The 57,671-nt window shown below is 53.9% G+C and carries 51 protein-coding genes, 1 tRNA gene and 1 pseudogene (1 of these 53 running past the window's edge); 13 read left to right on the top strand and 40 right to left on the bottom strand.

All coding sequences use genetic code 11. From position 1 onward, the window contains the following. From ABTW62_RS03890 to ABTW62_RS03840, 11 genes and pseudogenes are all read right to left on the bottom strand, one after another. On the bottom strand, nt 1-474 hold the 5' portion of the coding sequence (locus tag ABTW62_RS03890; protein WP_090413784.1) for an XrtA/PEP-CTERM system amidotransferase. Its footprint begins 1,464 nt before the window's first position; the window shows 474 of its 1,938 coding nt (coding positions 1-474); the start codon lies at nt 472-474; its stop codon lies off the left edge, out of view. Nucleotides 475-486: 12 nt separating this feature from the next. Further along, complete coding sequence (locus ABTW62_RS03885) at nt 487-1,668, bottom strand: TIGR03088 family PEP-CTERM/XrtA system glycosyltransferase (protein ID WP_430903272.1); 1,182 nt, start codon at nt 1,666-1,668, stop codon at nt 487-489. Between the two features lie 7 nt (nt 1,669-1,675). Beyond that, entirely contained in the window at nt 1,676-3,247 is a 1,572-nt protein-coding gene (gene xrtA, locus ABTW62_RS03880) for an exosortase A (RefSeq protein WP_430903271.1), read from the bottom strand. Between the two features lie 42 nt (nt 3,248-3,289). Continuing rightward, the gene (locus ABTW62_RS03875) at nt 3,290-4,510 is read right to left on the bottom strand and encodes a TIGR03087 family PEP-CTERM/XrtA system glycosyltransferase (protein ID WP_430903270.1); all 1,221 of its coding nucleotides are present in this window, start codon (nt 4,508-4,510) and stop codon (nt 3,290-3,292) included. 6 nt (nt 4,511-4,516) lie between these two features. After that, a complete protein-coding gene (locus ABTW62_RS03870) occupies nt 4,517-5,596 on the bottom strand; it encodes a FemAB family XrtA/PEP-CTERM system-associated protein (RefSeq protein ID WP_430903269.1) in 1,080 nt (359 codons plus the stop codon). After that, on the bottom strand, nt 5,593-6,432 hold the full coding sequence (locus ABTW62_RS03865; RefSeq protein ID WP_430903268.1) for an XrtA system polysaccharide deacetylase: 840 nt from the start codon (nt 6,430-6,432) through the stop codon (nt 5,593-5,595). The genes ABTW62_RS03870 and ABTW62_RS03865 overlap by 4 nt, the downstream gene beginning before the upstream one ends. Before the next feature lie 51 nt (nt 6,433-6,483). Continuing rightward, nucleotides 6,484-7,290: pseudogene (locus ABTW62_RS03860) on the bottom strand (XrtA/PEP-CTERM system-associated ATPase); the annotation flags it as partial. Nucleotides 7,291-7,306: 16 nt separating this feature from the next. Continuing rightward, entirely contained in the window at nt 7,307-8,869 is a 1,563-nt protein-coding gene (locus ABTW62_RS03855; RefSeq protein WP_430903284.1) for a TIGR03016 family PEP-CTERM system-associated outer membrane protein, read from the bottom strand. Next, the gene (locus tag ABTW62_RS03850; RefSeq protein ID WP_430903267.1) at nt 8,869-9,771 is read right to left on the bottom strand and encodes an XrtA-associated tyrosine autokinase; all 903 of its coding nucleotides are present in this window, start codon (nt 9,769-9,771) and stop codon (nt 8,869-8,871) included. Before ABTW62_RS03850 ends, ABTW62_RS03855 begins: the two co-directional genes overlap by 1 nt. A gap of 72 nt (nt 9,772-9,843) precedes the next feature. Further along, nucleotides 9,844-11,397, bottom strand: coding sequence for an XrtA system polysaccharide chain length determinant (locus ABTW62_RS03845; protein WP_430903266.1), 1,554 nt, complete (start codon nt 11,395-11,397; stop codon nt 9,844-9,846). A 55-nt stretch (nt 11,398-11,452) separates the two neighbouring features. Beyond that, nucleotides 11,453-12,070: an XrtA/PEP-CTERM system exopolysaccharide export protein gene (locus ABTW62_RS03840; RefSeq protein ID WP_430903265.1), complete on the bottom strand. Its 618-nt coding sequence runs from the start codon at nt 12,068-12,070 to the stop codon at nt 11,453-11,455. Between the two features lie 758 nt (nt 12,071-12,828). Here ABTW62_RS03840 and ABTW62_RS03835 point away from each other — a divergent pair. The 3 genes from ABTW62_RS03835 to ABTW62_RS03825 all read left to right on the top strand — a co-directional run bounded on the left by ABTW62_RS03835 (nt 12,829) and on the right by ABTW62_RS03825 (nt 16,996). After that, the gene (locus tag ABTW62_RS03835) at nt 12,829-13,212 is read left to right on the top strand and encodes a VOC family protein (protein WP_430903264.1); all 384 of its coding nucleotides are present in this window, start codon (nt 12,829-12,831) and stop codon (nt 13,210-13,212) included. 486 nt (nt 13,213-13,698) lie between these two features. After that, nucleotides 13,699-15,366 carry an energy-dependent translational throttle protein EttA gene (gene ettA, locus ABTW62_RS03830; RefSeq protein WP_430903263.1) on the top strand — a complete coding sequence of 556 codons (1,668 nt, stop codon included), beginning with the start codon at nt 13,699-13,701 and terminating at the stop codon, nt 15,364-15,366. Nucleotides 15,367-15,631: 265 nt separating this feature from the next. After that, nucleotides 15,632-16,996, top strand: coding sequence for a DEAD/DEAH box helicase (locus ABTW62_RS03825; protein ID WP_430903262.1), 1,365 nt, complete (start codon nt 15,632-15,634; stop codon nt 16,994-16,996). Between the two features lie 31 nt (nt 16,997-17,027). Here the strand turns inward: ABTW62_RS03825 and ABTW62_RS03820 are convergent, their stop codons facing one another. The 3 genes from ABTW62_RS03820 to rfbC form a co-directional block, all read right to left on the bottom strand. Beyond that, nucleotides 17,028-17,825 (bottom strand): alkaline phytoceramidase, encoded by a 798-nt coding sequence (locus tag ABTW62_RS03820; protein WP_430903261.1) that lies wholly within the window; start codon nt 17,823-17,825, stop codon nt 17,028-17,030. 91 nt (nt 17,826-17,916) lie between these two features. Beyond that, nucleotides 17,917-19,266: a DNA repair protein RadA gene (gene radA / locus ABTW62_RS03815; RefSeq protein WP_430903282.1), complete on the bottom strand. Its 1,350-nt coding sequence runs from the start codon at nt 19,264-19,266 to the stop codon at nt 17,917-17,919. A 21-nt stretch (nt 19,267-19,287) separates the two neighbouring features. Further along, nucleotides 19,288-19,836, bottom strand: coding sequence for a dTDP-4-dehydrorhamnose 3,5-epimerase (rfbC, locus tag ABTW62_RS03810; protein WP_430903260.1), 549 nt, complete (start codon nt 19,834-19,836; stop codon nt 19,288-19,290). Nucleotides 19,837-19,922: 86 nt separating this feature from the next. On the opposite strand from rfbC, the gene ABTW62_RS03805 reads away from it, so the two are divergent. Further along, nucleotides 19,923-20,015 (top strand) — tRNA-Ser (locus tag ABTW62_RS03805). Between the two features lie 40 nt (nt 20,016-20,055). Here the strand turns inward: ABTW62_RS03805 and prsK are convergent. The 3 genes from prsK to ABTW62_RS03790 form a co-directional block, all read right to left on the bottom strand. Then, nucleotides 20,056-22,134: an XrtA/PEP-CTERM system histidine kinase PrsK gene (gene prsK / locus ABTW62_RS03800; protein WP_430903259.1), complete on the bottom strand. Its 2,079-nt coding sequence runs from the start codon at nt 22,132-22,134 to the stop codon at nt 20,056-20,058. Between the two features lie 304 nt (nt 22,135-22,438). After that, nucleotides 22,439-23,836 (bottom strand): TIGR03013 family XrtA/PEP-CTERM system glycosyltransferase, encoded by a 1,398-nt coding sequence (locus tag ABTW62_RS03795; RefSeq protein ID WP_430903258.1) that lies wholly within the window; start codon nt 23,834-23,836, stop codon nt 22,439-22,441. 141 nt (nt 23,837-23,977) lie between these two features. After that, on the bottom strand, nt 23,978-24,709 hold the full coding sequence (locus tag ABTW62_RS03790; RefSeq protein ID WP_430903257.1) for a S1 family peptidase: 732 nt from the start codon (nt 24,707-24,709) through the stop codon (nt 23,978-23,980). Between the two features lie 702 nt (nt 24,710-25,411). On the opposite strand from ABTW62_RS03790, the gene ABTW62_RS03785 reads away from it, so the two are divergent. The 4 genes from ABTW62_RS03785 to ABTW62_RS03770 all read left to right on the top strand — a co-directional run bounded on the left by ABTW62_RS03785 (nt 25,412) and on the right by ABTW62_RS03770 (nt 32,369). Next, on the top strand, nt 25,412-26,791 hold the full coding sequence (locus ABTW62_RS03785; protein ID WP_430903256.1) for an L-serine ammonia-lyase: 1,380 nt from the start codon (nt 25,412-25,414) through the stop codon (nt 26,789-26,791). Nucleotides 26,792-27,095: 304 nt separating this feature from the next. Further along, on the top strand, nt 27,096-28,334 hold the full coding sequence (locus ABTW62_RS03780) for a TraB/GumN family protein (RefSeq protein ID WP_430903255.1): 1,239 nt from the start codon (nt 27,096-27,098) through the stop codon (nt 28,332-28,334). Nucleotides 28,335-28,627: 293 nt separating this feature from the next. Next, a complete protein-coding gene (locus ABTW62_RS03775) occupies nt 28,628-30,508 on the top strand; it encodes an ABC transporter ATP-binding protein (protein WP_430903254.1) in 1,881 nt (626 codons plus the stop codon). A 424-nt stretch (nt 30,509-30,932) separates the two neighbouring features. Next, a complete protein-coding gene (locus ABTW62_RS03770) occupies nt 30,933-32,369 on the top strand; it encodes an AAA family ATPase (RefSeq protein WP_430903253.1) in 1,437 nt (478 codons plus the stop codon). Nucleotides 32,370-32,485: 116 nt separating this feature from the next. On the opposite strand, the gene ABTW62_RS03765 is transcribed toward ABTW62_RS03770, so the two are convergent. The 14 genes from ABTW62_RS03765 to ABTW62_RS03700 form a co-directional block, all read right to left on the bottom strand. Continuing rightward, on the bottom strand, nt 32,486-33,535 hold the full coding sequence (locus ABTW62_RS03765; RefSeq protein WP_430903252.1) for a LytR C-terminal domain-containing protein: 1,050 nt from the start codon (nt 33,533-33,535) through the stop codon (nt 32,486-32,488). A 3-nt stretch (nt 33,536-33,538) separates the two neighbouring features. Next, nucleotides 33,539-34,048 carry a tetratricopeptide repeat protein gene (locus ABTW62_RS03760; RefSeq protein ID WP_430903251.1) on the bottom strand — a complete coding sequence of 170 codons (510 nt, stop codon included), beginning with the start codon at nt 34,046-34,048 and terminating at the stop codon, nt 33,539-33,541. Between the two features lie 9 nt (nt 34,049-34,057). Further along, complete coding sequence (locus ABTW62_RS03755; RefSeq protein WP_430903250.1) at nt 34,058-35,002, bottom strand: type II secretion system F family protein; 945 nt, start codon at nt 35,000-35,002, stop codon at nt 34,058-34,060. Between the two features lie 72 nt (nt 35,003-35,074). Beyond that, nucleotides 35,075-36,049, bottom strand: a complete 975-nt coding sequence (locus ABTW62_RS03750) for a type II secretion system F family protein (RefSeq protein WP_430903249.1) — start codon at nt 36,047-36,049, stop codon at nt 35,075-35,077. Between the two features lie 9 nt (nt 36,050-36,058). Further along, the gene (locus ABTW62_RS03745) at nt 36,059-37,417 is read right to left on the bottom strand and encodes a CpaF family protein (RefSeq protein ID WP_430903248.1); all 1,359 of its coding nucleotides are present in this window, start codon (nt 37,415-37,417) and stop codon (nt 36,059-36,061) included. An 18-nt stretch (nt 37,418-37,435) separates the two neighbouring features. Then, nucleotides 37,436-38,596 carry an AAA family ATPase gene (locus ABTW62_RS03740; protein ID WP_430903247.1) on the bottom strand — a complete coding sequence of 387 codons (1,161 nt, stop codon included), beginning with the start codon at nt 38,594-38,596 and terminating at the stop codon, nt 37,436-37,438. Nucleotides 38,597-38,653: 57 nt separating this feature from the next. Next, a complete protein-coding gene (locus ABTW62_RS03735) occupies nt 38,654-39,103 on the bottom strand; it encodes a TadE/TadG family type IV pilus assembly protein (protein WP_430903246.1) in 450 nt (149 codons plus the stop codon). Next, nucleotides 39,100-39,579: a TadE/TadG family type IV pilus assembly protein gene (locus ABTW62_RS03730; protein WP_430903245.1), complete on the bottom strand. Its 480-nt coding sequence runs from the start codon at nt 39,577-39,579 to the stop codon at nt 39,100-39,102. The genes ABTW62_RS03735 and ABTW62_RS03730 overlap by 4 nt, the downstream gene beginning before the upstream one ends. Nucleotides 39,580-39,584: 5 nt before the next feature. Further along, nucleotides 39,585-40,874, bottom strand: coding sequence for a pilus assembly protein TadG-related protein (locus tag ABTW62_RS03725; protein ID WP_430903244.1), 1,290 nt, complete (start codon nt 40,872-40,874; stop codon nt 39,585-39,587). A gap of 24 nt (nt 40,875-40,898) precedes the next feature. Continuing rightward, nucleotides 40,899-41,204, bottom strand: coding sequence for a tRNA dimethylallyltransferase (locus tag ABTW62_RS03720; RefSeq protein ID WP_430903243.1), 306 nt, complete (start codon nt 41,202-41,204; stop codon nt 40,899-40,901). A 14-nt stretch (nt 41,205-41,218) separates the two neighbouring features. Next, complete coding sequence (locus ABTW62_RS03715) at nt 41,219-42,820, bottom strand: type II and III secretion system protein family protein (RefSeq protein WP_430903242.1); 1,602 nt, start codon at nt 42,818-42,820, stop codon at nt 41,219-41,221. A gap of 16 nt (nt 42,821-42,836) precedes the next feature. Beyond that, nucleotides 42,837-43,637 carry a Flp pilus assembly protein CpaB gene (cpaB, locus tag ABTW62_RS03710; protein ID WP_430903241.1) on the bottom strand — a complete coding sequence of 267 codons (801 nt, stop codon included), beginning with the start codon at nt 43,635-43,637 and terminating at the stop codon, nt 42,837-42,839. Between the two features lie 413 nt (nt 43,638-44,050). Continuing rightward, on the bottom strand, nt 44,051-44,578 hold the full coding sequence (locus ABTW62_RS03705) for an A24 family peptidase (RefSeq protein WP_430903240.1): 528 nt from the start codon (nt 44,576-44,578) through the stop codon (nt 44,051-44,053). Nucleotides 44,579-44,655: 77 nt separating this feature from the next. Continuing rightward, nucleotides 44,656-44,835, bottom strand: coding sequence for a Flp family type IVb pilin (locus ABTW62_RS03700; RefSeq protein ID WP_430903239.1), 180 nt, complete (start codon nt 44,833-44,835; stop codon nt 44,656-44,658). A 306-nt stretch (nt 44,836-45,141) separates the two neighbouring features. Here ABTW62_RS03700 and ABTW62_RS03695 point away from each other — a divergent pair, with 306 nt between their 5' ends. Then, nucleotides 45,142-46,137 carry an IS30 family transposase gene (locus tag ABTW62_RS03695; protein ID WP_430903238.1) on the top strand — a complete coding sequence of 332 codons (996 nt, stop codon included), beginning with the start codon at nt 45,142-45,144 and terminating at the stop codon, nt 46,135-46,137. A 167-nt stretch (nt 46,138-46,304) separates the two neighbouring features. On the opposite strand, the gene ABTW62_RS03690 is transcribed toward ABTW62_RS03695, so the two are convergent. The 7 genes from ABTW62_RS03690 to ABTW62_RS03660 form a co-directional block, all read right to left on the bottom strand. Continuing rightward, nucleotides 46,305-46,430, bottom strand: coding sequence for a hypothetical protein (locus ABTW62_RS03690; protein ID WP_430903237.1), 126 nt, complete (start codon nt 46,428-46,430; stop codon nt 46,305-46,307). 40 nt (nt 46,431-46,470) lie between these two features. Further along, complete coding sequence (locus tag ABTW62_RS03685; RefSeq protein WP_430903236.1) at nt 46,471-46,623, bottom strand: hypothetical protein; 153 nt, start codon at nt 46,621-46,623, stop codon at nt 46,471-46,473. A gap of 428 nt (nt 46,624-47,051) precedes the next feature. Continuing rightward, nucleotides 47,052-47,225, bottom strand: coding sequence for a hypothetical protein (locus tag ABTW62_RS03680; protein ID WP_430903235.1), 174 nt, complete (start codon nt 47,223-47,225; stop codon nt 47,052-47,054). Between the two features lie 209 nt (nt 47,226-47,434). Further along, on the bottom strand, nt 47,435-47,977 hold the full coding sequence (locus tag ABTW62_RS03675; protein ID WP_430903234.1) for an REP-associated tyrosine transposase: 543 nt from the start codon (nt 47,975-47,977) through the stop codon (nt 47,435-47,437). Nucleotides 47,978-48,187: 210 nt separating this feature from the next. Continuing rightward, nucleotides 48,188-48,949, bottom strand: a complete 762-nt coding sequence (locus ABTW62_RS03670; protein WP_430903233.1) for a LuxR C-terminal-related transcriptional regulator — start codon at nt 48,947-48,949, stop codon at nt 48,188-48,190. Between the two features lie 45 nt (nt 48,950-48,994). Next, a complete protein-coding gene (locus tag ABTW62_RS03665; RefSeq protein ID WP_430903232.1) occupies nt 48,995-50,431 on the bottom strand; it encodes a VCBS domain-containing protein in 1,437 nt (478 codons plus the stop codon). A 176-nt stretch (nt 50,432-50,607) separates the two neighbouring features. Continuing rightward, the gene (locus tag ABTW62_RS03660) at nt 50,608-51,249 is read right to left on the bottom strand and encodes a hypothetical protein (protein ID WP_430903231.1); all 642 of its coding nucleotides are present in this window, start codon (nt 51,247-51,249) and stop codon (nt 50,608-50,610) included. 241 nt (nt 51,250-51,490) lie between these two features. On the opposite strand from ABTW62_RS03660, the gene ABTW62_RS03655 reads away from it, so the two are divergent. From ABTW62_RS03655 to ABTW62_RS03645, 3 genes are all read left to right on the top strand, one after another. Then, nucleotides 51,491-52,294, top strand: coding sequence for a glycerophosphodiester phosphodiesterase family protein (locus tag ABTW62_RS03655; RefSeq protein ID WP_430903230.1), 804 nt, complete (start codon nt 51,491-51,493; stop codon nt 52,292-52,294). A 6-nt stretch (nt 52,295-52,300) separates the two neighbouring features. Beyond that, nucleotides 52,301-53,476: a glycerol-3-phosphate dehydrogenase/oxidase gene (locus tag ABTW62_RS03650; RefSeq protein ID WP_430903229.1), complete on the top strand. Its 1,176-nt coding sequence runs from the start codon at nt 52,301-52,303 to the stop codon at nt 53,474-53,476. Between the two features lie 140 nt (nt 53,477-53,616). After that, the gene (locus ABTW62_RS03645; RefSeq protein WP_430903228.1) at nt 53,617-54,501 is read left to right on the top strand and encodes an ADP-polyphosphate phosphotransferase; all 885 of its coding nucleotides are present in this window, start codon (nt 53,617-53,619) and stop codon (nt 54,499-54,501) included. 12 nt (nt 54,502-54,513) lie between these two features. Here ABTW62_RS03645 and ABTW62_RS03640 read toward each other — a convergent pair whose 3' ends face one another. Then, entirely contained in the window at nt 54,514-55,002 is a 489-nt protein-coding gene (locus ABTW62_RS03640; protein WP_430903227.1) for a hypothetical protein, read from the bottom strand. 470 nt (nt 55,003-55,472) lie between these two features. After that, complete coding sequence (locus ABTW62_RS03635; protein ID WP_430903226.1) at nt 55,473-56,219, bottom strand: DUF3750 domain-containing protein; 747 nt, start codon at nt 56,217-56,219, stop codon at nt 55,473-55,475. Between the two features lie 372 nt (nt 56,220-56,591). Here ABTW62_RS03635 and ABTW62_RS03630 point away from each other — a divergent pair, with 372 nt between their 5' ends. Then, nucleotides 56,592-57,128 (top strand): ATP-dependent zinc protease family protein, encoded by a 537-nt coding sequence (locus tag ABTW62_RS03630; protein WP_430903225.1) that lies wholly within the window; start codon nt 56,592-56,594, stop codon nt 57,126-57,128. Nucleotides 57,129-57,671 lie beyond the last annotated feature (543 nt).

The raw sequence follows: 57,671 nt of genomic DNA, 5'->3' as shown, positions 1-57,671 counted from the left end.
CAGAAACAAGCCGTTATCGAGCAGGCTGTAGTAGAACGGCTTGATGCCGAGCCGGTCGCGCGCCATGAAAAGAATCTGCTGATTGCGGTCCCAGACTGCAAATGCAAACATGCCACTGAACCGTTGTACACAACGCTCTCCCCATTCCTCCCAGGCATGCACGATCACTTCGGTGTCACAGTGGGTGCGGAATTGATGACCAAGTGCAGTCAATTCTTCGGCCAATTTGCGGTAATTGTAGATTTCGCCATTGAATACCACGACAACACTGCCATCCTCGTTGAATAATGGCTGCTGGCCGCTGGATATATCCATGATGGACAATCGGCGATGACCCAAGCCCAAACCAGGCTCTGTATGCAGCTGGCCTTCGTCGGGTCCGCGATGGGTCTGGGTCTGATTCATGCTGTCCAGTAATTTACGGTCGATCTCGCTGCCGGCGCGCATGTCGAAAATGCCTACGATGCCACACATATCCCTACCCTTTCAGTTGGTGAATTCATTGGAAATTGCGGAAGTCTCGTGACCCAGCAGGCGATCGTAAACCGCTAGGTAACCATTGGTCATGGCACGCATGCTGAACTGCCGTTCGACCACTTCGCGCGCCCGCTGACCATGCCGGGTTGTCAGCGCTTCATCCTGATAGTACCTGTACAGCGCATCGGCCAGCGTCGCCGGGTTGCCTGGGGGCACCAGCCATCCGGTCTCGCCTTCCCGAACCAGCTCGGCATTGCCCCCCACCCGCGTCGCCACAACCGGCAGACTGCTGGCCATCGCTTCCAGAATGGTATTGGAAATACCCTCACCCAGTGAAGGCAATGCGAATAAGTGCATGGCCCGCATCAGCTGCGCAATGTCGTCACGCTCACCGGGCAACCAGGCAAGATGCTCGGCGCCGACTGCATGCAGCATGTCTATGCACTGCGCTTTCGCGACACCCTCCCCGATGATGACAAGCCGTAACCGCCTGCCGTTGTCCGGCACGCGCTCGCGCAACAGCAGGAATGCCTGCACCAGGGAGGGATAATCCTTGACGGCCGCCATTCGGCCTACGCTGCCGATCACGAATGGCTGGTCCTGAAAAAAACCTGCCGGGAAGGCTTCGACCGGGGCGATATTATCCGGATGAAAACGTGATTGCTCTACCCCATTATAAATCTGATGTACCCGTGCCGCAGGCGCCTGGATCGTCTCGACCAGCCAGCCAGCGAGATCCTTGCTGACTGCGATATAGCGGTGCACAAATGGACGAATCAGTTTGCGCAGCAGATTGTATTTCCTGTTTTTTCCTTCCAGGTCGAACACATCCCTGCCATGTTCGCCATGCACTCTCGCCTTGACACCTGCTGCGACCGCCACCAGCTGTGTCTCAATGGTGGCCAGGTTGCGAGTGTGCACGATCGCGGGTTTAAGGCGCCTGAGCAGCTTGAACAGCCTGCCATAGTAACGCAAGTCATTTCCTTCGGGCTTGTTTAGGGCGATGATCTCGATATCCTCCCGATGCAGGCGTTTGTGGAATTCCGAATAGCCTTTGAGACAGATGATGACATGCCGGTAACGCGCTTCGGGCATGTGATTGATCAGGTTTACCAGGCCGTTTTCGAGCCCCCCCACACCCAGATGGTAGATGATATGTGCAATCAGTGGGGGTTCACCGTTATTGTTCATGCCCTGTTTAATTGTCCGCCTGTCTTGCTGCATGCAGGCCTGCGGAAATGGCAGGCATCATGTCTGACAGGAATTTGTGCAACACTGGCACAGCTTCTCTGGGATCGCTATCATAGTCGGTCACCACGATAATTTCCGCGCCGTCATCACCCTTGCCCAGAATCTGGTTGATTGCGAGCAGCATTTTAGCCAGGTAGGGGCTGGTCGTTTCCTGATCGATCAGCCAGTACCATCTCCAAATCAGCAGGCGGTTATGCGGCCCATGCAGTTGACTCTGGTTAACTGAAAAGTTGTTGGCCGGCAATGAGAGGGTCTTGCTGCCGTCGTTCAGACGACGCCAGCCGGTGAGTTTGTGAGCAACCAGCATGTGGCCGGAGTTGATCAACTCGTCTCCCTGCAGCTGATTGCGATAATACGTGATGTACAAACTCACGCGTTGCTGCTCGTTACGGAAATGGCTGATATATTGGGTCGGCGCACCGACATAACTTGGCATCCAGTCTGAAAGTGGCGAAGCGTTGGGTGCCCATTGTCCGGCAGGATCCGTGATGTGAATTGCCGGCACAGGATGCTGACTTCTCTGTGCATCCAAGTAGGTCACATAACCTGGCCAGATGGCTGCCACTGTCACCACCAAGACAGCCATGCCGAGTGTTCCCTGCCTCGAAACAGCCGCTGCCTGCCGGGTAGCGGGGGCAGAATTTTGCGTGGACTCTGTATCGAGATGGTCTTCCCGCCAGAACGCACCAATCCAGAACAACAGCAACATGACCAAACCAAAAAATATCCAGCCGTAAATCAGATGATCCACGCCGACTGCGAGCTGCATATCGCTCAAGTGACCGATCATAACAATCATGTAAGCGCGCAGGCCGTTGGCGATGATCGGTACGATAATCGAGAGCCCAATGAAAACCAGTCGCCTGGTGAGGCTGTGGTAAGTCAAATAGGCATAAAGCGTTCCCAGTGTGACCGATGCGATCAGATAGCGCACGCCGCTGCAGGCCTCGACCACTGACCAGTTGCCACTCGGAATGCTGAAGAAACTTCCCTCGCGATAAACCGGAATGCCGGTCAACTGGAGCGCACTGACCGTGAAGTCGGCAGTAAAGTCGATCAACGGGGGTATCAGTGCCTCGCCAAACGGTACGGCAAACAAGAGATAGGCCAGCGGAAATATCAGTGCCACAAATAGCTGCCTGCCGAGCATGGCCCAGACGATTAACGGTATCATCGCGACCAGGGCATACTGCTGAACGACCAACACGCTGGCAATCGAGGCCATGACCCAGCCGAACCCAAGTCCTGCCAGCAGCAGCACAGGCCAGAAGTTCTGACGAAAATCGACTGCCGCCAGCTGGTGGCGGCTTTGCCAGATCATATAGAGACTGAAAGGCACGATCAGGAAACCATGTGCGTAGGTATCGGAGCTCAGCCAGGTGGCCACGATCGACACGGCGACTTCCTGATAAATCCACAGAATCAGCACGATTGTGAGCAGTGTGATCCATACTGCCGTGCTGCGCCGCATGGCAGTATGGTCAGGCGTAGCAGGTTGCGAACTAATCTGTATATTCATGACTGGGGTGTCCATGTATTCTGACAAGTATCGACAGGTTATTCATAACGTGTCTTGGATCTGTGGCGCTTCCTCAAGCAACGCATCAATCCGGGCCAGACTGTTCGACCAGTTATAAGCCTGCAGCACCCGGTTTCTGGCCGCCAGCCCTATGGTGGTTCGCCGCGCGTGCGCCTCGAGCAAGGCATGGGCTTGCTCAACAAACTGTTCTGCATCCTCTGCAACACACAGTTCCTCATCCGGTACAGCGTTGATGCCTTCCATCGCTTGCAAGGAAGCCACTACCGGTTTTTGCATTGCCATGGCTTCCAATACCTTGTTCTGTATGCCCCGTGCGATGCGCAGGGGCGCGACGGCGATGCAGGCATGCTGCAGATAGGGGCGAATATCCTTGACACCGCCAGTGACCGTGACACCCGGCAGACCAGCCAGCGCCTGCACCGACTTGCTGGGCCTGGCGCCGACGATATAAAAAACCGCTTGTGGCATGCGCGCGCGGATTTTTGGAAAAATCGAATTTGCAAACCAATCAACCGCATCGATATTGGCCCAGTAATCCATTGCACCGGTAAAAACCAGCGGCCTGGCACCCACTGGATAGGGATTGGCATATTCATCCGCTGGCGAGAAGAAATCGGTGTCGACGCCATTATTGAAAAATGTGGTTTTATGGGCGGCCTCCGGTGCAAGCTGCTTGAATAAACCGGCCTCCTTTTCCGAGACAAATGTTGCGCTATCGAATTCACTGGCTATTTTTCGCTCATAATCGAGCAGGCATGCCGATTCGCGGCGGTACAGCCAGTTTAAAGGCCAGGTCTTGGATGAAGCATACTGCTGCCATTTATCGGAATCCACATCGACAAAATCGATGATGCGCCGAATAGGTGCGGCACGACCGATAAATTGTGCCATGGCTGCAGAAAATACCACAGCAGCCTGCACTTCCTCTTTCTGAAGTATCTCCCCCACCCATCTTTGCAGCCGGCGGTTGCGATAGTAAGCCAGTGTCAAAGGTTGGTTGCCAAGTAGTGCGGACAGGCTGCGAAAGCGGGCTGCCACAGGATTGAGCGGTACCAGGCAGCTTGCCTGGCAGTAACTTTTAACTTCTTGCGCGTATCGCCAATCCTTTTCATCATCAACGAAGGTGCCCAGATATATGCGGTAGCGCTTGCTTAGATGTTGCAACAAGTGAAACGAACGGATTTTGTCACCCTTGTTGGGTGGAAAAGGAATTCTGTGTGTTAGATAAAGCAGTCCCTTCATGCTTGGCTAGCCCAGGTTTTTTACGATATAGGGGCCTATCCGGTTCGCGAGCGGCAATGGCAGTTTTCTCCAGGCTTTGATGAACAATTGATACTTGGGGTTGAGCGGGTTGTGCTCGGGAATGGACTGGAGGCGATGAAGCTGATATTCGTAAAAGAGCGGCTGCGGCTCGAATCCCCAGTTTTTTTTGAAGCTGTAGGATCCTGTATTACGTTTGCTGCGGCCGAAATCGAACACCTGATAACCGCGCTCACCAGCACGGCGCATCAGCTCCCAGTACATGAAGTCATTACCCGCCAGATCACGCGCGGCATCGGTTCCTCCGCCGTAATAGGGCAACACTTCATCCCGAAAATAAAAGCTCAGGACAGCACTGATGAGCTGATCATCTTTGGTCACCACCAGTAATTCACAATCCTTGCCAAAAGTTTCCTTGAGCAGATGAAAGTATCGTTTTGAAAAGACGGGTGTGCCCAGGCGCAATACACTGATCGAATATGCCTGAAAGAAACGCTCAACCTCTTCATCCAGGTGACTTTGTAATCCATGTTTGATGCCCTTGCGCACCATTGCCCGCTGCTTGCGGGGAATGGCGAGCATGTTTTGTTCCGGATCCGGATCGATCGATTTGCGGAAGGTGACGTATAAATCCTTGGTTGGCCAATCCGGATGAACGGGATGCCGGTGCCGATATTCCAGGCAATCCACCTTGAGATGTTTTGCCAAGGCTTGTGCGGCCTGGTCGAGGCGGCTGCGCGCGCCATCGGATATCGCTGCGATACCCCCATAGACACAGAACGGCAGGGCGCTCAGGCTATGGCCAAATAGCCAGCTGTCGATTTCTGCCAGTGGCAGTACGGCCTGGATATGACCATCGTTCTCAACGTAAAGAAACCAGGTTTTATGGCCGAATGCCCGTTCGATCACATGCTGCCAGCCTGCGCGGTGAAAAAAGGTTGCCTCCGGACAGGTCTCTACAAATGCATCCCAGGCATCATATTTGTCCGCTTGCAAAATGGAAATATCTGCTATTTCATTCGGCAGTGCATTGACAATGTTCCGCAAATTAGCGTTGGCCGCACTCATGTCAGCTGCTTCAGAAAGACCTGGTCCATCCGCCCCCAGCGAAAATGCCGGGTCAAGGCAGCGAGCCGCTTTTCCATGCGGCCCAGATTGAGATAGTGACGGAAACGGGTTTTGAAATTGATCGCCTGTTGACGCGGCTGATCCGGATCGATTTCCCAGGGATGAAAATAAAAAATGACTGGCTGACGGTCTACTGTATTGACCCGCTGCAGGAACCAGCGGGAGACTGCATAGGGCCAAAGCCGGAAATAACCGCCTCCTCCACTGGGCAAATTGCGGCCAAACATGCGTACTGTGGTAACCGGCAGTTCCAGCAATTTCCCCGAGGGGTTGGGATGGAAAGCGAAGCGTGGCGCTTCCGGCATGCCATAGTGATCATGCCGCACCGGATAGATGCTTGAACTGTATCGATAGCCTGCTTCTTCCAGGCAATCCAGTGCCCAAAGATTACGACTGCCAATCGAAAAGCTTGGCGCACGATAACCTGCTATCGGCAGGCCACCGATATCTTCCAGCAGCTGCTTGCTGCGAATGATATCGTCACGAAATTGTACCGGATTCATTTCGGTCACACGATGATGGGCATAACCATGGCTCGCCAGCTCGTGGCCGTTGGCGACGAGCTGGCGCACCATCGCCGGGTAACGCTCCGCTATCCAACCCAGGGTGAAGAAAGTCGCCTTGATCCCATTCTCATCCAACAGGGCGAGAATCCGGTCGACGTTACGTTCCACCCGGCAAGGCAGCACCTCCCATTCCGACCTCGGGATATAAGGCGAGAAAGCCGACACCTGGAAATAATCTTCCACATCGATAGTCAGTGCGTTACGAATCATATTGATCAGGCCAGTTTAGTCATCGTTTCCGAAAGCATCCACAGGATCGAATTCTTGCCGTATATCCAGCAACACTTCGTTTGCTTCTGCTCTGCCCAGCGACTGCAATTCCTCCAAGCACCCCATGATCAGCAAACGATCGCAGAACAAATTAATCTTGCGTGGAATGCCCCCGGAATAAGTGTGAATGATCTCGAAAATTTCATCCTGGAAAACAGGATTACCCGCCCAGCCCGCTTTTTGCAAGCGGTGCTCGATATAGGCTCTGGTTTCATCCAGATCCAGCGGGCCCAGATGATAGGTGGCGATGACCCTTTGTCTCAGCTGCTGCATCTGGCTGCCCAGCAATGTTCGCCTGAATTCAGGCTGGCCCAGCAGGAAGGTCTGCAGCAACGGCCGGTCATCGGTTTGGAAATTGGACAGCATGCGCAATTCTTCAAGTGTTTGCTGGGAAAGATTCTGCGCTTCATCCACCACCAGCAGCGCCCGCTTACCCGCCCGGTCGAGTTGATGCATGAACTGTTCAAGTTTGAGCAGCAAAGCAGCTTTCGATAGATTCTCATACGGCATCCCGAAAGCGGCCGTCACCATCCGCAAAACATCATCCGGATCCAGCCGGGTGCTCACGAGCTGCGCGGCAGCGATCCGCTCCCGCTCGAGCTTCTGAAAAAGATAACGCATCAGCGTCGTCTTGCCGGCCCCCACTTCTCCGGTAATGATGATGAAGCCGTCTTCTTGCGACAAGCCATATTCAAGATAGGCAGCGGCACGCTTGTGCCCTTTGCTGCCAAAAAAGAAATTCGGATCGGGTTTTAATTGAAAAGGTTTCTCGGCAAAGCCGTAATAGGAAAGATACATAACTCATTAAGTAATTCTAGAAGTTCATGCGTACAGAAGCGGTTATGGCATTGGCACTAAAATCGGCATTACTACGGTTGGATGACCGACGCTGATGACGATAGCGAAGAAATCCATTGATATTGGGCGTAATCCGCTTATTCAGGCTCAGCATGAAGATATAGAGATCATCATCCTGATCGGTCATACCGAAACGAATCCGGTTGTAGCCAAAATTGAAATTGGCACTGGTCAGTGCTGTCAGGCGATGATTCAACAGCACGTTCCCCCCTGTCTGGGTAGTATTCCTGGTCAGGAATGCATTACCGATACCGATCAATGATTCGTCTTCTTCATCCGGCGTAAAAGCCTTTCTGGAGAAATTGTAGACGCGAAAAACCAGGGAATTCTTTTTGCCCTGAAGCACCAGCGATGCCTGCAAGCGTTTGAGCAGAAACAGGCGATTGGTCAGAAAATTGTTTGGATCCGAAAAAGTAAATGGCAGACCTTGATCGAGCAATTGCCCGCCATCCTGGAGACCGGGAAGAAATTGCCCCAGAGCGCCTGGATCGATAATCGAAGCACCCAACATGGATTGCTGACCAAAAGTGGTGATATCTTCCAGATAACTCAAGTTCCAGACTGTACGGCGCGTACGATGATCAATCGACGCTGCATAGGTATTACCGAAGAATCGTTGACCAGCCGATGCATTGACATTGGTTCTTGTCGTGGGCACCCAGGAAAAACCGGCTGTCCAGAAATGGCTGGAAGACTTGCCCCTGATCGAAATAAAACTGTTGCGTTCATAGCCACCGGTACCAATCAGGCTGAATTGAGGCGTGATGACATAGCGAAGTGTACCTGCGCTTCGCTCTAGTTCCAATGTTCCCATACTGAGGCCGGATCGCTCCCGGTCGATGCTCGTATGGTTGTAATTGATCCCCCAGCCCAGCGTCCTGAATGCTGAACCGCTATTCATGGAAAGGTTCACCGAATCGATGGTATTACTAAAGAACTGTTGCGCATTCGAACTGATAGCACTCCGGGCATAGCGCAGCTCACCGGAAGCCAGATTCTTGAACCGGTGTCGCGCATAGGGACTGATACTCCAGGTACGAATATCCCTAAGATTACCGGTCAAATTAGTATTATCAAATGCAGGAGGACCGAATAGAAAAGCATTCTGCTGACTGATAGCCGCACGCCCATCCACAAAAAAGCGCTCTTTGATGATTTCGGCGGTTCCATTGGCGTTTAACCAATGCCGCATCAGTACACGCTCGTTTTTTGCAAAAACGAGATTATTCAAGGTGTAATTGATATTCGTGTTGAAACGGCGGCCTTCGCCTATTATCCCCAGACCCGGATTGATTTCTGAGATAAAATCCCCACCGCTGTCAGCTGCTACCCCACCAAACCCAGCACCGATTCCACCGAGCCCGACATTATCTGTATAGGTTCCGCTCAATGTCAATCGAGGTTGAATATTCCATTCGGCAGCATTCGCCTGCAATCCCCAGTAACCTGAACCTGCCAGGCAAACAAGCCAGAAATATATGCGATGAAAGGAATACTTAAAGTAGCTGAATGCTTTCATCAATAATAGTAACCGTAGTATCCAGCATTATGTGATGTTCGTGCCTTGTTATAAATCAGATTGATCACATCGCATGATTCAATCTGCCGCAAGGCCTCTTTGACAGTCTGCTGAGTGGTCCTTTCCGCCTCTACCACCAGCACAATCTGCCCCATCTGGCTTGCAAGCACACGTGCCTCGCTGGTGAGCAACAACGGTGGGGAATCGAAAATCACTATGCGATCATGATAACGTTGCGCAAGCTCTTCTAGAATGGCGTGCATGCTCTGACTTGCCAATAATTCGGTGGAATGGGAATGCCTTGCACCGGCGGGAATCAACGTAAGTTTTTCGACATTGGTTTTGATCAAAATGTCGGATACCGTCAGTTTCGGATCAAGAATAATATCCAGCAAGCCAGGCATATCCGGATTAAAGCTGAGTGTTCTTGGAATCGATGGACGGGCCACATCGGCATCAACCAACAATACCCGGTGATCCATTTCCATCGCGATACTCATTGCCAGGTTGACTGAGCAGAAACTTTTCCCTTCGCCCGCCAATGAGCTGGTCACCATAATCAAGTTGCCATGCTTTATCCCGCTATTTTCATTGAATGCATTGGAAAGCAGTGGACGCTTGATCAGACGAAATTGCTCCGCAACCAGCGACTTGGTGTGATGTGGTGTAACGATACCTTTATCGTGCAAACCATCCAGATCAATCTCTATCCGTTTCGCCGTCTGCGTAGTATCACGCGTTTTAGCATCTTGTCCACTTTCGGACTTAGGCACGCCATCGAGCAATTCGGAGGACAAAGGAATCGGTGATGAGGTGTCGCCCTCTTGCAATGGCATTTGAGTAGTCTTGGATGAACGATTTTTTTTATCCAGTTTTCCTGCAGCTCTTTCGATAAGACTCATGCCCCCTCCATCATCCATTACCTTAATTTATCCATGACTCGCCTGCATTGACAACAATCTGCTCTTTCCAAATCAAGGCTGTGCCAATGCCACACTAGGTGTATTCATATAAACCATCAATATCACATAACAGGTCATTAGCATCAGCAAGGAAATTCCGAATGCGAAAAGACGTCCCTTCCGTTTTTTCTTCTCTTGCTCAGTCCAGATCATGGGAATTGTTCCCAGAATTGGCAATCCCGTTACCTCACGCAAACCGCCCTGACTGTGGAAGGTGGGTCGAATCTGGCTGATAATGAAAGAAACAGCAATCCCTACGAGCAAAGCAGCTAAAAATACAATCGAGAATAATTTCTTGCGATCAGGCCCAGAGGGAATATCCGGCACGGTAGGCGGATCAATGATCCTGAATGACATCAATCCTGTTGTGGATGTCATTTCTCCAGAAATCTCGGCCGAAGCCCTGCGCTCCAGTAGTTTCTCGTAATTGGCCTTGTTGACCTTATAATCTCGGTTGAGTTGCTGCATTTCCACCTCCACCGCAGGCACCATGGTGCTCATCGATTTAAGCCGTTCATACCGGGATTCATACTCGGCCACACGCGCTTTCATGGAAGCCACCAGGGCCTCGGCTTCGGTTAAAGCAATGTTCAGTTGCTGCATCATCGGATCGTAGTCTTTGCCCTGTATATGGGCAGTCCCGGCAAGTTTGGCCTCCTCAACCTTGCGCGCCTCCAACTGTGTGATCAGGCGTTTGGTTGCCACCACATCCGGATGTTCTTCGGTAAAATTCAGCATCAGATTATCCAGATTGGTATTGAGCGACTGAATACGGGAATCAATCTCCGGATTCACGATGCTTTGCGGTGAGATTTCACTCGCTTCCAGCAGCAACACCGGCTCATCACCTGTGATTTGCCTTTTAACCGCGTTTCTGGCTTGTTCAGCTTCGACCAGAGCCAGCTTGGCCTTCTCCAGCTCTTCCATTGAGGCCATCAGCTGTGTGTAATAATCCCCCTGCCCAGGCAACAAGCCAATATTTTTTTGCTTAAAGGCCGTCAACGCGGCTTCGGCAGCAATCAGTTTTTCTTCATAGGCTGCAATCTGCTGATCGATGAAACGCAAGGCCGAAGTCGAATCCTGACGTTTCCCCTCCAGACCACCCTCGACAAAAAGAGTCAATAATGCCTGCACAATTTCCTTGGCAAGCTTGGGATCCTTATCATCGTATGCAATCGTAAAAATGTTATCCCGCCCGGTTGAAGCGAGCTTGATGTCTTTCATCAGCGAAGTCGCCAATCTATCTCTTGCGCTGTCACTCGTAACCTTGAGATCGAGATCCACCATGCGGATGATCCGCTCGACATTCGGCCTGCTGATAAGCGTACGGCTCATGATGTTGACTTGCTGTTCAGGGTTGGGCGCCACTGTCATGCCCGCCATCAAGGGCCGAAGAATGCTTTGTGTATCGACATAAATCCGGGCAGAAGCCTGGTAATTGTCAGGCATCTGGTAGACGAACAGCCATCCCAGAATCGCCACGAACCAAGCAACCGCAACAGACACCCAGCGGTATTTCCAGATACCCTTGATGTAAACCAGCAATTGGGCGATCAATTCATCCATATTGGATTACCCCGCTTTCGATGATGCATATACTCAGACTAAATTGAACTGACAATTAAAAATAGCTTTCTGGAATGACCAACACATCTCCCTGATACATGGGCACGTTGGCGGAAATATCACCATCCCGGATCAGGTCATCCAGTCTGACACGGAACTGTTGCTGGCTGCCCTCAATATTGCGAATGATCCGGGCACGATTACCGGCAGCAAAGTCGGTCAACCCGCCCACGGCGATCATGACATCCATCAGTGACATGTTTTCACGATAAGGAAGGGCCTGGGGTTGCGCAGCCTCACCGATCACCCTGATCTGTTCACTGAAAGGCCCGATAAAATCAGTAATCACGACGGTGACAACCGGTTGTTGCAAATACTTCGACAGCGTTTCTTCGATATCGCGCGCCAGTTCGGTTGAGGTTTTGCCGCTGGCCGGCAAATCTTCGACCAGGGGGGTCGTAATTTTGCCATCCGGCCGAACCGGCACACTCATCGATATCTCCGGATTACGCCAGACAATAATGTTCAACGTATCGCCGGGCCCGATCAGATAATCATGCGGAATTTTTTCCCCCTGGGTAGTAAGCAGTGGATAAGTTTTGCAACCACTTATGACTAGCAGGGCAATAATGATTAAACAGTTAACTAGCCAGCCTTTGATTGGAATATTCACATGAAACCCTCACTAAATTGATAGTCTACGGAGATTGATCTGATTTCGGTTTGATCTAATCATAAAGCAAAACACTTTATGCATAACGTGAAATTTGGGCATGAATCCCCATATGCTTGCAACAAGACCACCACCCGGAAAACACCACATCTATCCTGTGTATCTACGCCAAACATGATAAAAAAGAGCGTATCACTTTTCTTGAAGGAAAATGTGATCAATCCCACCGACAGCCGCTGATATCCCGTATCGTATCTTGTCCTGGTTAAATTGCAGGTTCATACATCTGTGCCTTGAAGGCCGTACAACCTGGTCTTCGTCCTTTTCGCCAATCGGATCAATATGAAGAAAATTGCTCATTCTCGTTCTCTTTATAAGAATTTGCAATATTATCTGCTGACTATGAACAATGGCAATCAATTCTGACACACACTCAAGCCTTTCCAGAGAACCTGATGACAGATTTACGGAAAACCAGGAAAAAACTGAAGGATTGAGGATTAATTGACAAATCCGGCCCGAGCAATTGAATAAGAACCGCAACACGCACAAACCGGTTATTTATTTTACCAAACCAACGCGCATCCGGCCCCATGCCTGACATATCAAACATACCAAGGCATCAATCTGATCTTGCATGGTGAATCACGCCCAAAACAACATAAAAAACTTAATAATACTCACATTGCCAACGCTATAATCAGCAGGCGGATTTGGCGTGCAAGTCCGAACAATTACTCTAAGTTGGAGGTGGTGTCATGGCTATCACACTGAATCATACAATCGTACCATCACGTGATAATCGGGCCTCGGCAAATTTTTATTGCGAGCTATTTGGCTTTGAATATCTGGGCGAATTCTCGCATTTCATTGTGGTGCGGGTGAATGACACGCTCTGTCTCGACTTTGACAACAGTGATAAATTCGAGTCCCATCACTACGCATTCAAGGTAACGGAGCAGGAATTTGATGAAATTCTTTCCCGTTTGCAGGCCGCACACCTCAAATACGGCAGCGGTCCCAGTGAAGCTAAAAACATGCAGATTAATCATCATTATGGGGGGCGCGGTGTTTATTTCCGGGACCCAAGTGGCCACCTTCTCGAAATCCTAACGGTTGATTATGAAATACCCCCGCACTGACCAGCCTGACCAGTTCAATAATTTCATGGATATGATCCAATGACCTGATCGTGCGAAATAGTGACTGGACACTGACCATTTGCCGTCAGTCGCTTCAATTGTGTTAAGTACAGTGGTGACTGGCAATCGAAGTCGGCGGTATCAATGCTATTTTGATCAAATTCCCCACCAGTTTCTGCGACCATCCACTGACATTCGACAACTTGCATGCCTTGGTGAACGATAAGGATCTGACAGAGTCCTGATCTATATAACGAATGGTCGTTTTTTAAGTATCTCCCCAGTTAATTCGCGCCATCGCGGGAAACAATCAGCGATCCTCGCACTACCCTCCTTTCTTGATTGAAGCAATCGCTTTGGCCGCAGAATCTGGCCGTATTGCCGATTGGCTTATAATCATGTGATCAGCAGGGATCTCTTTAGTAGCGAATTCTTTAACCCTTGAGTTTTCCAACTCACTTAAATTCAGGATTAATAAACAAATTTATGGCCCAGTACGTTTTAGTCATGAATCGTGTCAGCAAAATTGTTCCACCCAAGCGCACGATTCTCAAAGATATTTCCCTCAGTTTCTTTCCCGGTGCAAAAATTGGCCTGCTCGGTCTGAATGGTTCGGGCAAATCCACCTTATTGAAAATTATGGCGGGGGTGGACAAGGATCACGAAGGCGAATGCACACCCATGTCGGATCTCAACATCGGTTATCTCCCACAGGAGCCGCAACTCGATCCCAATTTAACCGTACGCGAGGCGGTTCAGGAAGGACTGGGCGAGGCGTTTAACGCTCAGCAACAATTGGAAGCCATCTATGCCGCTTATGCCGAACCAGATGCCGACTTCGATGCACTGGCAGCCGAGCAGTCGCGGCTGGAAGCGATCCTGATCGCGCAAGAAGGAGACAATCTGTCGCAACAAATGGAAATCGCAGCCGATGCCCTACGCTTGCCTGAGTGGGAGGCACGCATCGAACATCTGTCGGGTGGCGAGAAGCGTCGCGTTGCGCTATGCCAACTGTTATTGTCGAAACCGGACATGCTGCTGCTGGATGAACCCACCAACCATCTTGATGCCGAATCAGTCGAATGGCTCGAGCAATTTCTCGCACGTTTTCCTGGAACAGTGGTTGCCGTGACGCATGACCGTTATTTCCTGGATAATGCAGCAGAATGGATTCTGGAGCTCGATCGCGGCCATGGCATCCCCTGGAAAGGCAATTACTCGAGCTGGCTGGAACAAAAGGAAGTGCGCCTGAAACATGAGGAAAGCGCCGAATCTGCCCGTCAGAAATCGCTCAAAAAAGAGCTGGAATGGGTCCGGCAAAATCCCAAGGGCAGACAAGCAAAATCCAAGGCACGTCTTGCCAGATTCGAGGAACTCAATTCCCTGGAATACCAGAAGCGCAATGAAACCCAGGAAATTTTCATCCCGGTTGCGGACAGGCTGGGTAATGAAGTCATAGAATTCGGCAATGTCTCCAAGGGATTCGGGGAGCAGCTCCTGATCGACAACCTCAGTTTCAGAGTCCCGCCTGGCGCCATAGTTGGCATCATCGGACCCAACGGCGCCGGGAAATCGACCCTGTTTCGCATGATCATCGGACAAGAGCAACCTGATTCAGGCCAAATCAAAATTGGTGAAACCGTCGACGTTGCCTATGTGGATCAATCACGCGGCACGCTGACCGGCAACCAGACCGTTTTCCAGATGATTTCGGATGGCAACGACATTCTTACGGTAGGGAAATTTGAAATTCCTGCACGGGCGTACCTGGGGCGTTTCAATTTCAAGGGCCCGGATCAACAAAAAATTGTCGGCACGCTCTCGGGCGGCGAACGGGGACGTCTGCATCTTGCCAAAACCCTGATTTCGGGCGGCAATGTATTGCTGCTGGATGAGCCTTCCAACGATCTGGACGTTGAAACACTGCGCGCACTGGAAAACGCGCTCCTGGAATTTGCTGGGTGCGTGCTGGTCATCTCGCATGATCGCTGGTTCCTCGACCGGATCGCCACTCATATTCTGGCCTTTGAAGGCGATTCTCAGGCCACTTTCTTTGCGGGCAACTACCAGGAATACGAAGCGGATAAACGTCAGCGTCTCGGAGAAGAAGGCGCACAGCCGAAACGGATCCGCTTCAAGCCGATTACTCGTTAATTATTTCTCTCTCACAACGACAGTCTCACAAAAATTCGACAATCCCTATGATTGCTGTATACTTGTGGGACTGTTCTGAACAGTTAATTTCCAAGTTTCATCGTTCCTGACCTCTCCTAGACTTCCCTGTTTCCACAAGAAATTGTGCAGTACCTCTGGTTAGCGGCGATGTATAGTCTGCGCTAGCGGTACTTACTACATGCCGATACGGTATCTATCGTGTTTCTGCTCGCGCGTTTACTTTTTTCTTATCAGGAAAATCAACGTGTCTTTTGAAAGTTTAAATTTACACCCTTCCATTATTAAAGCGGTCCAGACATCGGGCTACACCACCCCCACTCCCATTCAACTACAAGCCATTCCTGAATTGATCGCCGGTCACGACGTCATGGCAAGCGCACAAACCGGCACCGGCAAAACAGCAGCCTTCATGCTGCCAGCCCTCCATCGCCTGGCATCGCCCGCGACAGCACATGGCCGTGGTCCGCGCGTACTGGTTTTGACACCCACCCGCGAGCTGGCCTTGCAAGTTTCGGAAGCAGCCAGCAAATATGGAAAATTCCTGCCGCGCACCAAAGTTGTCAGCATACTCGGTGGCATGCCCTATCCACTCCAGAACAAATTGTTATCCCAGGCCGTCGATATTCTGGTCGCCACGCCGGGACGTTTGATCGATCACATCCAACGCGGACGCGTGGATTTTTCGCGGCTTGAAATGCTCGTGCTGGATGAAGCGGACCGCATGCTGGACATGGGTTTTATTCATGATGTCGAGCAGATCGCCGCCTCCACCCCGGCCGAGCGGCAAACCATCCTGTTCTCAGCGACGCTGGACAGCGCAATTGATAAAATTGCCGCACGTTTATTGAAATCGCCCAAACGGATTCAGATCGCTTCTCAGCGCGCCAAACTCGAGAACATTGAACAGCGCCTGCATTACGTGGACAATCTTTCGCACAAGAATCAATTGCTGGATCACTTGCTGCGTGACGCCACCATCAAACAGGCGATTGTATTCACCGCAACCAAGCGCGACGCTGACTCGCTGGCAGACAATCTGTCCGCACAAGGTCACAAGGCCGCCGCAATGCATGGAGACATGACCCAGCGGGAACGCACACGCACGCTGACCGGCCTGCGCCAGGGGCGGCTAAAAATACTGGTTGCGACCGATGTGGCCGCACGCGGTATTGATATCGCCGATATTACGCATGTCATCAATTTCGATTTACCGAAGTTCGCCGAGGACTATGTTCACCGTATCGGACGAACAGGACGTGCAGGGGCATCGGGCATTGCAGTCTCCTTCGCATCGGACAAGGACGGCATGCATCTCAAGAGAATAGAAAAATTCACTGGAAACAGGATTGAATCGCATGTCATTCCCGGTATGGAACCGCGCTTCAAACCGAGAAGAACGCCTCGCAACGATGCCATGCCCAGGAAATCGCCTTCAGCCCATAAAGGCAAGCGCACTTGGCCAAATAATGCGGATGCACCCAATGCATCCAGCCATAGAGGCAATCGAACTGCCTATGGCCAACCCCAACCATACGGGCGCGACGAACGCAGACGTTCATTCAGAAGCGACAGCTTAGCCGGCTCCGGCAATTACGCCCGGGCAAAATAACGCCATCACCCGCCGGGCATGGGTCGTTTGATCAATGCCCGGCAGGGATGGCTTCATGCGACAATAATTTGCGCCGCTTCAGCATGCGCAGCAACCAGTAAACCGCCAGCCCGGCCAACAGATGCTTGAGCGCATGGCCACTGATCACCTCTCCCAGCTGATAGACAAATTCATCCAGTAGTTCGGCAAGTTTGGCCAGGGCATACCATGCCAGCACCCCATAAATATCGGCAGACCGGGTATAGCGGGACGGAAAAAACCTGACCAGCAGAATAATCAGCAGCGGCGCACCAAATTGGGTCGCAATGTAAAAATTCAAATTCCCTTCACCCTGCTGCTCGCTCCAGTACCAGAACAGGACACTCGCTCCCCCCAATGATACCAACACGCCCAATACGAGTGCCGCCCGCTTGATCGGCACACGCTCGATCAAGACTGCCGACAGCAGCGCCATGATGCCCAACGCAATCGGCAACCGGTCCCAAAACAGGCCACTGTTATCCGGATTCCAGTGGTAATAGGCCGATCCGGGAAACACCAGCACGATACTTGCAAAAACGACCAGGTAAGACCGGTATTCGTCCACTGTGTAGACTGCAAGAGATGGCTGCTGCCACGCCGCCCCTGCATACAGAAACTTCAAGCCTGCCAGACCCACAAACAGGAATGGCAAATTGGAAACAATATTCCAAAAATTGGGCATCCCCAGCCAGACACGCTGGTCTGCAAAGTCATGGTAAACATGCGGCTGAGAAATCGGCGGCAAGAAAAAAGCCACTACAGGCAACAAAATTGCCAGCATCAGCAATAAATAAAGTTTTGTACGCATCGATAACATTTAATCAAAATCTTTCTGGATTGCGCAAGGCCAACTGGCAATCCTTAGGGCTCGTTAATGAATCACCTTGAATCGCTAATGTTCAGCGCAAACAATTGACGGCCTCGTCGACGCGTTCCACAGCGATGACCTCCAGCCCCTCGATTGCCTGTTTCGGCTGATTGGCCTTGGGCACAACAGCCTGGGTAAACCCCAATTTGGCGGCTTCTTTCATCCGTTCCTGACCGCGCTGGACCGGTCGCACTTCGCCAGCCAGCCCGATTTCCCCGAACACCACCATTTTTTCCGGAAGTGCCCGATTCTTCAGGGACGAAACAATTGCCAGCAGTACTGCCAGATCAGCGCCCGGTTCCGTAATCTTGACGCCACCGACAGCATTGATAAAAATATCCTGATCGAAACAGGGTATACCCGCATGACGGTGCAGCACCGCCAGCAGCATGGCCAGCCGATTCTGTTCCAGGCCGACGGATAAACGGCGTGGATTGGGGGCATGCGCTTCGTCTACCAGTGCTTGAATCTCCACCAGCAGCGGACGGCTGCCTTCTTGTGTCACCATCACACAGCTTCCGGCCACTTGACCGCCATGGTGGGAAAGAAACAAGGCAGAGGGATTGCTCACTTCCCGCAACCCTTTCTCGGTCATGGCAAACACACCCAATTCGTTGACAGCACCGAAACGATTCTTGAAGGCGCGAATCAAGCGAAAGGCCGAGTGTGTATCGCCTTCGAAATACAGGACGGTATCGACCATGTGCTCCAACACCCGCGGCCCGGCCAGCGCACCTTCTTTGGTCACATGGCCAACCAGAATGACACTGGTTCCGCTAGCCTTGGCAAATCGTGTCAGGCGGGCGGCGCATTCCCGCACCTGGGCAACCGATCCCGGGGCGGATTGCAAAGCCTCGGTATAAATAGTCTGGATCGAGTCGATGACGACCACATCAAAATGCCGTTCAGCCAGCACCCTGTGCATCACTTCCAGCTTGATCTCGGCCAGCAGATTGACCGTTGCCACATCCAACGTCAGCCGCCGTGCCCGGAGTGCTACCTGCTGCGCCGATTCCTCGCCACTGACATACAGCACCTGCTGGCACGCAGACATGCTGGACAAGGCCTGCAGCAGCAACGTCGACTTGCCGATACCCGGATCCCCTCCCAGCAACACCACGCCGCCCGGCACCAACCCGCCCCCCAACACACGGTCAAACTCGGTCAGACCGGTGGAAGCACGTGGTGCATCCTGCGCTTCCACCTCGCTCAAATTTAGCACCTGTCCTGCCGTCAGATCCGATGCGGCACCCAGTCTGTTCTTTTCAGCGATGGTCTCTATCAACGTATTCCATTCACGGCAGTGCGGACATTGGCCCTGCCATTTCGAAGTCTGTCCGCCACAGGCGCTGCAAGTATAAAGTGTCTTGATCTTAGCCATCATCAGTCGATCGATTGCGCATCAATCCTGGTAGACCTCCGCCTGGTCAAATGCCTTGCCCTGGGCATCCTTGGCAGAAAGCAGGGGTTCTCCATCGATCGGCCAGTCTATCTGCAATTTCGGATCGTTCCAGAGCATGCATCGCTCATAGTCGGGCGCCCAGTAATCCGTCGTTTGATACAAGAACTCTGCAAAATCGGAAAGCACGACAAATCCATGCGCAAAGCCTTCAGGAATCCAGAGCTGCCTCTTGTTTTCCGCGCTGAGAATCTCGCCGACCCATTGACCAAAAGTCGGCGAGTTACGCCGCAGATCCACCGCGACATCAAATACCTCCCCCGCCACCACCCGCACCAGTTTTCCCTGCGGTTGCTTGATCTGGTAATGCAAACCGCGCAAAACATGCTTAAGCGAACGCGAATGATTGCTTTGCACAAATCTAACGCTACGCTGAATCAATGCTTCGAACTGACGCTGGTTATAACTTTCATAAAAAAAACCGCGTTCGTCACCGAACACCTGCGGCTCGATTACATACACGTCGGGAATTGTTAATTGCACAGCCTTCATCGATTTTTCCCAATTGCCATAGCATTCCTATCAAAAAGTTGAAAAACTGGTAAAATAGCGTCATTGGAAGTTGCAGATAATCGAATGGAGAGGTACCGAAGCGGTCATAACGGCGCTGACTCGAAATCAGATGGTCGGGTTCTCCTGACACGTGGGTTCGAATCCCACCCTCTCCGCCACCTTCGTTCAAACGAGCACGCAGCAAGGCCTGATTCATTTTCAGGAAATACCACTGCCTTCATTCCCGCTCGCGTCCCGACAAATTGGCAGCATCACCGAAAAAATAGAGCCTTGTCCCACCTGACTGGACACATGCAGCTTCCCCCCCAGCTCTTCCACATATTCTTTGCTCTCGAAGACACCGATACCCATACCAGCCGTCTTGGTTGATTCAAACGGTTGAAACAGTTTGTCGCGTATGAACTGTTCGTCCATACCATGTCCGGTATCCTCAATTTCAATCACAGCCCATTCATCCTTTTGCTTGAGCCGTATTGCGACTTGTCCATCCTTTGGCGTCGCTTCGATCGCATTTTGCACCAGGTGGCCCAGGACACGCTCGAGGCGCACTTGATCGGCCCTCACGTTCAGGGCAGTTTCGTCAATTACGAGACCGGGCCTGGGCTCAAAGAATGATTTGCTATGAACGATTTGCTGCAATATTTCCGCAAGCGGCAACCGATTGATATTATCCACCCGGTTACCGTTACTGAGTTTCTCGAGCATCCGCTTCATTTTGTTGACCGACAAGGCAATCGTCTCGATCATGTCTTGCTGGAACTCGGGGTTGTTTTTATGTTTCTCGGCATTTATCAACAAAAGCGACAGCTGGGAAATCAAGTTCTTGATATCGTGCACCACGAATGTGGAAATCCGGTTGAATGATTCAAATTGACGCGCCATGGAAAGTGCCTGATCGGTCTCGTACTGTGCCAGATAACTCGCCGCCTGACTGCCCGCCACTTTTAACAAATCCCGCACTTCCCAATTGAAGTCCACATGACTTCTGGGCTCGGTCAGGACCACGAATCCGAGCAATTCTCCGTGCAGGATCAAGGGAATCACCCATCTTGCCTTGGGAATGGCAGGCAGCCAGTCGGGCAAAATCATCGCTGCATATTTTTGCGAATCGGAATCATGCTGCTGCAAATCAATCACCCAGGCATTTTCCTGCATGAACTGGCAAAAACGACTGCCAGCACCCACGCATTCCGCTATATCTGGAATATTCCAGCGGGCAATCGGACGGTAAAACCCATGCTCGGATTTGAACCACAAGCCACCGGCCGGGCTTTCCACGAGTTGTGCCAAGGCAGCAATCACACGCACCCTCAATTCTGTCTTTTCTTCGGAGAGCGTACGTGTAAAACGCAGCCATTCTTCTCGGTAATCGTAGTTATAGCTGAAAAAATGCTTGCTGATGAACACCCTGAGCCAGGATCGCGTTGTGCCGGAGAACAGCACAATAATCAATAGCACGATGGCACCAAACAGGAAAATCAACTGCAAGACCGTGCCCCAGGATCCACCGGAAAAGCGCAGATAATAGCCGACTGCAGCCATCAACAAGAGATAAACAGCTGCGCCGAACAAGGCCGAGGAATAAAACAGGATATGCCTGGAAACCGCGATCCCAACTGTCCACTTTGGATTACGCGCCGCCGAGAACGCGATCAGCGGGACAGTCAGCGCATTAATCCAGCCACGCGCCACCCAGACGTCGAGATTGATTTTGCGGAATAGCAGTGCATCGCTGTAGAGATAAAAATCGTAGACAAAAAGACCACCGATTCCCAAGCAGATGAATTTGACGCCCCAGCGCCGTTCTTGCGGCGTATTCCGGTAATACTGCTCGATGAGAATCATGCCGATGATCGCCATCACCACTTTCGTCAGAAACACATAGTGAAGCGAAGCGGCCGCATCAGGCGCCATGTCAACTACTGGACCAAAGAACAGTGCCTGTATCAGACAGGCGAAATAAAACAGGACAACCGCAATAATCGTAGGCCTGATCTTGGGGGAAGTTGTGTGCGTTTCCCGTGTCTGAAAAGGGCCAAGCAAAATAACCAGGAAGGCGGTCAACACTGCGTTGCGCAATATCTCCAGCGCCTCCACCAGAACTGGATTTGCCATCTCCCAATGCGCCAATCCCGCAATGGTTCCCGCCCACAGCGCGGAAGTGAAACTGGCAACCGCCAGCAACAGACCATACAGCCGCCCCCGCCAACTGGTCAAGAGCAGGATGGACAGCAAAAGAAAAGCGATAGCTGCCGATGCGTAACTAGCGGCTGCCATGGCTGTTAGGGCTCGTTAATGAATAACTTGGGCATACGTTGTTACGTATTCGGGAAAGATACAAGGCGCGAGGCGAAGCCGAATGGTCGTTCCATTCGCAAGCCTCGCAACGCCGCAGATGCCCGAATACGCAACAACCCTTCGGGCTGGGGTCGCTTTTGGCGCATACCGGCGTTGTAAGCCACTTGTTGTGAATGACACAACGGCGTGTCTTACGCCTTGGTCTGCGCCAAAAGCGACCCCAGCGTATGCCCAAGTTATTCATTAACGAGCCCTTAACATGCAAACCGATTGCTATGGAAACTCACCGACCGCCTTTCCCCAGCAGAACAACCCCAACCGTGTCGATCAATATGACGAGATCAAGAAACAAGCTGTGATTCTTGACATAATACAAATCATATTGCAGTTTCTCGATCGCATCTTCGACTGAAGCCCCATAAGGATAGCGCACCTGCGCCCAACCGGTTATTCCTGGCTTGATACTATGCCGCATATTGTAATAGGGAACCTGCGCACTTAGGATATCGACAAAATGCGGACGCTCAGGCCGGGGACCGACAAAACTCATCTCACCCTTGAAAACGTTAAAAATTTGTGGCAACTCATCGATTCTCAATTTACGTATAATTCTTCCGATTCTTGTCACACGCGGATCATCGGCAGTCGCCCACTGCGGTTTTCCTCCCTTTTCCGCATCGTTGAACATACTGCGGAATTTGGCAACCTGATAGACCGCCCCGCCCTTGCCAACCCGTTCCTGCTTGTAAAACACAGGCCGCCCATCCTCGATCAGGATCAGCAGCGCGGCCACCAGCATTATGGGTAAAGTGACAATAAGGAGTATCAGGCTGGCTGTTATGTCGAATACGCGTTTGACAGTCGTTCTCAATGTTCCCTGATCGAAACCGCCACCAAACACCAACCAACTGGGATAAAGCGCATCCATGCGCAAATGACCGCATTCCCGCTCATAGAAGCCCGCGATATCGGTTACCCTGATGCCTCTTATCTTGCATTCCAGCAGTTCCTGTATCGGGAAAGTCCCGCCCCGCCGCTCCTGTATCGCCACGATGACTTCCTGAACATCATATTGATCCACCAATGACACCAGCAGAGCAGTCTTGGGCACCACCGAGGCAGCAGGCACACTGCGCTGTTCTTTTTCAAATGGAATAAACCCAACCACCTTGAAGTTGTGAAGCGCAGAGCCGCCTTCTACCAAATCAAGCAACTCCTTCGCTCTGGATCCGGCACCTAAAATCAGCGCCCGGGAACGCAGCGTATCCAGACCCGACCACCGGAAAAACAGGATTCGCCCCAGCAGGATCAGCAACAATGCCAGCAACATCACAATGGCGAGCAACCCGCGACCAAAGTAAAATTCTGGAAACAGGTAGAAAATCAGCGCCATAATACCAAATCCCAGCGCCAGGGATGGCAATAACCGGAGCAGAATACTCTCAAAATCACGCCTGCCATCCAGTTGATACATGCCCAATGCTGCCATGCAAGCCATGATCACAAAAGTAAAAATAAAGGCGCCAGGCAATTGGGAAAGCAGCAATTCTTTCGCCGTCCCCTGCCAATACATGAACCGAATACCTGCCCCGATGAAAAACACCAGAAACAGTTCGATGGCTTCAATTCCAGCCAGCAATACCGAGAATCTGGAAATGTAATGATTAGAAATCCGGATCAAAATACTCTCCAGCCAAAAGCAGTACAAAAATAATCAATTATTCCATCGTCCGGCGTTGCACAGGCAGCGGCACGACAGTTGCAGGGACGGCAAGCTGAGGCAGAGCATGGTTTGTCCGCCAGTTTGGGAATCATGCTTCAATCATGGCCGATTACGTTTAAGCAATTCTTTGATGTAAGTGCCCGGAATGGCATAACTGATTCCACTCGGGTTGCTGAGAGCTGATTCCTTTTTGCTTTTGACAAACACCATATTGACCACGCCATAAACCTCGCCGGTCCCAGGATCATACAACGGGCTACCGCTGTTACCAGGGTAAGCGGTGCCATCGAGCTGAAATACCTTGTAGGCTGACCGTTGCAACTGCCGGATTTTGCTTGCATCGAGCTGCCGGGCATTATGCACAGGCAAAATAATTGGCGTGATCGAGGCGATCAGTGCTCGGTGCGTGACCGGATAGAAACCGAGGATCATGCCGATAGGAAATCCGGTGAACGCGAGAATTTGTCCTTCTTTTATCTTGTCTGCATCCCCCAGTTTCAACGTAGGCAAAGGCGCGCCCTCGAAGCGCAGCAACGCCAAATCATACTCTTTATCCATGGCCACTACTCTCGCAACCCGCAATTCCGGCCTTTCGCCTCGGCCAGTCATAATGACCAACGATTCCCTGTTGGAACCACTCGCCAATTCAGGTACGACATGCGCATTGGTTATCGCATGCGAACCATCCTCGACGACAAAGCCTGTTCCCAGAAAATTGAGGGGTGGAGAGCGCATTTTCTGAAAAGTGCCCACACCCACGATCGCTGGCTTGACCCGGTCTATCGTCGCGACCAGCTCCTCCGCATGACAAGACTGCCATACAAACAGCATCAAACACGTAAATAACAACCGGCTCTGAAGCAAAAATCGCTGCACTGAATGGCTATCTGAAATCATAGTGTCTAAGAGTAATTGCAACACAGGCAGCATCGCCCGCAAGCATCCTAGGAGGCTGTCCGAGAATAGCGATCGTAGCGAGGGCGAGGCTGGTTGAGTTGGATTTTTCGATCATTTGAGGCGAATAGTCGTTCTATTTAACGAAAAGGATCGGAAAATCCGGCCAATCAGGCTCGTCCGCAGTAGATCAGTCTATTCTCGGACAGCAGCCTCCCAGCCCCCTGCCAACGTTTAAACCATAGCATACTTGTCCCGGTCTATGCATTATCTTGAATTCCTCGGTTGACCGCTATGATTTATCTGCTTCCATTTAATTTTTAGACGGATTGATGGCACATTTCAAGCACCGCAATGAAACTGAAAACTGTTCAAGGGCATAAAAAAGTAAGCATCGTTTGGTTGTATAGACATGGGTATGATTTCAACTATCCTTGAAGCAAGTTTTATCAAACTACTATACAATTTTGCAGCCACAGATAGATGCTCTTCCGATAAACTGCACCGTGACTCAGTCAGATGCGCATTTCAATTCAACGCCGGGCCACCGGGATGCAACACAGATCGATTGACAAACTTTTTCCAACCTTTCAACTTGCAATACCTCACCATTGAGAATTGAGTCCAACCAATTAATTTATGTTTATCAGCGTACTTGATTTATTCAAAATCGGCATTGGCCCTTCAAGCTCCCACACCATGGGACCGATGGTTGCGGCACACGTTTTTCGTGACCATGTCAGCCAATACCTCGCCGAACACGCCACCCCTCATCATTATCAGGTGTCCTGCACGCTCAAGGGTTCGCTCGCTTTCACAGGCAAGGGCCATGCCACTGATCGCGCAGTGACACTGGGACTGCATGGCTACAGCCCTACCGCGCTGGCCAAGCAGGATGTCAACACATTGATCGCCACGCTCTGGTCAACCGATGTGTTGATACTGGATGACAATCGACAGGTGGCCTTTCATCCCGATGATGATATTTGGTTCGACAAATCTGCCCCTTTGCCACAACACCCCAATGGCATGATTTTTTTCCTCCATGACGAACAGAACAATACCGTACTGTCCGAAACCTTTTTCTCAATCGGGGGCGGTTTCATTTGCACCCTCGCGGAAATCGATCAGCTGAATGCCCCCCTCAAAATGGAGTCTGGCGAAACCTGCCCCTATCCTTTTGATTCTGCACGCAGCATGCTGAAGATGTCGCAACAAAGCGGCCTATCGATCGCGGCCATGAAACGCGCGAATGAGCTCACCAGAATGCCGTCCCAGGCACTGGAGCAGGGGCTGGACGATATCTGGCAAGCCATGCGCCGCTGTATCGAATCCGGCCTCTCGACGGCAGGCCAACTCCCGGGGGGATTGAAAATACAGCGTCGCGCCCGCACCCTGTACGAACAACTTCAGGCCCGCCCGGAACAAGCCACACTCAACGACTGGCTATGTGCCTATGCCATGGCCGTCAATGAGGAAAACGCCGCCGGACACATGGTAGTGACCGCGCCCACCAACGGCGCGGCCGGTGTCATTCCTGCTGTGCTATATTACTTGTACACACATGAGCATGGCACACACCAACAAATTCGTGAATTTCTGTTGACTGCCGCCGCCATAGGCGGACTGATCAAGCATCGCAGTTCCATTTCGGGCGCTGAAGTCGGCTGCCAGGGAGAGGTCGGATCGGCCGCCGCGATGGCTGCCGCAGGACTGTGTGCGGCACAGGGCGGATCCTCCGAGCAAATCGAGAACGCTGCCGAGATCGCACTGGAGCACCATCTGGGCATGACCTGCGATCCTGTCGGCGGGCTGGTGCAAGTCCCCTGCATCGAACGCAATGGCTTTGGTGCGATCAAGGCGCACACAGCGGCAGCGCTTGCCCGCCGCGGCACCGGTCAGCACTTCATGCCGCTCGATAGCTGTATCGCCGCCATGAAACAAACCGGTCTGGAAATGTCTCACAAATACAAGGAGACCTCTCTGGGCGGTCTTGCGGTCAGCATTACGGAATGCTGACAACGCCCACGAACAAACCGTTAGCCCGGTTCTGTGATGCCCTGGTATCGGCACTGCGCTGATCGGACCCTCAACATGAAGGCAAATCCCGCGTGCCTAGGAGGCTGTCCGAGAATAGCGATCGTAGCGAGGGCGAGGCTGGTTGAGTTGGATTTTTCGATCATTTGAGGCGAATAGTCGTTCTATTTAACGAAAAGGATCGTAAAATCCAGCCAATCAGGCTCGTCCGCAGTAGATCAGTCTATTCTCAGACAGCCTCTTAGCACGTTACATCTTTGATTCTTGCACTTAAAATAATTCATCCATGTCAGAAAGCAAAACGATTCTATCCCCCCATGACGCTCACCAGGCAACCGAACCACTCCAAACTTTCGAATTGGGCCACGACAGGAAACTCACGATTCTGGGGACCGCGCATGTATCCCAGGCCAGTGCGGACAAAGTCCAGGAGTTGATCGCCACCCAGGCGTTCGATGCCGTTGCGGTAGAGCTGTGCCCCAGCCGCTACAAGGCAATTGTCAATCCGGATCTGCTGGCAAAAATGGATCTTTTTCAGGTGATCCGCAAAGGCCAGGCCTATATGGTCGCAGCCAGTCTGGCGTTGGGTGCCTTTCAGCAGCGCATGGCGGAAAATCTGGGAATCGAACCGGGTGCCGAAATGCGCACGGCCGTCCGCGATGCGCAGGCAGCAAAATTACCGGTATTGCTAATCGACCGGGAAATTGGCACTACCCTGAAACGAATTTATCATAATTTTCCCTGGTGGCAGCGCTTCGGGCTGTTTAGCGGTTTGCTCGCCAGCATCATGAGTCACGACAAAGTCAGCGCGGAAGAAATTGAACGCCTCAAAGAAGGCGATGTGCTGGAAAGCACTTTCTCGCAATTTGCCGAGAACCAGCGGGACTTGTACGGGCCGCTGATCAGCGAGCGCGACGCATACATGTCCGCACGCCTGCTGAAGGAAATCACCGAAAACGACTACCAGCATACGCTTGCGATAGTCGGCGCAGGCCACATGCAAGGCATCAGGCAAATACTACAGGCGAACTCGTCCCGATCGCCCGATGAGACCATTCGCCAGCTCGACATCATTCCCGATGCAGCCCGCTGGATCAAGTATGCACCCTGGTTCATTGTGGCGCTGATCCTGACCGGGTTTGGCATTGGTTTTCAGCGCAGCCCCGATATCGGCATGGCGATGATCATCGACTGGATTATCATCAATGGTGGATTGTCTGCAACCGGTGCCGCCATCGCATTGGCCCATCCACTGACAATCGTCACCGCCTTCCTGGCCGCACCGCTCACATCACTCAATCCCATGGTGGGTGCGGGCATGGTGGCCGCAGCGGCAGAAATCTTTTTGCGCAAACCGCAGGTCAGCGATTTCAGCCGGCTCCGGCAGGATACGATCCGCCTCAGGGGTTGGTGGAAAAATCGCGTCACACGCACCCTGCTCATTTTCCTGCTGGCTTCCTTCGGTTCCGCAATCGGCACCTATGTCGCCGGATTCAGAATTTTCGAACATCTCAGTGGCAGCTGATTGATTCAAGGGCACCTCTAAATCAAGGAAGCGGCCTGGCCAATTCTTGGATAAAATAGTTTCGGGACTGCTCGGCTGGCCGCCATGTAAGCCAGCCAGCATGACATCTTGAAATCCGTACGCCGCAGCCCGTTCAACTGAGAATGCCACCATCACCGGTGCACACTGCGGCCATTGGCCGCAGCTTGAAAATCGCCAGCTCTGTTCAACTCGACCACTGTCAATACCGGACAAAAAGCGAGGAACGGCCTGCCGTTGTTTATCACCCACATGCTGCCTCTGAAAATTAGCTTATGCTTCGCTACTTCGAGCGTCTGATCGACCCCTTCCCACCCGGCCAGCCGGCCGAACCACCGGCTTCGCTCTATCGCTTCTGCCGACACTATACCAAGGGACTGGAGCCCTATCTGCTGCTGCTGGCCATTTTCACCTTTTGCGTGGCCGTGGGAGAAGCCATGTTGTTCGGTGTGCTCGGCACCATCGTCGACTGGCTGGCCGAGCGGGATCCACAGGCATTCTTGCAGCAAGAATCCCGCGCGCTGCTGGGACTGTCACTCTTCATCCTGATCCTGATGCCCCTGCTGGTATTTGCCCATTCAGTAATCCTGCATCAGTCGCTCATGGGCAATTTCCCCATGCTGGTGCGCTGGCTGGCGCATCGATACCTGCTCGACCAAAGTTACACATTCTTTCAGAACGAGTTCAGCGGGCGCGTGGCCACCAAAGTCATGCAGACAGCACTGGCGGTCCGCGAATCAGTCATCAAAACCCTGGATGTCTTGCTGTTTGTCAGTGTTTACCTCATCACGGCCCTATTGCTGATCGCCAACGCCGATCTGCGTCTCTGCCTCCCGCTACTTGTCTGGCTAGCAGCCTATTCATGCATTCTTTACTACTTCATTCCCAGACTCAGGCGCATCGCAAAACTACAGGCGGACACGCGCTCCAACATGACCGGCCGGATCGTCGACAGTTACGCCAATATTCTGACCCTCAAGCTTTTCTCCCACACCCAGCGCGAATCCGGCTACGCACAGGACAGTATGCAGGAATTCCTGGATACCGTTCACCCCCAAATGCGTCTGGTAACCTGGCTGAACACCTGGGTCTGGATCAACAACATGATATCGGTGTTTGCGATCGGGGCCCTGGGCATATACCTGTGGCTTAATGGCAGCATCAGTACCGGCGCCATCGCGGTTGCGCTGAGTCTGGCGATCCGCCTGACCGGTATGTCGCACTGGATCATGTGGGAAGTTGGCGAGTTATTCGAGAACATCGGCATAGTTCAGGATGGCATGAACATGCTGGCCAAACCGCACGCCATCGTCGATGCCCCGCATGCCAGACCCCTATCCGTCAGCCGGGGCGTGATCGATTACAACCGGGTCAATTTTTCCTACCACCAGGCAAGCCATGGCAAAAGTGTGCAAATTTTTGATGAATTTGATCTGCATATCAACGCTGGTGAAAAAGTTGGCATTGTGGGGCCGTCCGGGGCCGGCAAATCGACCCTGATCAACCTGCTGCTCCGCTTCTACGATATTCAGCAGGGCAGTATTCTGATTGACGGCCAGGATGTGCGCACGGTCACCCAGGCCAGTCTGCGCGCCAATATCGGGATCGTCACCCAAGACACCTCGCTGCTCCACCGCTCGATTCGAGAAAATATCCTGTTTGGCAAACCCGAGGCCAGTGAAGTCGAAATGCTGGCTGCCGCCCAACACGCGCATGCCCATGAATTCATCATGGACCTGGTCGATTACAAAGGCCGCAGAGGCTATGATGCGATGGTGGGAGAGCGTGGCGTCAACCTGTCGGGCGGTCAGCGCCAGCGCATCGCCATCGCCCGCGTCCTGCTCAAGAACGCCCCCATTCTGATCCTCGATGAAGCAACCTCAGCGCTTGATTCCGATATTGAAGCCAGTATCCAGCAAAGCCTCTATGAGCTCATGCAGGACAAAACCGTTATCGCCATCGCCCACCGCCTCTCCACCATCGCCGCCATGGACCGGTTGATCGTGATGGATCAGGGCCGCATCGTCGAACAAGGCAGCCACGCGGAGCTGCTCTCACATGATCAGCTCTACGCAAAACTGTGGAATCGCCAGTCCGGCGGATTCCTCGGCCATCTCGATCACGACAGTCCAGCGCAGCCAAACCCAAACCACTAATGAACACGAATACACACGAATTATCAATGCAGCAGGAGAAGCTATTTGGCAATGGCCGCAACCCGTTGGGCCTCCCCCCGTAGGGTGCACCTGTGCACCGTTCGACTAACGTTAAATGATGGTAGCCGGGACCAGTGTTAGAAAATCGGCAACCCACAAACTCTCTACGCAGCATGGATTTACGCACCCTCAAACTGCTCACATAACCTCCCAAAACAAATACAGGCCTCAACCGGATTAAAGATTTACGGGAATCTGGCCGAATTAAGCAGGACTCGCTGCGTATCCGTTCAATCGGCTGGCTTGCCTATTCCATTGGCCGCCCTGGGTATAACCGAAGGTTTTCCAGTGGAGCGATCCGAGCAGGCAATCAAGCCGGGGTGTGGCAGCTGCAGCCCTACAATCTTTTTTACAAGGTGGAAATGTGAATTCAGTCGAAGAGCTAATGATCCATGAAAGACTGTTGACCGATGAACAGCTAAAACGCGCGCGCATCCTGCAGCAGCAACTTGGCAGCCATTTGGGCGATGCCCTGCTGTCACTCGATTTGTTGCCTGAAGAACAAATCATGAGATTCTTCAATCCAGTGCCACCGGTCCCGGTGAAAATCGCCGATACCGGTCTGGATGAATCTTTCCTGGTTGATCTCTCACTCAAGGCCGCCTACCTTGAGGCCGGCACCTTCTCGGTCCAATCGATCGCCGAAACACTCTGTCTGCCTTTCAGTGTCGTGACCGAACTGATCGAAAGCATCCGCACCGATCATCTGGCGACGGTCAGATCCATGAATGGCTATGGCGATACCACCCAGATCCTGGAACTGACCCAACGGGGGCGGGAAAGAGCGGAAGCCGCGCGCGCGATCAGTCAGTATGTCGGTGCGGCGCCCGTTCCGTTGCAGGATTATACCCGTGCGCTGGTCAGGCAAACCGTCCGGGAAATCGATCTGGATCGCGCCTGGATTCATGCGGGACTGCAGCATCTGGTCATAGGCCAGCAATTACTGGATCAACTGGGGCCGGCTTTCGCATCCGGACGCTCCATCTTCTTGTACGGGCCGCCCGGAACCGGCAAAACCAGCATTGCCGAGGCACTGGGACGCAAATTACCGGGAGAAGTGTATATCCCGCAGGCGATTACGGTCAGTGGGCAAATTATTCGTTTGTTTGATTCCGCCATTCACAAAGAACTGCAGCATACCAGCCAACAGGAAACGGCCCAGCTCGATCTGAATCGGCATATCAGACATGATCCACGCTGGAAAAAATGTCATCGGCCGGTCGTCATGGTAGGCGGCGAGCTGACACCCGATATGCTCGAATTCCGTTACGATGAATCCAGCCGCTTCTATGAAGCACCGATCCACATGAAAGCCGGCAACGGCATGTTCATACTCGATGATTTCGGCCGCCAACGGATAGCACCGCGCCAATTATTGAATCGCTGGATCATCCCGCTGGAACGCGGCACCGATTTCCCTTCGCTGCACACGGGCATGAAGTTGACGATACCGTTTGATCAGATTACCGTTTTTTGTACCAACCTCAACCCATTGGATCTGGTGGACGATGCATTCTTGCGCCGGATCCGTCACAAAATACATATCCGCCATCAGACCGAGGAAGAATTCAAGGAAATTATGCGCCGGATCTGCGAAGCACAAGGCATCGCCTGTGAAGCACAGACAGTGGAATATCTGCTGGAAAATTACTACCGCAAAACCAACCGCCCCATGGCCGCCAATCACCCGCGGGATCTCATGGAACACATCGTGGACCGGGCCCGCTTTCTCAAGCAACCGGTCGCACTCACGCCGGAAGCAATCGATTCAGCAGCCGCCAATTATTTCGTGAAGCTCTGATCTCACGCTATCCAAAATAAATTGTTGAATCGGTGCACAGGTGCACCCTACCCCAACCGGAAATGTGGCCAGCTCCCATGTAGGGTGCACCCGTGCACCATCAAACCAAATCTGAATCACCGCTCATTCAAGGCAAGCTGCCGGGGTCTGGCCGGGTTGAAATAATCGATGGCGACTTGCAGGTCTTTGCCCAGCAGAATCTTGACTCCGATATCATCGCGCAAGCTGTTGTTCTCAAATGATTTAGCCACCCCATTGGGTAGCATACTGCGCATGTGTTCGGCCTGGGCCTGATGACCCGGACGGTAGTGAATTTCGGTGCTGGCCTGCTGGAAACTGGGGTGATTGGTCAGGCGTGCGCCGGGATACCCAGCTTGCGCCAGGAAATTTGCTACCTTCCTGGCCATCCCGCTTATGCCGTTACCGTTGGAAACCTCGATTCGCTTGTTTTGGGGCGCGCTGGCCGTTTCGGCAGCCACATGGCTGGCTGGGGCAGTCTGCATGACGCTGCCCGTCTTGGAAGGCTGCACAGCGTCTCGCAATTCATAAACATTGGGGGCAATCTGCACGATCCGGGATACCGGCTCCGGCCGCGCCTGTGCCACATTAGCGGCGGAGGTATCACTGGTTGTGCTCTGCTCTGCTGCGGTGGCAGTGGCAGCAGTCGTATCCAGCCCCAGCTGCCGGTTGAGATGGGCCAGATTCTTGCGTGCCTTGTGATTGAGCGGGTCAAGGCGCAAGGCTTCCTGATAGGCAGCCGCTGCTTCGGCGTAGCTTTCCTGCAACTGCAGCGCGTAGCCAAGGTTGCTGTGCAGATAGGTGGCGGCCGGCATCATGGCGATGGCCTGCCTGAAATGCTGCAAGGATAACGCATGCCGCCCCTGGATCGCGTAGACTATGCCAAGGCCATTATGCGCCTCGACATAGGCCGGGTCGACTGCCAGTGCCTGCCGATAGGCGGTGATCGCATCCTGGTATTCGGTTCTGCGATGGTGATAGCGCCCCAGATTATAGAGCCGATCGGCACTCCTGTCCGGCTGCCTTACCTGCATGACAGGATGGATATTCACACCAGAATGCTTGCCTACGGGATAAAAATGGGTACATCCCGCCAGCAGGGATAGACAACCCAGCGTCCAGGCATATTTTCGCTTGAATACAGGCATCGGTCATTCTCCTGTCGCACGCAGCCGTTGACGCACAGTCATCAGATTGGCGCGCGCCTGTTCATTCTCGGGATCGAGTTGCAGCGCCTGCTGGAAGCCACGTTCGGCATCTGCCAGATTTCCCTGCAGCAAATACGCATATCCCAGATTGTTGTGCAAATGGGATGCCAGCGGCGCCAGCTCGATCGCCGTTGTCAGATGGCGCACCGCCAGTTGAGGGTTATCCATTTGCGCATGGACGACCCCCAGGCCATTGTGCGCCTCGACATAAGCCGGATCGATCGCCAGAATCTTTTCATAGGCGGCGATCGCAGCAGGAAAGTCTCCGGCCTGCTGGTGCTGGCGGCCGGCCTGATAAAGCTTGGCCAGATCCTGCAAGGTCGCCTGCTGTGTGCGGGATTCGGACAAGGTATTCTGTGCCAGACGATTTTTGGTCGATTGCGTCGCACACCCGCTGATGAGCAAGAGGGCGCAGCATAACCCAAGCAGTTTTCCAGTTTTGTATCGATGCATAATCATCCTTTATTGACCCGCCATTGCGGGCAGCAGGTTGCGGTAAATACTGATAAAGGCAGGCCCCAGCAGTACAATCATCAGGGTAGGAAAAATAAAGAAAATCAGTGGAAACAGCAATTTCAAGGCAATCTTGGCGGCAGCCTCTTCCGCCCGCAGGCGGCGTTTGGTGCGCAGTGTATCCGAATACACGCGCAACGAGGCAGCAGTACTGGTTCCGAAGCGGTCGGCCTGGATCAGCATGGCTGCCAGTGCCTCAATCTCCTCCACACCGGTTCTGGCAGCCAGATTGCGCAATGCCTTTTCACGGCTGGCACCGGCACGCAGCTCCAATCCCACCAACTGGATCTCTTCCGATAACACCGGACTGCTCACCTGCATTTCTTCACCCACCTTGGCCAGCGCCGCGTCCAGCCCCAAGCCGGCTTCCACGCAGACCGTCATCAAATCGATCGCATCCGGAAAATTTTCGAACAGCTCGCGCTGGCGTGTCTCGATCACACGGGACAGCCAGAGATTGGGTGCGTAATAGCCGATTGTGGCCAGTAGCGTGAGAATCAGTATGCTGGCCTGAGTGCTCAGCTCCAGTTGACCGATCCCGGCAGAAAACAGGAACAGGCCTGGCAAGAGCAGCGCCAGCAAAGTCTTGGCCGCGAAATAAATTGTCGGCGCAGAACTGGCGCGCAGTCCGGCATGCATGAAGCGTGCACGGAAAGGAGATGTTTCCCATTCATCGCTGGGCAATGACAGCTCTGCCAGCGGCTGCGAGAACTTGACAACCGTTTCCTTCCATTCCTGTTCGGCCAGTGCATCAGCTGGCGAGGCATCGCTGGCGGCAATTTGCCCCAGCCGGGTTTTAGTCGAGCGCGGCGCGAATGCGAGCATGACGGAATAGACAATACCGGCCACCGCCAGAAAAATCATCACCAGAAAGACTGTTTCCACAGATATCATGATCAAATCACCATTGAAGGTATCGGTCTATAAACATATGCCTGAAAAAATCCTGCATGCACTCGGATGCCGTCATACCCGGATCTTGATGATGCGCGACATGGCAAAGATACCGATGGCCATCATCCCCAGCCCCGCTCCGATGATTGTCGTGCCCATCGGATCCGTCCACAACACGTTCATAAAGCCGGGATTGACGAGATTCAGTATCAAAGCCATGGCGAAAGGCAAGCAGGAAAGTATCCAGGCCGACAGCCGCCCCTCGGCCGAGAGCACGCGCACTTTCCCCAGCAGCGTCAGGCGGTCGCGGATCAGCTGGCTGATTTTCTCGAGCAATTCCGCCAGATTGCCGCCGCTTTCACTTTGTATCAGGACAGCAATGACAAAATAGCGCAGATCGGTAATCGGCACGCGCACCGCCAGATTCATGAGCGCCTGCTGCATCGAGACGCCAAAATAGATTTCATCGAAGACCAACCGGAATTCTCCGGCAGCCGGTTCCGTGCCCTCGGTGGCGGCCATTTGCAGGGCACCGGGAAAGGCATGGCCCGCTTTCAATGCGCGCGCGATCAAATCGATCATTTCCGGCAGCTGCTGCTCAATCAGCGACAGCCGCTTGCTTCTCGCCCTGACCACAAACAAATACGGAATCATGCCGCCCAGCCCTGCGAACAACAACATCATGGGGAAGGACTGGCCCAGCAATGCCGCACAAGCCATGGCACCGACAGCGGCTATCAGGGTATAGACCAGAAACTGGCTCACCATCAACGACATCCCCGATTGCACCAGCAAACGGTCCAGACTGTGAATGCGCGGCAGCTGCAACAAAAAACGCTGCAATGGCGGTGAATGGCTGAGCAACCGCTGCTTGAGCAAGGAGGCATCCCCGCCCTGCCAGCCAGCGGAAATTGCCTGCAGCCGTTTCTTGATGCGCTTCGCTTCAGGCCCCTGGTTGGCACGCCAGACCAGGTAGCCCCCTTCCAGCAGCAGAACTACGGCCAGAAACGCGAGCGCAATAAAAAGATAGTAAAGATAATCGTCCATCCAACCTCCCTACTCGTAGCGGCGATTCGGATCGAATAGATCGTCGCTCAGAGGCGACCCGAAAATCCGCAGGCGCTCCGCAAACTTCGGCCGGATGCCGGTCGCCCGGAAATGCCCGAGCACCGCGCCATCGGGTCCTATGCCTGTCTGCTCGAACAGGTAGATTTCCTGCATGGTAATGATATCCCCTTCCATGCCCGTGATTTCCTGGATGCTCATGATCTTGCGCTTGCCGTCGGACAGGCGGGAAACCTGGATCACAACCGTGATCGCCGCGCTGATCTGCTGGCGGATCGCCTTGGGTGGCAGGTTGAGCCCGGCCATCCCGACCATGTTCTCGACCCGGCTCAGCGCATCACGCGGCGTATTGGCATGGATGGTCGCCAATGAACCCTCATGGCCGGTATTCATCGCCTGCAGCATGTCGATCGCCTCCGCGCCGCGCACCTCCCCGATGATGATACGGTCCGGCCGCATCCGCAAGCTGTTGCGCACCAGCGCGCGCTGCGTCACTTCGCCCTTGCCCTCGACATTGGGCGGGCGTGTTTCCAGCCGCACCACATGCGGTTGCTGCAGTTGCAATTCGGCCGCATCCTCGATCGTGACCACCCGTTCGGAATGTGGAATGAAACTGGAAAGAATATTCAGCAGGGTGGTTTTACCGCTGCCGGTTCCCCCAGAAATCAGGATACTGCACTTGGACTTGACCAGACCGCTGATGATATCGGCAATCGCTGGTGTCATGGATTTGTGGCGGATCAAATCCTCCACCTTGAGCGGCACCACCGCAAACCGCCGGATCGAGAGCAATGCGCCATCGATCGCGAGTGGTGCGATGATCGCGTTGACCCGCGAACCATCCGCCAGCCGCGCGTCGACCATCGGACTCGATTCGTCGATCCGCCGGCCGACACGGGAAACGATCCGGTCGATGATTTTGCGCAAATGCGCTTCGTTGGCAAAATGGACATCGGTCAATTCGAGCTTGCCCCGGCGCTCGACATACACCTGGCGATGGGTGTTGACCAGAATATCCGAAATGGACGGGTCGGCCAGCAACGGCTCGAGCGGCCCGAGCCCCAGCACTTCATTCTGAACATCCTGCACGATGCGCTGCCGTTCGAGATCGTTGATCGGCGCCCGCTCCTCGATCAGCAACCGTTCTACCAGGGCCTTGATTTCAGCCAGCAGGCGCTCCTGCGGCAGGCTTTCCATCACGGCCAGATCCATCCTATCCAGCAATCCCTGATGAATCCTGCTCTTCAGTTCATGATAGGCCTCATTGTTGCGCGTCTGGGTGGCCGCGGTCACGTTTGCAGCCGTGGCGCTGCTCTGTATGACCCCTTGCAAGCGATCGCGTATAGACATGATAGATATCTCCCAAGGTTAAAAGGCAAACAGCTTTCTCAAGGAACGCTTTTCCTGATTGACGCCGCTCAATTCGCGCGCGATGTCCTGAATCGACCGGGCCACCACGCTGCGTGGTGCCAGCCGCGTCACCGGGATACCCTGATTGACCGACTCGGCCACCACGTCGTAATCGTTTGGCACCGTCTTGAAGATGGGGAGTTTGAGGGTATCGGTAATGTCGCCCAGCGTGATATCGTTCTTCTTTTCATAACGATTGACGATCAGGCGGATCTTGTCGTTGACATAGCCCAGCGCATGAAAGGTATTGATCATGCGTTTGGCATCACGGATGGAAGGCAGGGTCTGCTGCACGACTGGAAAAATATAATCCGCCTGGTCCAGCGCCTGGATCGAAACCGCATCCAGCGAACGGCCGATATCCAGCACCACGAATTCATATTGCTTGACTGCCACCTGCAGAAGCGGCTTGACATGTTCCGGCTTAATTTCCGCCGCCATCTCGGGTTCCTCGGGGGCGGACAGCACTTCGAAATTGGGCAGCACCTGCACCATGCTGGCAGACAGGAAGGACCCATCCAGCCGCTCGATTTGCCGGGTCACGTCAGCGATCGTGGTCTTGGGCACGCTGTCCTGCACGAACAGCGACGCATCACCGAACTGCAGATTGAAATCGATCAGTGCCGACTTCTTCTGCTCACTGGCGGCCAGGGCATAGGCTATATTGCTGGCCAGAAAGGTCGATCCACTCCCCCCCTTGCAGGGAATGAAGGCCAGAATCTTGCCCTTGCGGATAGCTGTCTTGGCTTGCTGCCTGCGTTTCTGAAAGCGATCGACCGCGTCTACCAGCACATGTTGAGTCACTGGTGTCGGCACGATCTCGCGCACTCCGGCGCGCATGGCTTCGATCAGATATTCCTGCGACTGGGCGGGACACAGCATGATGATGCCCAGCTCGGGAAAACGCGAAGTCGCCCGGTCGATCACCTGCAATTCGCTCGAACTGAGGCCGGCGCCTTCCAGCAGCAATAAATCGGGATGTTCCTGCTCGATCACGGCAGGTACCTGCTGTATGCCCCCCATGGAGGAGACCAGCGTATGTGTGGCATGGCTTTGCGCAAGATATCTCTGTATGGCATCCAGACACTGTGAATCTTGTGCAATGGTGGCGATTTTCAATTATTCACTCCTTCAAACCTGTAAAACATATCGGGTAGAAACCTTGAGCATGGCGGTTCAGCTACAATCCGGATTGGCGCTGTTCATGCTCTCGCGTGGCAGCGTGGTGGCAAACGGCGGCATGGTAAGCGTCAACGGCACCAGCGGAATCAGGGTAGAGACAGTCACCCCGGTAATGCTGACCGTTACCGACCGGCAACTGTTTTGATTGCAGCCGTCGGGAGAATAGGTGATATCGATGTTGCCCGAATCCAGTACACCCAGCATCTCCTGCATCCGGCGCCGGATGGCGGGCGCATTCGGATCGCACACCACCGCCAGCCGTGCGCCCAGGCGGGTCGCCTCGGTCGCGGTATTCCAGTAGAACAGCACCCGGCTCATTTCGATCACGCCGAACAGCAAGGTGAACAACAGGACCGCCAGCAAGGCGAATTCGACAGCCGCCGCCCCGCGTTGCCGATGGCTGCAGCCGGTTCGGGCTTGGGATAAAATTCCGTAATGGTTCATGATTGCCTCATGCTGGCACGAATGTCGCCAAATCGAATCGATTGCTCGCCGCCGCCGAGAAAGGCACGCGGATCAAGAAAGAAATCGAACTGATAACCCTCGATACCCACTTCCACCAGACTGATGGTCGTGCCCTCGCTGGTTGTCACATCGATCGGGGTTTCGTTGATCTTGACCATGCCGGTGGTCAGTCCGGGCGCGAGCGCCGGGCCGTTGCAAGTCAGGTTGCCATGGACTGCCAGACACCTGGCCTCGTTTTGCGCCTGCGTGTAGCGCGCAGCATCGGACGGATTGTACTGCGAGAGATGGCGCACCGCCGTGCGCACCGATTTGGCGAGTGTGTTGTATTGATAGAGCGCGCGGCCGAATTCGGCCACGCCGAACACCAGCACCAGCATCGGCACCAGCAGCAGCGCCATCTCGACCGCGACCGCACCCTGCATGCGCTTGCGTAACCGGAATTTTGAACGATACATAGTGCTTACCTCACCAAAGCCGGCACCAATGGACCACTACTACCAGGCCCACCTACAACCCCGGCTGATGCACAGGGGCTATCTGGATCGTCTGCCAGGCCGAGATATTCGAGAAACATATCGCTGTTTCCTGAAGCGCCGGGGCATCCTTGAAACGCAGGATCAGTAGATTTGGCTGAGCTTACCAAAGGATGCAGCATCAAAACGCAAGCCCATGATTTAAAAGGAGCGCTATGACTGCCAGATGCCGCAAAAGAAGCACAATCGACTACTGGCACTGCAACCACTCTACGGTCTCCTCCTTTATTTCTATGCTGTGTAGATATTCGTCCAGGGGGCGCAACGCTAAGCCCAGTTTCATCGTTCCCTTGGTAAGGCTCATAATTTTTACGGCGATTTTGGAAAAAATCGCTGGCAGCATCACGACAACCATGCACCGCCCAGTTCTGGGCAGTATAGGCGTAACCACTATAATCCGGCTGGGCTATTTCCTGACCCTTATATATGCCAAAACGAGTATTCCATGCGTCAAAAGCGCCTTGGTTTCTGCCTGGCTCAGAATCAATATTTCCAGTCACTTGAACATTACATTGGCCAGGGCCTTCCAAAATGCGCTTCAACTCATTTACTCCGGATGGGTTAGGAGGATATCTCACCCATAAAAAATCCCCTGTCAATCCACTGCTTGAGTCCAGCAATGCTTCCAGCCAATCGCCTTTACTCTTATCAGTCAAGCTATCTTCACAGACAGCCATGGGCAATGCACAAGTCGTCTGCCCTGGCACAAGCGAGGCCACTGCTCTGGCTCCGACTGTTTGGTCACCGATATCGACTCCTGGCAACAAATTGAGTACCTGAATGAACCAGTTGGCAATTTCAGGACGCTTCACTTCGCAATGAGCAAAACGCATGGCCAGCGGCTCACTCTCTCCATCATGAGGCTGTTCATGCAGCTCTTTGCTAAATTCCACCTTCAATCCATGAAAATCTCTCGTTATCGCCTCCCCCTGGAACAGTACCTGATGGCGCTCCCCAGTTGCAAAACCAGCTGCCCTGGCCAACTTGAGCTGATTGGTATTGGCACCCGTCAGCTCGCGCGCGGCTGCCAGGGCGCAGGCGTCGGCGCTGTTCTGCAGCTCGGATTTGGCGACGAACAGCTTGCCGAGATCGAGCGCGAGGCCGACGATGCCGATCAGGCCCATCAGCGACAGCGCGACGATCACGGCCACGGCACCCTGTTGCCTGGCCGGCAGGGCCGGCCGCCGGTTCAAGGCTTTGTCAGGAATGACATGCATAGTTGAAGCTCCTGTCGGTCATGGTCAGTCGGTGCCCGTGCTGGCGCCGGTGGTGCCGACATCGATGACGCCGCGCATCGGCGGCCGCGGGTTGCGGAAAGCGTTGCGGTAGTTGTCGAAAATCGCGTCACCGGCCTGGCCATCGATGCCGGGCACCGGCTCGGTGTTGAGCGAGGCTTGCGGATTGATTGTTTGCTGGGCCTTGGCGGTGCCGATCGCGTCACCGAAATGCGCGTCCCAGCGGGGTGTGGTCGGTGCGCAGGCCGCCAGCAGGCCAGCGACGATCAGCAGCAGGGCATAGGCCGGCTTGCGGGTAAATTTTGTTTTCATGTTGGTTAATCCCCTTATTTCATTTGAAAGCCGCCCGCTTCAGCCGGATAGCCGGCCGCTCTCGGTCGGGCCTGGTCGGAAGCGCTTTCCATCCGCCCCTGGATCAGGAATTCTCCCCTGCCCGGTTCGATGAAGGCATCGGTCGGCAGGGCATAATCGGGCTGCAGCGGCTTGACCAGCCGTGGCGTGACGACGATCATCAATTCGGTCTTGTTCATCTGGTATTCGCTGCTGCGGAACAGGGTGCCGAGCACCGGCACTTCGCCCAGCATCGGAAAACGCTTCATCTGTTCCTTGAAGTCATCCTGCAGCAGGCCGCCGATCGCGAGCGACTGGCCATCCGCCAGTTGCACCGTGGTCGAAATCCGCCGGGTCTTGAAAGTCGGGATCGCAACAATCGCGCCGAAGCCGCTCGACGCCACTTCATTGAAACCCACCAGCTCGGAAACTTCCGGCGTCACCCGCAAGTGGATGCGGCCTTCTTCCAGCACAGTGGGTGTGAAACGCAACCCCACCCCAAATTGCTTGGATTCGAGCGTGACCTGGGCCATGCCCGGCACCGGAATCATGATTTCCCCGCCGACCAGAAAGCTGGCCTCCTGACCGCTGATGGCGACGATATTCGGCTCCGCCAGCACCTTGATCAGTTCATCGCGTTTTTCCGCATCCATCAGGAAAGCGGTGCCCTTGTCCATGACGGCATTGTTGACCCGGTCCAGTCCCAGATTGACATCCGCGCTCAAATTCTTGCCAAACAGCAGGTTGGCCGGTCCGCCACCGATCACCCCGGCCATGACCTGTGTCCAGGCGCTGCCGGTTTTGCGTGCCGCGCGCGCGAAATCGAAGCCCAGTTTCTCGGCAATGGTGCGGTTGACTTCCGCCACCTTGACTTCCAGCATCACTTGCTGGTTGTCGCGCACCCGCAGCAGGTTGACGATCCGGATGCTGCCGAGCCCCGCGCCCGCGCCGGGGGAATCCTCATCGGTCTGCAGGCCCTGACGCAGTGCTTGCAGACCTTGTTGCCCGCCCATATTCCCTTGCGTACCGTCTCCCTGGCCACCACCTTCCAGACTCATCATCATGCCCAGAATGGATGTTCGAATATAGGTATCGGCCAGCGCCACCGCGCGATCCACCTTGACGGTATTGGAGACCGTGCCCGACAGCACCAGCGAATCGCCAGCCGCGCTGACCTGGATATCCTGCTCCTCCGGCATGATCTCCTGCAGTTTGTTCTGCAGGGCGGCCGCGTCCATCAACACGGTCACATCGATCACGCGGGTCGGGCCATTGCGCGTCCAAAGAATCAGGTTGGTGGTGCCGATCATCTTGCCCAGAATATAGATTTCGCTCGGGTTGATCAGCGCCACATCGGCCACCTTGGGATTGCCGACTGAAATCCGGGTAATCGCCTGGGGGAGCCGCAGCAGGGTCGATTTCCCCGCTGTCACATTCATGCTGGAAACCCCTTCGGACAGCACCCGTTCCGCGCCCGGCTTGAGATGGCTGGATACAGCGGCCATGTTTTGTGCGGCCGCCACCGAACCCAGGCCGGCCCACAGCCATAGCGCGCACCCTCCCGCCACGACCCATCCTGTTATTTTTTCCAGTTTCATGCAAATCACCCTTTCGTTAGCGAGTATTGGATTTATGAAGGCCGCGGATGATTTCGACCGAAGGGGCAGGTACCGCTGCACGCCGGTACACAACCGGCTTCTTCACTTGTTCAGGCTCGGCGACCACTTCGTCGCCAAGCAAATCGCGCGTGCGCACCCCCTGGGTCGCGCCCAGGCTGCGGTCGATCTGGTTGCGCAGCACCAGTGACAGCGATCCCACGCTGCGCGCCAGATCAAGCCGTTCCGCCTGTTCCGGCGTCACTTCCAGGGTGACGGCATTGACCACGCGCGGCTTGGTCTCATCGCGGGCCAGATCCTGCGCGATAGCCAGCACCAGAATCTTTTCCAGCACAATCTTGGAGATCGGCCGCTTGCTGTCATCCCTGGTATTGACCAGAATATCCACCAGGCTGCCCGGCAGGGCGAAGCCCGCCACCCCGACCACATCGTTCACCCGCACCGTAATCGCCCGCTTGCCATCGGCAATCACCCCCGACAAGCCGCCAGCGGTACCTTCCGGCGCCAGTTTGGATTCGAGCAGCGGTTCCCCGCGCTGCAGATTGACCCTGGCAACCCGCCCGGCCAGCAGCGAGCTGTCGTGAAATGCCCCATCGGGCAGATTGCCGCTCGGCCAGTCGATCGTTCTCAGCAGATCCGCCGACAGCCGCGTGCCGATATGGATTTCCCGGTCGGCCACCACTACCCGGGAGGCATCGACATTCACCCGGCTGTTGATCCATTTGGCCGCCACCACCACCGCGGCCAGGCCCAGCAACAGCGAAACGGCCATCATTCCCAGCGCGCCGAAATTCCTCATTGATTCACCCCTCGATGGTTAACCCAGTCACACAATTCATTTTGCATTCTTATCATCACCCTGACATCGATCAGCCAAATCTATCGCAGACACCCTCACCGCAATTGTTAGAACAGATGCATAAAAGGACGTTATTCCCAAATTGCGCTTGCCGATCACCTATGCACGCTGCGCACATGGAATCGCCCCGCACACATGGTTACGGTCATCGGGAGAGAAAGTTGAGGAAAAAGCGGGAGGACAAAAGACAGGCGCAGCGGATTCCGGGACCGGTCTACCACGCCCTGGTAGGGTGCGCCCGCGCACCGTATCCATCGGTGCCAACACGCACTGCAAAAAAAACACCACCTGCCGTCCATTTCACGGCAAATGGCAGCAAGCTTGAAGCTTGGCTCGGGTCCGGCTATTGCTGCTCAGACTGTCAGCAGATAGACAATGGTGCCGCTGGCGATCGCCACGCCATACGGCAGCTTGTTGACGGTGGTCGCAGCGGTCGCGTCGATCGGCAGCCGCCAACCGGGCGACTTGGCCATTTTCAGCAGCATGGTCAACTTGAGATTATCCACCACTTGCATCATCCTGCCGCGCAGCAGCGACACGCCGATTGCCAATACACCACCTGCGATCAATACATACAACGTTATCCACAGCATCGCGCCAGGGCCAACAAATGCGCCGATCATGGCCATGAGCTTGATATCTCCAGCTCCCATAACATTCAGAATATACAACGGCATTAGTATTATCAAACCGACGCATAATCCCAAAAAGGCCGCCTGAAAACCTAAACCGCCAACAGTCATTGGTAATAGTGCATTCAGCGACAATCCAATAAGTACCCCGGTCAATACAAGTTTATTTGGTATACGATAACTACGTAGATCTTGCCATACTGCAAAAAACAGCAATATCAATAAAATAAATACAATAAGTAAGGACATAATTTTTTCTTAGAAACCCGGCCTTGGCCGGGTTTCTAAATAAAAATAACTAATACTTAAATTGAATTCGTTCTCAATTAAACGCCCTTAAGTTCTGTCGAGATTTTATTAAACACAGCAGTAAGGTCTGTGCCTACAGCTCTAACTGCTACAATTATCGCCACTGCTATCAAAGCTGCAATCAAAGCATATTCAATAGCCGTTACACCTTGTTCGTCATTCCAGAATTGTTTGGCGGATTGAATCAGTTTGTTCACGTTGTTTCTCCTTCAGGTTGGTTTGGAAAGTGACTGCTGTTTGTTTACGTCACGGTTGGCATTCTGCCTCATCACCAATGGCGCGCCTATCGTACTGTGGTACCTCGTACCTTGGTACGACCCAATGGCGAACCATGCTGGTGAAAATGTTAACGACATACTTTGACATTCTTTTAATTTTTTTCTTCGGCGAATTCGTATAATAAGTGCATAACCCGCTAATCGATACGGGATGCGACTTTCCTCATGAGGCAGAAGCAGGATGTGGTAAAAAACATCCCGAAAAATTACTAACGGGAGAGCTTCATGGCTTACACACACCTTACCTCTGAGGAGAGGCACTATATTGAAAAACGACACAAGATGCAGGATTCGACGACAACCATCGCATTAGCACTGGGGCGCAGCCAATCGAGTATCAGTCGTGAACTGGTGCGTAACTGTGGTCAGCGTGGCTACCGGCATAAACAAGCTCACGGCAAGGCTCGGCAACGTCATGTGGACAAGCCCAAAGCGGTCAAGCTGACTTCAGCACTAGTGGATAGCCTTGAGAGGTTGCTTGAACGGCAATGGAGTCCCGAGCAAATCAGTGGCCGTCTCAAGGCGGAAGGCAGGTCGACGGTTTGCCATGAAACCATTTACCAGCATGTGCTAAAGGACAAGCGGGCGGGTGGCAAGCTATATCTGAATCTGCGCCACCATTCGAAGAAATACCGCAAGCGTTACGGCAGCAATACAGGCAGCGTCAAAGGCATCCCCAACCGGGTGGACATTGACGAACGTCCTCCGGTCGCCAATCAACGTGAACGTTTGGGTGATTGGGAAGCGGACACCATGATCGGCAAAGGGCAGAAAGGTGCGATGGTTACACTGGACGAACGTAAATCCAAGCTACGTCTGGCGTTCCCCGTAGCGAACAAAACCGCAGAAGCGGTGACAGGCAGCATAATCGCCTTGCTGGGCGGCTTTAAAGATTGGGTACATACGCTCACCTTCGACAACGGAAAAGAGTTTGCCAAACATGAGCAAGTTGCCCAGGCCATTGAATGCAAAACATATTTCGCCAAGCCCTATCATTCGTGGGAGCGAGGACAAAACGAGAATGCCAATGGGCTGTTACGCCAATACTTCCCCAAGGCAATGGGGTTGTTGGACGTGACCACTCGGCAAGTATTTGAAGCTGTGCATAAACTAAACAACAGACCAAGGAAGTGCCTGGGGTTCAAAACACCTTACGAGGTGTTTCACGAACTATCCGGCATGGATGCTGAAAAGTTGGTGGGTTATGCACTTATTACTTGAATTCAAGTTCGGCATCACCTGCCCGGCCGCCTACATTCCACCGCCCCACACACCCGCAAACCGCATCAACCGCCGCCGGACAACGTGACAAGCGTGGCATAGCCCCCGGCAAACCGGTGCACGAGTGCACCCTACGGCGTTCACGGCTCACCGGCATCCGCCAATGCCTACCCCAAATCCACGCCCACCCAATCGGGCACAAATACACCCAATAATTGAATTGCCCGCGTAGGGTGCACCCGTGCACCGCCAACCCCCGTCAACCACACCGCCAAACGCAACCACCACGGCATAGCCCCCGGCAAACCGGTGCACGAGTGCACCCTACGACGTTCACAGCTCACCGGCATCTGCCAATGCCCACCCCAAAGCCACGCCCACCCAATCGGGTACAAATACACCCGACAATTGAATTGCCCGCGTAGGGTGCACCTGTGCACCGCCAAACCCTCTCAACCACACCGCAAAACGCAACCACCACGGCATAGCCACCGGCAAACCGGTGCACGAGTGCACCCTACGGCTTTCATGGCTCACCGGTATCTGTTAACGCCGACCCCAAAGCCACGCCCACCCAATCGGGTACAAATACACCCGATAATTGAATTGCCACGCGTAGGGTGCACCTGTGCACCGCCAACCCCTCCCAACCACACCGCAAAACGCAACCACCACGGCATAGCCACCGGCAAATCGGTGCACGAGTGCACCCTACGGCTTTCATGGCTCACCGGCATCTGCCAATGCCTGCCCCAAAGCCACACCCACCCAATCGGGTACAAATACACCCGATAATTGGATTGCACTGCATCGGGCGCACCTGTGCACCGCCAACCCCTCTCAACCACACCGCAAAACGCAACCAACACGGCATAGCCACCGGCAAACCGGTGCACGAGTGCACCCTACGGCTTTCACGGCTCACCGGCATCTGCCAACGCCTGCCCCAAAGCCACGCCCACCCAATCGGGTACAAATACACCCGATAATTGGATTGCCCGCGTAGGTGCACCCGTGCACCGCCAAACCCCGTCAACCACACCGCCAAACGCAACCACCACGGCATAGCCACCGGCAAACCGGTGCACGAGCGCACCCTACGGCGTTCACGGTTCGCCGGTGTCTGTCAATGCTTGCCCCAAAGCCACGCCCCCAATCGGGTACAAATACACCCAATAATTGAATTGCCCGTGTAGGGTGCACCCGTGCACCGCCAAACCCTCTCAACCACACCGCAAAACGCAACCAACACGGCATAGCCACCGGCAAACCGGTGCACAGGTGCACCCTACGGCGTTCATGGTTCACCTGTGTCTGTCAATGCTTGCTCCGATACCACGCCCGCCCAATCGGGCTCGTATATCCCCTGCCGGACAAGGCGATGAAATGTCGAATAGGGCCAATCGCCCACTTGCGCCACCAAACCATGCTTAACCGGGTTGTAATGCAAATAATCCATATGCCGCCGGTAATCTTGCTCGTCCCGGATCCGGTGTTCCCAGAAGCGCCGCTGCCAGAGCGAGGATTCCTTTCTTTGCTGCCCGCATCGGTGCAACCGGTTTGTTTCCAAACCGCATTGCCTGGAAACGCAACGCTTGATTTTGGACCAGCGCACGCTGAAATCGGCATCGCCGGGCGGCAAGGTCCAGATGCAATGCAGATGATCCGGCAGCAGCACCCAAGCCTCGATCGTGAACGGATGGGAAACCCGAACGGCCTTGATGGCTGCCCGCAACGCCTGCCTGACCACTTCACGGCAAAGCAGCTTTTGCCGGTGATGCGTCACCACCGTGAAGAAATACATGCCGCCTTTGGTATCGTCCCTTCGGTAGTTGGGCATGGATCGGTTTTATGGATTTGGGGACAGCGGATGGGTGAAAGTTGGCATGGTTATCTCCGGATCGGTGTACAGGGTGTCCATTACAATAATCGGCTCGTTGCCGGTTTTGCGTAGGGTGCACCTGTGCACCGCTCAGCCTCGCGGACCATGGCCGGGAAAGATAGCGTGTACGGCGTGGTTAACGGCGGTCGGTATTGCGCCGACCGCGCGCTATGAAGAATGGCTGTGGGTGTCGGTGTGGTCGAGGTTGGCGGTGTCCTTGATCAGCAGCGCGAGTTTGATGCGGTCGGTGATGGCGAGTTTGCGGAATATTTCGGTGAGGTGAGCCTTGACGGTACGTTCGGCGATATCGAGTTGCCGGGCGATGCCTTTGTTGCTTTCTCCACGGCCGACCAGCAGCGCGATTTCGTATTCGCGCCGGGTCAGGTTCTCGAGCAGGTTGTTGACTGCATGCTCGATATGCCGTTTCTCCTGGGTGGTGGTGGCCAGTTCCTCGAACATGTAGCCAACCAGTTTGCGCCGCATCCATAACTCCCCTTGCCAGACTGCTTGCACCATGCGCTCGATTGCGGCCGGTGGCAAGGGTTCGCGGCAGCAGCCGCGTATGCCGAGTCGGAACAATTGCCATTCCATTTCATCGGAGATGCCCAGGCTGGAAACGATGACCTTGGTTTTGGGGCTGCTCTGCAGCAGTGTTTCCATTTCCGTCAGGCTGTTTACGCCCAGCATGTCATGATCGAGCAGCAGTACCGGGGGTGTCCGTTTCTGCATTTCTCTGAGAAGTAGATTCAATTCGCGTATGCAAAGCACGGGCGACAGACTGGATACCCCTTCCCTCCATTGGTCCAGCAATTGCTGGCTGTTACTGGCGAGCAGAATCAAGATGGCCTCCGCAGATATCAGGTTGAAAGGATTGTCAGCAGGTTGAAACGGCAGGCTGCGCATTTGCTTGAGCGCATCGTTCCAGGGCATGCCGGCCGCTCCCGCTTTTGCAAGCGAAAGCGGCCTGTTGCCGGTTTACTGCGGGATCGGCTCGGCCTTGAGCAAGGTGAGCGTGCCGTTGGCAGGATGGAGCAGCAGCTCCACGGAGAAGAGTGCGCCGGTTTGGGCATCGGCCACTTGTGGCAGCCTGACGATCTGATTGGCCGGATTGTAGGTGGCCTGGTAAGGATCGGCCGCCGCGGGTACATTCAGCAACTGGGCCGATTGAATGGCAAAGGTTGCCGGAGCCTCGGCGCTTTGCGCCGTCACCACCTGCTCCAGCTCAACTGCGTACAATTGGTTGTTGGCGCGCAGCATCGGCACGCTGGCCCGGCGGCCGACCGCGTCGAATTGCGTGCTGAGGAGCGACAGGACCGCGAACGGATCGGCGCCGGTGCGGGTGACGCTGAAGCTGTACTGATCATCCGAGTACGGATAGGCCACGATATATTCTTCGGTGGTGCCGTTATCGGTGTCGAGTTTCGGCCCGTCTCGCTTCAATACCACATCACCATTGGCGCAATCTTTGTCTTCGCCATCGCGCAGCAGCGGGGACGAAATCAGCACCAGGTAATTTTTGGGCTGCGGGCCGACGCCGATATCAACGGTGCGGCGGTTACCGAAGCAGGGATCGATAATGCCGACCAGGCTGTCTCGCATGAAGCCCTTGTTGTAGAGCAGATAGGGATGGTTGGCGTGTGCGACCGCCAGGGTTTCAAAGGTATCGTTGCTGTACCATCTGAGCGGGTAGGTTTTGTCCTCATGCGGATGCTGGGCCAGCTGGTCGGCGTCGAACACATACAGCACCCAGCTGTTCTCATCCATACAGGAAGTGCCTTCCGGGCACAGGGCAATATTGATGATTTCGTTGCCGAGGCTGTTGAAAATGAACCAGTCCTGGTCGCTGGACGCGCTCAGCTGCCCGCGCATGATCTGCCCCGGCTGTTGCGAATTGCCGGCGTGGATGGGATTGGCATCGCTTGAACGATCGTTGAATTCGATCTCGACGTTGTCGAAGGATACCGATGGATTGCCGAGAATGAAAATGGTCAGTTTTACATCAGTTCTGGCACCACTGGCATGAGTCAGCTGGTAGTTGAAAACCTCCTGCGCCACTTCATTGGGCCCGAGCGCCTGTACGTGTTGCGCATCGTTGCGCAACACGTAACGGTACACACCGTTTGAAATATCCAGCAATCCATAAGTGCCGGCCGGGCTGTCAAGCAGCGTCAGCGACGAAGCGTCCACACCGCCAAAAGCATTGCCCGATACTTCCAGCTTTTCGTTCTTGATGACGGTGGCAACCAGTTCGAGTGTCCCAGCCACTTGTGCGACGCCAGAGTCTGACGAACCATCCGGCGAAGTGCTGCTGCCCGGAGGGCGTATCGACATGGTCGAGGCAAATGCCGCATTCAAGCCTGTCAGCATGCATACCAGCATCAGGACACGGCCGGCTTTCATCCATTCATTCATAATCTTTCCAATCGGTTTGTTTATCAAGGGAGCACCACAGATCACTTCAAACCGGGATTATGTTGAAATCCAGCCAACTGCTATCAAGCGAACAACAGTAAAAAAGCCGGGTTATTTCCGCTCGGCAGGTTTATGGAAGGGCGGCGGAGGCCGGTATATGACAATCAGCATCGGTTTTATGCTGTTTGATTTCTAGCGCGCCATTTCTTCCAGACCCACCCTGCCACCAGCAGGGCGATGGCGATGTACCAAATACCGTAACGCTTCATCCACTCGGCCGTATTTTTCTCTACAAATACCTGGATTTCAGCCAGCTCCACGATTTGCGGGTGCTCCTGGGAGGTATCGGCTGTTTGCAGGTGAAGCTTGAGCGAAAGTGCGTGACGGCCGGGGGTATCCGGCGTGATCGCCCATGACCAGCTGGTATCGCCATAGCTGGCATAAAGCTGCGCCTGCGGACCGGGTGGATGAATGTCGAATGTCTCGCCTGATAATTCCGCCTGCATTTCGGAGAATACCCTGCCGCTCACCCCTTGCAGGGAAATGCCGGCAGGCGATTTCTCAACGATACTATTGATGCGGCGCGCGAGCTTTTCGGTATCCAGTTGTAACCCAACCGTGAATGATTCGAATTGCTTGACCTGATCAGGCAAGCTGACCGCCGAGCTGTCCACGGGCAACTTGGTCATCACAAGCGGGGCGAACTGCTTTTCTCCAAACCAGGCATGGGCAAGAAAGTTCATGACAAATGGAATAAACAGGATGGCCGCCAGCAGCACCGGCAACAGCATGCTGAAACGAAGATAGATACGACGCATGGTTCCTCCAGACTTGAATGGTTGTTTCCGAAACGAATGAGCGTGCAATGCAAAGAGATAGGGCGAAAAAAATTTTATGCCTCAAGATATTTCCAGTAGGATACAGGAAGCATGGTGTGGTCCGTTGCTGGTTTTGCGGTGTGCAAGCGCACCCTTGGGCGCCGGCAGAGACCCCGCCGTAGCCGTTAATAACTTCCTGGTCGAAGCATTACTGAAAAAGGGTTCACAGGCATAGATCATCATGACTTACCAAGCGCCTTACCTCATCGCTCATCGGGGTTACCCCGCATTGTATCCGGAAAATTCCCTGGCAGGGCTCGAGGCCGCCATCGAGGCAGGCGCCTGTTTTGTCGAGATGGATGTGCAATTGAGCCGTGAACGGACGCCCTATTTGTGTCATGACGACCATCTCGGCCGACTGGCCGGTCTCGATATCTGTTTGACCCAACTTGACGATGATGCCATTGAGGGTTTGGCGGTCCCCTACCCTGCCGCCCCGCATTCAAGATCAAAGACCGCCGACCGAACCGCGCCGATCGCTCGCTTGTCGGCATTCTGCCAGCTTCTGCCGGAGTGGCCGCATGTCACCGCCTTCATCGAAATCAAGGCTGAAAGTATCGCCCGCTTTGGCCTGGAAACGACGGTTGCCGCCATTTCCGATGTGGTTTATCCGCTTCGTGCACAATGTGTCATGATTTCATTCGACCGGCATGCAGTCGGTCTGATCCGGGAGCGGGGCATGGCACGCATCGGCTGGGTCATCGAGCGCTGGCACAACCAGCAGTTGGCGTTCGCCACCGAGCTGGCGCCGGATTATCTGTTCTGCGGCACCGACATTCTGCCCCAGCAACTGAACACGCTCTGGCCCGGCCCCTGGCAGTGGGTGATCTACAGCGTCAACGATTATGCAACGGTGCTGCAATACGCCCAGGCCGGCTTCATGCTGATCGAAACCGACACCATCGGCACTCTGCTTGAATACCCGCTCTTGCGGAGAGCCTGCGAGACCTTCCGCACGGGCGACCTCAACCTGTATAAGGGTTGAAACGAGATGTCCGGCACCCGGCATTATGACCTGGTAATCGTTGGCGGCGGCATTCAGGGGGTTGCCGTGGCCCAGGCAGCGGCCGCTGCGGGATACGATGTGCTGGTATTGGAGCAGACTGCCCTGGCAGCGGGCACCTCCAGCCGTTCAAGCAAATTGATTCATGGGGGATTGCGCTATCTTGAAAGCGGACAGCTCGGTTTGGTGCGTGAAAGCCTGCGGGAGCGCGCCGAGCTGTTGCGCCTGGCGCCTGCACTGGTCACGCTGCAGCCTTTTCATATCCCGGTTTATCACAACACCTCACGCAGCCCGCTGACTCTGCGCATCGGTTTGAGCCTCTACGCCCTGCTGGCCGGGCTTGGTGAAGGTGCGCGCTTTCGCTCCATTCCCCGGCGTGAATGGGAAAAACTGGATGGCCTCTCCACTCGTGGATTGAAGCAGGTATTGCAATACTGGGATGCGCAAACCGATGACCAGGCCCTGACCGAGGCAATCATGCATTCCGCCCGGCAACTGGGTGCTGAGCTGCTGTGTCCGACGATGTTCACCCAGGCCACGGTGGTCGGCAATCTGTGCGAGATCGAATTCAGGCATGCCGAACAAATGCTCGCCTGTACGGCCAGCGTTCTGATCAACGCCGCTGGCCCGTGGATCGATCAGGTCGCGCAACGCATCACCCCCTGCCTGCCGCGTTACCCGGTCGAGCTGGTGCAGGGCAGCCATCTGGTGCTGGCGGGACAACTCGCACAGGGCTGCTACTACCTGGAGGCGCCCCAGGACCGCCGTGCCGTGTTCGCCCTGCCATGGCAGGGACATACCCTGCTGGGAACCACCGAAACAATGTTCAACGATGATCCGGCAACGGCCCATCCCCTGGAGGACGAGGAAAAGTATTTGCTCGCCTGTTTCCAGCATTATTTTCCCGATCGGCCCATTCGGGTGCAGGAACGCTTTGCCGGATTACGGGTATTGCCGAAGTCGTCGACCCGGGCCTTCAACCGTTCACGCGAAATTCATTTGCAGTGTGACCCTCCACAACAACCCCGGGTAGTCGGCATCTATGGCGGAAAGTTGACGGTCTGCCGGGCAACTGCCCGCAAGGTACTGCGCCTTGTCCGGCCTTCCCTGCCGGATAGACAACCGAGGGGGGATGTTTCCCAATTGCAGCTGGAACGCCCCTGATGACCGCGCTGCCAAGGGTGCGCCTGCGCACCATCAAACCATGCCGGACGGAACCGGAAAATGTGCCTTGTGCGGTATAGTCACCGGTGGATCGGTGCGCTTGCGCACCAATACTGATTGGGCTTAACACAATATGAGGCATGATGAAACTCGATATTAAAACTGGAAATTTTCAGGTCAAAACCGGCAGCAAGGTTGATTTATCCCTATGGCCTACTGAAATCGATCCCTTTTATACTTCCAAATCCCATTACCTGGAATTGCTGGAGGAATCCCGCCAGGAAATCGGTGCGTTGCAGGAAGTGCTTTACGCGCATAACCACTATGCGGTATTGCTCATTTTTCAGGGCATGGATTCTGCCGGCAAGGGCGGCGCGATCAAGCATGTCATGTCGGGCATCAATCCGCAGGGCTGTCAGGTTTTCAGCTTCCAGCAACCAAATTCGGAGGAACTGGATCACGATTTTTTATGGCGTACCAACAAACGCCTGCCGGAGCGCGGGCGGATCGGCATTTTCGACCGCTCCTATTATGAGGAGGTCGCTGTGGTGCGGGTGCAGCCGGAGCTGCTGACGCGGCAACGCATTCCCGAAGAGTTCATCGATCCCGACCGGCTCTGGCAGGAGCGCTTCACCGATATCCGCAATCTGGAAGATTACCTGCACCGCAACGGCACGCGCATCATCAAGTTTTTCCTGCATCTGTCCAAGGAAGAGCAGCGCAAACGCTTTCTGGCACGGATCGAAGATTCTGAAAAAAACTGGAAAATTGGCTGCGCCGACGTCGAAGCACGCAAGCTGTGGGATGCCTATGAGGTTGCCTATGGGGAATGCCTGGCTGCCACCACCAGTTCCGATGCGCCCTGGTATATCGTGCCGGCGGATGACAAGCGCAATACCCGTCTGATTGTTTCCTCGGTTTTACTGGAAACGATGAAAAGTCTGAAAATGGACTACCCTGCACCCACGGATGCACACCGAGAAAATCTGGCGCGCATCCTGGAATATTTGAAAAACGACAAATGAGAATAGACGAAGCTATTTTCTTTCAGCAGCTTCTTCCGATACCGCTGTAGGAGTCGCTTCTGCTTTTTCAGCCGTTTCGGGTTTTTCCACAGCCGCTGCCTGGGCAGCTGGTGGCGCTACGGTTTTGGCGGCTACCGCGGCTTCAGCCTGAGCTGTTTTGGATTTGGCAGACTCTGGCTTGGCAGGTGCTTCCTTTTTGGCTCGGCGGGCAATTTCAGTCTTGACCTCTGCGAGGAAACCGGTATTGATTTTACGCTGTTGTTCGGTTTTATACCACGTGACGCTGGTTACCAGTCCCAGCGCAATCAAAATGAAACTCATGGCGGTGATGCCATCGAAAAAGAGGAACACGACACCTGTCGAAATGGCGAACGCGCCGATCAGGGCAAGAAACAACTCAAACCGCCCAGCCCAGGAGGATTTGGAGTGTTTGAAGCACCATGCATCGAGTTCTGTTTGAGTGGTGGTCAGTTTTTCATCTGACCATTTTTTAACATTCATTCGCGACCCTCCTATATTGAATTGATATATCCGACTTCGCATCATAACAATTTGTTCTTTTTAGCCACAACATCTTACTCAACCTGGAAACAGGCGGGCAAGTTATTGCCACCACTTATTTATCACAAGCGCTGTCATGCGCGGGTTATTGCAAGGGTACACTTGTGCACCGGCAGGCTGCGTTGGCTGTTTCCGAGAAATTGGCATTTGCGGGATGATCGCCGGCGGTTCAGTGCACAGGTGCACTCTACAATAATTGGCTCGTTACCGGTTTTTGCGTAGGGTGCGCTTGCGCACCGGCAAACTACGCTGGCCGTTTCCGGGAAATATAGCGTTTGCGGGATGATCACCTCCGGATCGGTGCACAGGGTGCACCCTTGTACTGCAAATGGTTCACAGACATCGATACAAATGATGCATGGGATAGAAGCATTTTGAGCGCAAGAAAATCACAGCGCATAGCTGAGGCGTCAGCTGCCTTGCCCTGCCGTCAGCTCAATCCGCCCGATCAAAGGCAGTCTGATAGCCATTGGATCCGGATCAATACCAAATGCCAGGCCAAGCAAATTGATTTCAAAACCCTCGACCTCACTCACGGTGACGCCCAGCAAGCCGAACAGCGACCATTGCCAACCCGTGCCACTGGGAGCGGTGCCTGTCAGCTCGCTGCCCAGATAATCCTTGCCAATCGCTGTAGGAGGCAGATCCAGCTCAAGCTCCGGCATTGCTCGCGATACCCAGGCAGTAAAAGTGTTTGAATTGGGGCCCGGCCAGACGGTGTATTGATCCTGATAGGGATAATTGCGCGCGACTTCATCGATGCGCTCGATCAATGCATCGACATGCTCGCCACGCTGTTCCGTGAGCAATACCGGTGCGCTGCCAAACCAGCGCCGGTCGGGTGCGCTTTGATGGATGGCCAGCACCGATCCTCCTCGGCGCAAATACCAGCCGATTACCTCATAAACGGTATAAGTCCTGGCCAATGAGGGTTTGACTGCGATCCAGGTATGCACGCCGAAATAGCCCCGCCAGCCAAAGGCGCGGGCGCCATAGACTTGCACTACCGCCTCGGGTGTTTCGGCTGGGTCGGGCGCCAGCCCTACCCGTGCGCGGCTGGCCGTGCGCCAGTTGGTATCTGCGGAATAGCCGCCTGCTACGAACAGAAAAACGATGATGGCAATGATATAAACGCCTGGATGCAATCGAGTAAACATATGTCAGGAAATTCGTTTCTCTATAGGACAGGATAAAAGCATAAAAGACCCATTCAAATATTTATTGCATAAAGATATAGATGGAAATGCATGGCACAGGTTCATCGCTTCAGAAAAACCCAAATGCATAAATTGGGATAGTCTTTTGCTCCAGTTCACCAAAACTGCAAGCTTGGCGGATAGTATATAATGAACTCATGATATGAACAGCCCTCTACCTAATAGTTGGTCGGTGCAAGCAAGGCATGCACCCTCCCCATGCTATCCTCGCGTAGTTTTACGCCGAGCCGTACAGTTTTCCATCATTGATAAATCCTGAGTATGAGAAATCGATAACGAAGTTATATATTCGTTTTATAGGAGGAATAGACTATGCATCATTACCTGCTCGCCCTCTCACTAATGGGACTCGTCACATCAGTATCGGCAGAGCCAGGCAATCCGTCCGGTGAAATCAGTCCAGACAATTTCAGCATCTATGGTCATGTCGAGAAAGTTGCATTAATCCCTGACAATAGCAAATTACCAGCTGATATCGAAATTCCCGCCCTGCTCGATACAGGTGCTGCAAAAAGCTCCCTGCATGCCAGGGATATAGAAGTCATTGAAACGAATGACCAAAAATTAGTCAGATTTGTGTTCGATGATCACAATGGCGGCCAGCATCCGATGACGTTACCTTTGGTAAAAAAGGTGTCAATTAAACAGGCCAGCGGCAAACAAGTTCGATATGTCGTAAGAATGGGCTTATGCGTGGGCGATCACTACGAAAAGCATCTTTTCACTTTGTCCGACCGAAGCAGAATGACCTACCCTGTCCTGGTTGGAAGAAATTTCCTGAAGCATACGGCACTGGTCAGTTCCAAGCATAAAATGACGAGCGAGCCAAATTGTATGGTCGATGGATAGGAGGCTGTCCGAGAATAGCGATCGTAGCGAGGGCGAGGCTGATTGAGTTGGATTTTTCGATCATTTGAGGCGAATAGTCGTTCTATTTAACGAAAAGGATCATAAAATCCGGCCAATCAGGCTCGTCCGCAGTAGATCACTAGTACTCCGTTCCGCCAAAACGCTTACATAAAATCGCGCCTTCGCCTGTCATGCGTTGTTGCAAATCCTCGTCATAGCTACGGCTATGACTGCGGTTTGCGCCTAGCTTGGCAGGCGAATCCATCGATTTCATTTGTAAGCTAATTGACGGAACGGAGTACTAGAGTTGGCCTTAAACCGAATAGACCTTTAGGGCACCTCTAAAAATCCATATTTCGTCACAATACGTCGTTGTTCACAAAAAATGTCTCCTCACATATCCATCATATGCCGCGTCAACATTTTTTGTTCTCGCCTCGTCTTGTTTAAAACGCTGAATTTTTAGAGGTACCCTTTAGGCAATTTTCAGCAGAATGCAGGCAGCTCAGGGCAAAATCCCTTTCCAATTTTCAGGTTGCGTCT

The sequence above is a fragment of the Nitrosomonas sp. ANs5 genome (assembly GCF_050584665.1).
In the GTDB taxonomy this organism is placed as follows: Bacteria; Pseudomonadota; Gammaproteobacteria; order Burkholderiales; family Nitrosomonadaceae; genus Nitrosomonas.
Note: the sequence above shows the minus strand (reverse complement) of the source record. Positions and strands in the feature narration are given on the sequence as shown.

Coding starts and splice junctions, on each gene's coding strand:
- ABTW62_RS03885 (WP_430903272.1), bottom strand. CDS start 1,668: ATGAACAATAACGGTGAACCCCCACTGATTGCACATATCATCTACCAT.
- xrtA (WP_430903271.1), bottom strand. CDS start 3,247: ATGAATATACAGATTAGTTCGCAACCTGCTACGCCTGACCATACTGCC.
- ABTW62_RS03875 (WP_430903270.1), bottom strand. CDS start 4,510: ATGAAGGGACTGCTTTATCTAACACACAGAATTCCTTTTCCACCCAAC.
- ABTW62_RS03870 (WP_430903269.1), bottom strand. CDS start 5,596: ATGAGTGCGGCCAACGCTAATTTGCGGAACATTGTCAATGCACTGCCG.
- ABTW62_RS03865 (WP_430903268.1), bottom strand. CDS start 6,432: ATGATTCGTAACGCACTGACTATCGATGTGGAAGATTATTTCCAGGTG.
- ABTW62_RS03855 (WP_430903284.1), bottom strand. CDS start 8,869: ATGAAAGCATTCAGCTACTTTAAGTATTCCTTTCATCGCATATATTTC.
- ABTW62_RS03850 (WP_430903267.1), bottom strand. CDS start 9,771: ATGAGTCTTATCGAAAGAGCTGCAGGAAAACTGGATAAAAAAAATCGT.
- ABTW62_RS03845 (WP_430903266.1), bottom strand. CDS start 11,397: ATGGATGAATTGATCGCCCAATTGCTGGTTTACATCAAGGGTATCTGG.
- ABTW62_RS03835 (WP_430903264.1), top strand. CDS start 12,829: ATGGCTATCACACTGAATCATACAATCGTACCATCACGTGATAATCGG.
- ettA (WP_430903263.1), top strand. CDS start 13,699: ATGGCCCAGTACGTTTTAGTCATGAATCGTGTCAGCAAAATTGTTCCA.
- ABTW62_RS03820 (WP_430903261.1), bottom strand. CDS start 17,825: ATGCGTACAAAACTTTATTTATTGCTGATGCTGGCAATTTTGTTGCCT.
- radA (WP_430903282.1), bottom strand. CDS start 19,266: ATGGCTAAGATCAAGACACTTTATACTTGCAGCGCCTGTGGCGGACAG.
- rfbC (WP_430903260.1), bottom strand. CDS start 19,836: ATGAAGGCTGTGCAATTAACAATTCCCGACGTGTATGTAATCGAGCCG.
- prsK (WP_430903259.1), bottom strand. CDS start 22,134: ATGGCAGCCGCTAGTTACGCATCGGCAGCTATCGCTTTTCTTTTGCTG.
- ABTW62_RS03790 (WP_430903257.1), bottom strand. CDS start 24,709: ATGCTGTTTGTATGGCAGTCTTGTCATGCGGAGGAGCTGGTCGCGACG.
- ABTW62_RS03785 (WP_430903256.1), top strand. CDS start 25,412: ATGTTTATCAGCGTACTTGATTTATTCAAAATCGGCATTGGCCCTTCA.
- ABTW62_RS03780 (WP_430903255.1), top strand. CDS start 27,096: ATGTCAGAAAGCAAAACGATTCTATCCCCCCATGACGCTCACCAGGCA.
- ABTW62_RS03775 (WP_430903254.1), top strand. CDS start 28,628: ATGCTTCGCTACTTCGAGCGTCTGATCGACCCCTTCCCACCCGGCCAG.
- ABTW62_RS03765 (WP_430903252.1), bottom strand. CDS start 33,535: ATGCCTGTATTCAAGCGAAAATATGCCTGGACGCTGGGTTGTCTATCC.
- ABTW62_RS03760 (WP_430903251.1), bottom strand. CDS start 34,048: ATGCATCGATACAAAACTGGAAAACTGCTTGGGTTATGCTGCGCCCTC.
- ABTW62_RS03755 (WP_430903250.1), bottom strand. CDS start 35,002: ATGATATCTGTGGAAACAGTCTTTCTGGTGATGATTTTTCTGGCGGTG.
- ABTW62_RS03750 (WP_430903249.1), bottom strand. CDS start 36,049: ATGGACGATTATCTTTACTATCTTTTTATTGCGCTCGCGTTTCTGGCC.
- ABTW62_RS03745 (WP_430903248.1), bottom strand. CDS start 37,417: ATGTCTATACGCGATCGCTTGCAAGGGGTCATACAGAGCAGCGCCACG.
- ABTW62_RS03735 (WP_430903246.1), bottom strand. CDS start 39,103: ATGAACCATTACGGAATTTTATCCCAAGCCCGAACCGGCTGCAGCCAT.
- ABTW62_RS03730 (WP_430903245.1), bottom strand. CDS start 39,579: ATGTATCGTTCAAAATTCCGGTTACGCAAGCGCATGCAGGGTGCGGTC.
- ABTW62_RS03725 (WP_430903244.1), bottom strand. CDS start 40,874: ATGCATGTCATTCCTGACAAAGCCTTGAACCGGCGGCCGGCCCTGCCG.
- ABTW62_RS03720 (WP_430903243.1), bottom strand. CDS start 41,204: ATGAAAACAAAATTTACCCGCAAGCCGGCCTATGCCCTGCTGCTGATC.
- ABTW62_RS03715 (WP_430903242.1), bottom strand. CDS start 42,820: ATGAAACTGGAAAAAATAACAGGATGGGTCGTGGCGGGAGGGTGCGCG.
- cpaB (WP_430903241.1), bottom strand. CDS start 43,637: ATGAGGAATTTCGGCGCGCTGGGAATGATGGCCGTTTCGCTGTTGCTG.
- ABTW62_RS03705 (WP_430903240.1), bottom strand. CDS start 44,578: ATGTCCTTACTTATTGTATTTATTTTATTGATATTGCTGTTTTTTGCA.
- ABTW62_RS03695 (WP_430903238.1), top strand. CDS start 45,142: ATGGCTTACACACACCTTACCTCTGAGGAGAGGCACTATATTGAAAAA.
- ABTW62_RS03690 (WP_430903237.1), bottom strand. CDS start 46,430: ATGCCGTGGTGGTTGCGTTTGGCGGTGTGGTTGACGGGGGTTGGCGGT.
- ABTW62_RS03685 (WP_430903236.1), bottom strand. CDS start 46,623: ATGCCGTGGTGGTTGCGTTTTGCGGTGTGGTTGAGAGGGTTTGGCGGT.
- ABTW62_RS03675 (WP_430903234.1), bottom strand. CDS start 47,977: ATGCCCAACTACCGAAGGGACGATACCAAAGGCGGCATGTATTTCTTC.
- ABTW62_RS03670 (WP_430903233.1), bottom strand. CDS start 48,949: ATGCCCTGGAACGATGCGCTCAAGCAAATGCGCAGCCTGCCGTTTCAA.
- ABTW62_RS03665 (WP_430903232.1), bottom strand. CDS start 50,431: ATGAATGAATGGATGAAAGCCGGCCGTGTCCTGATGCTGGTATGCATG.
- ABTW62_RS03660 (WP_430903231.1), bottom strand. CDS start 51,249: ATGCGTCGTATCTATCTTCGTTTCAGCATGCTGTTGCCGGTGCTGCTG.
- ABTW62_RS03655 (WP_430903230.1), top strand. CDS start 51,491: ATGACTTACCAAGCGCCTTACCTCATCGCTCATCGGGGTTACCCCGCA.
- ABTW62_RS03650 (WP_430903229.1), top strand. CDS start 52,301: ATGTCCGGCACCCGGCATTATGACCTGGTAATCGTTGGCGGCGGCATT.
- ABTW62_RS03645 (WP_430903228.1), top strand. CDS start 53,617: ATGATGAAACTCGATATTAAAACTGGAAATTTTCAGGTCAAAACCGGC.
- ABTW62_RS03640 (WP_430903227.1), bottom strand. CDS start 55,002: ATGAATGTTAAAAAATGGTCAGATGAAAAACTGACCACCACTCAAACA.
- ABTW62_RS03635 (WP_430903226.1), bottom strand. CDS start 56,219: ATGTTTACTCGATTGCATCCAGGCGTTTATATCATTGCCATCATCGTT.
- ABTW62_RS03630 (WP_430903225.1), top strand. CDS start 56,592: ATGCATCATTACCTGCTCGCCCTCTCACTAATGGGACTCGTCACATCA.